Raw genomic sequence first — 56,608 nt, 5'->3', positions numbered from 1 at the left:
CTGGCGCTGGCCGCCGCCGCGAGCGCGGCGCTCATCAGCGGCTGCAGCACGGTGACCCCGCCGCCCGGGCCGGCACCTGCCGGCCAGCCGGCAGGACGCAGCTATTTCTCGCTCGACAGCGAAACGCAGACGCAGGAGATGGTGCTCTACGCTCTCGGACTGCTCGACACCGGCTACCGCTTCGGCGGCCGCAACCCGGAAGCCGGGCTCGACTGCAGCGGCATGGTGGCCTATATCGTCGAGAAGGTCAGCGGATACCGCCTGCCGCACAACGCGGCGCAGATCGCCGAACGTACCCGGCCGATCGCTGCCGGAGATCTGCAGCCGGGCGACCTCGTCTTCTTCAACACGATGCAGCGCCGCTACTCGCACATGGGCATCTACATCGGCGACGGCCGCTTCGTGCATGCGCCTTCGAGCCGTGGATCGGTGCGCATCGAGCGCCTGGACAACCGCTACTTCAAACCGCGCTTCGACGGCGCGCGCACCCTGCTTGCGGCAAACTGAACCCGGTCCGGCATCCTGCGGCGAAGGCGGCCGGACCGTCTCGCCGTTGTCACACCGGCCATCTAGGCTTCGGTCATATGACATCTTTCCTGGAGGAGACACACCATGCCAACACGAACGATTGCGGACGTCGTACGCGGCCAGCGGATTCTAACCGCCGACTGCGAACTGAGCGTACGCCAGGCATCCCAACGCATGGCCGCCGAACGCGTCGGCTCGGTGATGATCGTCAGCGGCGACAAGCTGATCGGCATCTTCACCGAGCGTGACGCGCTGACCCGCGTGCTTGCCGCGGGACGCGACCCCGAGACCACGCGGCTTGCCGACGTGATGACCGCCAATCCGCAGACCGTCGCGCCCGACCGACCGCTGGGGCATGCCATGCACCTGATGACCGAAGGCGGCTTCCGCCACGTGCCGGTCGTCGTGGACGGGCGCCCCATCGGCATGGTGTCGGCACGCGACGCACTCGGCAGCGAACTCATCGCCTTCGAGAACGAACTGGAACAACGGGAATCGATCTCCGAGCGGCTGTGAGGCCGCCAATCGGAACGAACGGGCCGGCCCTGCGCCGGCTCAGTTTTTCTGCGGCACCTGCACGTAGACCTCGCCCGGGCGGGTCAGGCCGAGTTCGAAGCGCGCGCGCTCCTCGATCGCGTCGTTGCCCGACTTGAGGTCGCGCACTTCCGCATCCAGGCTGGCGTTGCGCTGCTCCAGGCGCAGGTTCTCGTCGCGCTGCGCCTGCACTTGGCGATCCACTTCCCACACGCGCAGCCAGCCGCCCTTGCCCAGCCAGAGCGGGTACTGCAGGACGACGACGAGCACGAAGAGGATCAGGACAGGCCAGCGCATGGAATCTTGCGTGTGAATCACGAAATCTGCCGGTGACGAACCCGGCGCCGCATCAAAGGACGCCTGCGGCCGGCAGCCCACGAAAAAGCCGGCGGGGTCGCCGCCGGCCTTCTCGCATCATGCCGTGCCGCAACCCGCCGGCCGTCAGCCGCGCAGGTTGTAGAACGCACGCTTGCCGGGATAGGCCGCAGTATTGCCGAGATCTTCCTCGATGCGCAGCAACTGGTTGTACTTCGAGATGCGGTCCGAGCGCGACAGCGAACCGGTCTTGATCTGCATCGCGCGCAGGCCGACGGCAATGTCGGCGATGGTCGCATCGTCGGTCTCGCCCGAACGGTGCGAGATGACTGCGGTGTAGCCGGCGAGCTTGGCCATTTCCACGGCGGCGAAGGTCTCGGTCAGCGTGCCGATCTGGTTGATCTTGATGAGGATCGAGTTGGCGACGCCCTTCTCGATGCCTTCGTGCAGGATGCGGGTGTTGGTGACGAAGAGGTCGTCGCCGACCAGTTGCACCGTCTTGCCCAGGCGTTCGGTCAGGTACTTCCAGCCCGCCCAGTCGCCTTCGGCCATGCCGTCCTCGATCGACACGATCGGGAACCTGTCGGCCAGCGTCGCCAGGTAGTCGGTGAAGCCTTCGGAAGTCAGCGACAGCCCTTCGCCACGCAGTTCGTACCTGCCGTCCTTGTAGAACTCGCTGGCGGCGCAGTCCAGCGCCAGCAGCACGTCGGTGCCCGGCTCGTAGCCGGCGGCGGAGATCGCTTCCTGGATCAGGTTCAGCGCCTCCTCGGTGCCCGACACGTTGGGAGCGAAGCCGCCCTCGTCGCCGACGGTGGTCGGGTAGCCCTTCTTGTCGGTGATCTTCTTCAGGTGGTGGAAGATCTCGGCGCCGCAGCGCAGCGCCTCACGGAAGCTGGTCATGCTCACCGGCATGATCATGCATTCCTGGATGTCGAGGCTGTTGTTGGCATGCTCGCCGCCGTTGATGACGTTCATCATCGGCACCGGCATCACCATCGGGCTGGAACCGCCGAAATAGCGGTACAGCGGCAGGCCGGCTTCCTCGGCCGCGGCCTTGGCCACCGCCATCGACACCGCCAGCGTGGCGTTGGCGCCGAGGCGGGACTTGTTCTCGGTGCCGTCGAGTTCGATCAGGGTGCGATCGATGAAGGACTGGTCTTCTGCGTCCAGGCCGATGATGGCCTCGGAGATCTCGGTATTGACGTTCTCGACCGCGCGCAGCACGCCCTTGCCCAGGTAGCGGCCAGCATCGCCGTCGCGCAGTTCGATCGCCTCGCGCGAGCCGGTGGAGGCGCCCGACGGCACGGCGGCGCGCCCCATGACGCCGGACTCGAGCAGCACGTCGGCTTCCACGGTGGGGTTGCCGCGGGAGTCCAGAATCTCCCGGGCGATCACATCAACGATTGCACTCATAATTCATCCTGTTGTATTTACGGATTCAAATCGATAACGCGCGGCACTCCCTCCGGTGCCGCATTAGACAACAAGCGCGCCACGAGGTCGACCGCCGGACGGAATTTCCGGTATCAGCGCGGGCCATGCGTCTGCGGCATGCCGCGTCAGCCGGCCTGTTCGATCAGGCCCTCGCGCTTGACCAGCGCGTCGATCTGCTTGAGCGTCGCCAGCAGCGCCTTCATCTTCGGCAGCGGCCAGGCATTGGGGCCGTCGGACAGCGCCTTCTCCGGGTCCGGATGGGTTTCCATGAACAGGCCCGAAATGCCGACCGCCACCGCGGCCCGCGCCAGTACCGGCACGAACTCGCGCTGGCCGCCGGAGGCCGTGCCCTGCCCGCCCGGCAACTGCACCGAGTGCGTCGCGTCGAACACCACCGGACAGCCGGTCTCGCGCATGATCGCGAGGCTGCGCATGTCGGATACGAGATTGTTGTAGCCGAACGAGGCGCCGCGCTCGCACACCATGATGGTGTCCGCGCCGCCGCTGGCTTCCTTCGCCTTGTCGACGACGTTCTTCATGTCGCCGGGCGCGAGGAACTGGCCCTTCTTGATGTTGACCGGCTTGCCGCTGGCCGCCACCGCATGGATGAAATCGGTCTGGCGGCACAGGAAGGCCGGCGTCTGCAGCACGTCGACCGCCGCTGCCGCGGCCGGGATCTCGTCGATCGCGTGCACGTCGGTCAGCACCGGCACGCCGAGTTGCTTCCTGACGTCGGCGAGTATCTCCAGGCCCTTCTCCATCCCCAGCCCGCGGTAGGACTTGCCCGAACTGCGGTTGGCCTTGTCGTAGGACGACTTGTAGATGAAGGGGATGCCGAGCCCGGCACAGATTTCCTTGAGCGCCCCGGCGGTGTCGAACGCCATTTCGCGCGACTCGATCACGCACGGGCCGGCGATCAGGAAGAAGGGCTTGTCGAGCCCGGCCTCGAATCCGCAAAGCTTCATGGCTTGCTCCTTCAGGCGTGCGCCGGCGCCTTCGCGGCGGCACGGGCGATCGCCGCCCTCACGTAGGCGACGAACAGCGGATGCCCCTTGCGCGGGTTGGAGGTGAACTCCGGGTGGAACTGGCAGCCGACGAACCAGGGATGGACCTCCGCCGGCAGTTCGACCATTTCGCACAGGTCGGTCACCGGCGCGCGGCCGGACACAACAAGGCCCTTTTCTTCGAGCTTGGCGAGCAAGGTGTTGTTCACCTCGTAGCGGTGGCGATGGCGCTCCATGATCTCGGCCGCGCCGTAGATCTCGCGCGCCAGCGAGCCTTCCGCAAGCTGGCACACCTGGCCGCCGAGGCGCATCGTGCCGCCGAGGTCGGAATCCTCGCTGCGCTTCTCGAGCTTGCCCGAGCGGTCCTTCCACTCGGTGATGAGGCCGATCACCGGATACTTGGTGTCGTGCTCGAATTCGGTCGAATGCGCCCCCGCCATGCCGGCGACGTCGCGCGCGAATTCCACCACCGCCAGTTGCATGCCGAGGCAGATGCCCAGATACGGCACCCTGTTTTCGCGCGCATGGCGGATCGCGGCGATCTTGCCCTCGGTGCCGCGCTTGCCGAAGCCGCCGGGCACCAGGATCGCATCCATCTTCTCCAGCACGCCGCAGCCGTCGCGCTCGATGTCCTCGGAATCGATGTAGTGGATGTTCACTTTCGATTCGGTATGCATGGCGGCGTGGTTCAGCGCCTCGATCAGCGACTTGTACGACTCGGTCAGGTCGACGTACTTGCCGACGAAGCCGATGTCGACCTCCTGCTTGGGGTTCTCGAACGCACGGCTCAGGCGCTCCCACACCGACAGGTCGGCCGCGCGCGCGAGGATGTCGAGCTTGTGGCAAACGATCTGGTCCATCATCTGGTCGTGCAGCATGGCGGGGATCTTGTAGATCGAGTCGGCGTCGAGGCACTCGATCACCGCTTCCGGCATCACGTTGCAGAACAGCGCGATCTTGCGCCGCTCGTCGGCCGGGATGGAGCGGTCGGCGCGGCACAGCAGGATGTCGGGCTGGATGCCGATCTCGCGCAGTTCCTTCACAGAATGCTGCGTCGGCTTGGTCTTGAGTTCGCCGGCCGTCGGAATGTAGGGCAGCAGCGTCAGGTGGATGAAGCAGGTGCTGCTGCGGCCTTCCTCGATGCCCATCTGGCGGATGGCCTCCAGGAAGGGCAGCGATTCGATGTCGCCCACCGTACCGCCCACCTCGACGATCGCCACGTCGGCGCCTTCCGCGCCGCGCTTGATGTACGTCTTGATCTCGTCGGTGATGTGCGGGATGACCTGCACCGTCTTGCCGAGGTATTCGCCACGGCGCTCCTTCTTCAGCACCGATTCGTAGATCTGGCCGGTGGTGAAGTTGTTGCGCCTGCTCATCTTGGCGCTGGTGAAGCGCTCGTAGTGGCCCAGGTCCAGGTCGGTCTCGGCGCCGTCCTCGGTGACGAAGACCTCACCGTGCTGGAACGGGCTCATCGTGCCCGGATCGACGTTGATGTAGGGGTCCAGCTTCAGGTGGGTGACCTTGATGCCGCGGGACTCCAGGATGGCCCCGAGCGAGGCCGCCGCGATGCCCTTGCCCAGTGAGGACACGACACCGCCGGTTACGAAGACGTATTTGGTCATGGGAACTGTGCTGCGGGAAAGCGCGATGATAACCGATCCGTCCCCGCGGCCGGAAGCGCGCGCCGGGACCCGGCCTCGCTATCTCTCAGGACTCGGATAGTCCTCGCCGCTTCCTGCGTTTCTCGAATCCGGTCTGGCATCGGGGGACGCATTCCGTCGGGCTGCGGAACCCGGCCTCGCTGCGCTCGGTGCTCGGACAGTCCTCGCCCGCTCCACGCATCCCCCGACGCCAGACCTGCCGCGTCGCTCCGTTTGGGGTCAGGAAAAACCTTCCGCCCCTCCGGCACGCATCCGTCAACCCCGTCCCCTCGCCGGGACGGGGCCGTCTTCAACGGATGAAATCCCGGCTCACGCCGCGGAACAGCTCGGTGCCGCCGCGCTGCAGCCACTCGAAGGCGACCATCTCGCACGACACGATCTCGATGCCATGGCTGCGCATGCGCGCAAAGGCCAGTTCGCGGTCGGCCGGATCGCGCGAGCCGGAAGCGTCGGCGGCGACGAACACCTCCTTGCCCGCCCAGCGCAGTTCCAGCGCCGTCTGCTGCACGCACACGTGCGCCTCGGTGCCGCACACGATCACCTGCCGGCGCTCCTGCACCGCGGTGGCCGCCAGGCAGCCGTCGCTCTGCGCCGAGAAGCACTGCTTGGTGACGTACTGCGCCCCGCCGGTCGCCGCCTTCACCGACTCGAGCGTGGCGCCGATCTTGTCGGGGAAATGCTCGGTGACGACCACCGGCACCCCCACCCGCTGCGCCACGCCCGCCAGCCAGACGCAATTCGCGGCAACCCGCTCGCCGTCATGGATCGCCGGCGCGAGCCGCTCCTGCACGTCGACGATCAGCAGTACCGACTTGTCGCGGTTCATCAGCATGTTCCGTCCCCTTCAATCGGCCAGTTCGGCGCGGTCGCGGAAGAAGGCCAGCGCCTCGGGGTTGGCCAGCGCTTCCTGGTTCTTCACCGGACGGCCGTGCACCACGTTGCGTACCGCCAGTTCCACGATCTTGCCGCTCTTGGTGCGCGGAATGTCGCCCACCTGCAGCACCTTGGCCGGCACGTGCCGCGGCGTCGTGTTGTCGCGGATCGTCTGCCGGATGCGCTTGACGAGTTCATCGTCGAGCACGAGCCCCTCGCGCAGCTTCACGAACAGCACCACGCGCACGTCGTTCGGATTCTGCGGCGGCCAGTCCTGGCCGACCACGAGCGACTCCACCACCTCGGGCAGCTTCTCGACCTGGCGGTAGATCTCCGCCGTGCCAATGCGCACCCCGCCCGGGTTCAGCGTCGCATCCGAGCGGCCGTAGATCACCAGCCCGCCGTGCGCGGTGATCTCGCAGAAGTCGCCGTGGCACCACACGTTCTCGAAGCGCTCGAAGTACGCCGCGCGGTACTTGCCGCCGTCGGCGTCGTTCCAGAAGCCCACTGGCATCGCCGGGAAGGGCTTGGTGCACACCAGTTCGCCCTTCTCGCCGCGCACCGGGCGGCCGTCGTCGTCCCACACGTCGACCGCCAGCCCCAGGCCGCGGCACTGGATCTCGCCGCGCCACACCGGCAGCACCGGGCTGCCCAGCACGAAGCACGACAGGATGTCGGTACCGCCCGAGATCGACGAAAGCTGCAGGTCGGCCTTGATGTCGCGATACACGTAGTCGAAGCCCTCGGGCACCAGCGGGCTGCCGGTGCTGAACATCGCGCGCACGGTAGCAAGGCTGTGCGTCTCGCGCGGCTTCAGCCCGAACTTGGCGGCGGCATCGAGGAACTTGGCCGAGGTGCCGAAATGCGTCATCGCTTCCGCATCCGCGTAGTCGAACAGGATGCGGTTGTCGCCGGCGAAGGGCGAACCGTCGTAGAGCAGCAGCGTGGCGCCGGCGGCGAGCCCCGACACCAGCCAGTTCCACATCATCCAGCCGCAGGTGGTGAAGTAGAACACGCGGTCGCCCGCCTTCGCGTCGCCGTGCAGGCGATGCTCCTTGAGATGCTGCAGCAGCGCGCCGCCGGCGCCGTGCACGATGCACTTGGGCACGCCTGTGGTGCCCGAGGAATACATGATGCAGAGCGGATGGTCGAAGGGCAGCGGCGCGAACTCGATGTCGTCGACGAAGTGGTGCGGCGCGACGAAGTCGGCGTACAGGCGCGCATGCGGCACGCCCGACAGGTCATGGTCGTGATGCACGTAGGGCACCACCACCACGCGCTTCACCGACGGCAGCCGGCCGACGATCTCGCCCAGCTTGCCCAGCACGTCCACCGTCTTGCCGCCGTAGTAGTAGCCGTCGCAGGCGATCAGCACCTTGGGCTCGGTCTGGCCGAAGCGGTCGAGCACGCCCTGCACGCCGAAGTCCGGCGAGGCCGAGGTGAAGATGGCGCCGATGCTCGCCGCCGCCAGCATGGCGATCACCGTCTCGGGCATGTTGGGCATGTAGGCCGCCACGCGGTCGCCCGCCGCCACGCCCTGCTCTTTCAGCGCCGCGGCGAAGTGCGCCACCGCGCGGTACAGCTCGCCGTGGCTAAGACGATTCTGCACCCGGTCCTCGCCCCAGAACACGATGGCGTCGTGCGCGTCGCGCGAGCGCAGCAGGTTCTGCGCGAAGTTGAGCCTGGCGTCGGGGAACCACTTCGCGCCGGGCATTCTGCCGCCGTCGGCCAGCACGCGCTCGCCGCGCTCGCCGATCACCCCGCCGTCTTCCCACACGCTCACCCAGAACTGCTCCGGGGCCGCCACCGACCAGGCGTACAGCGCCTCGTAGTCCGGCAGGCTCACGCCCCAGCGCTTTTCCGCCGCAAGACGGAAGGCGGTGACGTTGGCCCCGGCGATGCGATCGGGCGAAGGGGCCCACAAAGGTTGATCCGCTGCAGTGTTCATGCTGTCCCTCCTGTCGTTTTCGAGCGTTTGCGCTTTTGATCGTTTATATGTTCAATCGAACAGTGCCCGGATATTATCCGGCAAGGGCGAAGACTTGCCGGTCTTCATGTCCATCCAGACGGTCTTCGCCGCGCCTTCCGCATGGAGGCGGTCGTCGCCGTCGATGAACAGCTCGTACCACGTCATCATGCTGGTGCGGCCCGGTTCGCCGCCGTACATCTTCACGATGACGGTCGCGGGATAATTCACCGGCGCAAGGAAGGTGCAACTGGCGTTGATGATGACCGGCCCGACCGCTTCGTCCGGCCGCACGATGGAGCCCATCTCCTCCAGCCACTCGACGCGGGTCTGCTCGAAGTAGCGGAAATAGAGGGTGTTGTTCACATGGCCGTAGGCATCCATGTCGCCCCAGCGCACGGGCATTCGGATGGTGCGAAGATGCTTTCTCGTCGTCTCCATGGCAGATTTTCCTTGTTGTCGAAAGGCGCGACTAATGTAACATACGCATCCGTATGTTTTTAAGAAGGCGGTGCTGTCAAGGTGAGCAGCTTCGCGCTGCCGAAACGCTCGAAGCGCGCAACCACACCAGGGCGCATGCCGCACAGGCCAAAGGAGAAACGGATGGAACGCGAATCGATGGAATTTGACGTGCTGGTCGTCGGCGGCGGCCCGGCCGGGCTGGCGGCGGCGATCCGGCTCAAGCAGCAGGCGGCGGCCAGGGGCCAGGAACTTTCGGTGTGCCTGATCGAGAAGGCCGCCGAGATCGGCGCCCACATCCTGTCGGGCGCGGTGATGGACCCGAAGGCGCTCACCGAACTGATCCCCGACTGGAAGGAGCGCGGCGCGCCGCTCAACACCGCGGTCACCGAGGACAAGGTGCTCGTGCTCACCGAGACGGGCGCGCGCGCCCTGCCGCACGGCCTGCTGCCCGACTGCCTCGTCAACCACGGCAACTACATCGTGCGCCTGGGCAACGTGGTGAAGTGGCTCGGCGAGCAGGCCGAGGCGCTGGGCGTGGAAGTCTATCCGGGCTTTGCCGGTGCCGAGGTGCTGTTCGACGAGGCCGGCGCCGTGAAGGGCGTGGCCACCGGCGACATGGGCGTGGGGCACGACGGCGAGCCCGGCCCCGCCTACCAGCCCGGCATGGAACTGCATGCGAAGTACACCCTTTTTGCCGAGGGCTGTCGCGGCCACCTGGGCAAGCAGCTCGAGGCCAGGTACCACCTGCGCGACGGCGTCGATCCGCAGACCTACGGCATCGGCATCAAGGAACTGTGGGAGGTGAAGCCCGAGAACCATCGCCCCGGCCTGGTGGTGCACACCGCCGGCTGGCCGATGGACAACGCCACCTACGGCGGCGGCTTCGTCTATCACCTGGAGGACAACCTGGTGGCGGTGGGCTTCGTGGTCGGGCTCAACTACACCAACCCGCACCTCTCTCCCTTCGAGGAGATGCAGCGCTACAAGACCCACCCGCAGATCCGCAAGTACCTCGAAGGCGGCAAGCGCCTGGCCTACGGTGCGCGGGCGATCGCCGCCGGCGGCCTGCAGAGCCTGCCAAGGCTCATCTTCCCGGGCGGCGCACTGATCGGCGACGACGCGGGCTTCCTCAACGCGGCGCGCATCAAGGGCAGCCACGCGGCGATCAAGTCCGGCATGATCGCCGCCGAGGCCGCCTTCGAGGCGCTCGCGGCGCAGCGCCAGCGCGATGCGCTCACCGCCTATCCGTCGGCCTTCCAGGACTCGTGGCTGCGCGAGGAACTCCACCAGACGCGCAACTTCAAGCCCTACATGAAGAAGGGCCTGTGGCTGGGCTCCTTCCTGTTCGGCGCCGAGCAAAAGCTCTTCAAGGGCAAGGTGCCCTGGACGCTGCACAACAGCGCCGACCACCTGGCGCTCAAGCCAGCGGCCGAGTGCCCGAAGATCGCCTACCCCAAGCCCGACGGCGTGCTCACCTTCGACCGCCTGTCCTCGGTGTTCCTGTCCAACACCAACCACGAGGAAGACCAGCCCTGCCACCTGCGGCTCAAGGACCCGGCGGTGCCGATCGCGGTGAATCTGGCGACGTACGACGCCCCCGAACAGCGCTACTGTCCTGCCGGGGTATATGAGATCGTGCGCGAGAACGACGTGCCGCGCCTGCAGATCAACGCCCAGAACTGCGTGCACTGCAAGACCTGCGACATCAAGGACCCCACCCAGAACATCGACTGGGTCGTACCCCAGGGCGGCGAGGGGCCGATCTACCAGGGGATGTGAGAAGGGCGAAGATCCCGCGGCCGGCCATCCCTGCAAGACCGATCGAGATGGCGGACCAGGAGCGGGACAGGCCCTTCGTTCCCGCGGAGGAATGCCGGCACCTTGGCCGGTTGGCCAAGGTGCTCCGGCGGCGCGGCGCGTTGGGCTGTCGGCGTACGTAGAGAAGTAGACGGGGTCGTGACGTTCAGTTGCCCGCCTTGAAATACCAGACCACCCCACCGGAAGCGCCACGCGCCGGGCCCGGCATCGGCTCGCCCGCTTGCATGCGGATTTCTTTCATCACCAAATGGCTGGCGAACCACACGCCTTCCCGCGGGCACGGCTCGCCGGGGCGGGCCGAAAGAACCTGACAGGCGCCGCCGCCGGGCTCCGGCGGCCGCCGCCGATCCGGCTCGGCGCGGTAGGCGCGCGCAAAATCGACCAGATCCTTCGGGTAGGTCAGGTGATCCCGGAAGCGGCTGTCGTCGATGTTCTTCAGGTAGCACAGCGCCGCCAGTTCGAAGCACCAGTAGCCGAAATACCCGCCGTACCCTTCCTCGTCGATGTCTTTGTGCGTGTCGTGGAACGGCAACCCTTCGTTGGAGGCATACCAGCTTTCCACCGCCTCCTTCATCAAGGCGCTTCGCTCGTTGGGATCATCGCTGTCGATGGCGTCGAGGGCCACGGTGTACGGCTCGGCGTGATACCCGGTATCTACAAAACCGCGACCGGGAACAAAGGGGGCCACCAGTTCTTCATAGATCGCGTCGGCCCCATGAAAACCGAAGCACAGGGCGTCGATCCGGGGCAACAAGTCCTCGCGCCGAAGCAGAATGGTCAGGCCCACCAATAACACCGCGGGCAGGTATTCCGAGCGATAACCGAATCCAAAGATCGATCCCGCGGGGTTCGCACCGATGACGCCCGCGGCTTTGGCAAAGGCTTCCCACTCTTCGGCGACTTCATCCAGATCGCCCCGGAGTTTCTCGATCGGCTCGCCCGCCGTATAGCGGAGATGAAGGAGGCGAGTGGTTTCGGAAGCCTGGAACCATAGAGAGTCTTTCCGGACATCCTGCGACAACGCGGGATCTGCAAGCCGTTTCGCCCGCAGTGGTCGTGCAATCTCAAATGTTTCCCGTTCCCAGGTTTTATAGAATCTCTCCGTCAAGAACGGCTGACGGCGGCGTTCGAGGAAATTGGTCTTGGTGTTTTCCATGGTTCCTATTTCCAGGCTTTGGATTTCTGCTGATTCATACTGGTCGCGCCTTTCTTCCCTGGCGCGGATGCGGATGGCGGACGAGGCGCCCGGCGCTCGGGCGTGGGCCAGTCGCTGCCTTCGTCGAAACGCCCCATCCAGCGCGGCCCGCTCTGGAAATCGAAGCGCGGATTCGGGTCGTCGTCCCACGGGTCGAGCGAGAGCAGGTTCAAGTCGTCGCAGCGCACCGGGCGGATCAGCCGGTTAGCGATCACCGGCAGTTCCGGCACGCCGTCTTCCACCGGGTACAGCGACAAGTCCCCCAGTTCGATCCAGTAGCTCGTCCGCCCGTCGCTGCCGCGCGGCAGGGCTTCGATGCGGATGCGTGCATCGTTCAGCCCCTCGTACAGGCGCAGTTCGTCCAGCCCCAGCTTGTCGAACCAGTGGGGCGACAGCAGGAAGCCCCAGGTCGGCGTGCGCAGCCCGGCGCCGAGGCGGGCCGGGTTGACCCAGCCCTTCTCGTTCCGGTGGTACTGGAAGCCCATGTCTCCGGGGTGGTCAATGTCCAGCCCGTAGAAGTGGTCGGCGCAGATGCGCTCCATGACGTCGCTTTCGTAGGCGCCCATCACGCCGGTCGCGGTGTTGCCGATCTCGAAGCCGCTGTAGCACTGTTCCGGTTCCAGCAGGTGCAGGCAGGCGAGCACGAATTCCCGCCATTCCCGCCGATGCTCGACATACCAGCTATGGCGGAAGGTGATCTTGAGCGTGGTGTAATCCATCGCGCTGCAATTGGTCACCTGCGCGTCGATGGCCCAGCGGGCCGAGGCGAGCGGGCTGTCCATGTCGGTGGCCCGAACCCAGAATTCCTTGCCCCGATCCAGTGCCTTGCGCGCTTCGGCGCGCAGGTCGGTCGGCAGGCGCTTGTCGCCGGCCTCGAACCAGGTTTCGGTGGCATCCTTCCAAACCTTGCGGTAGGGCGAATCGATCATCCGCTCCAGCCGGCGGTGGATGTCGATCATCTTGTCGCACAGGCTCAGGAACTGCGCGTCATCGTGGTAGACGTAGAAGGTGATGAACGGGCATACGCCGTATTCATGCCCTTCGTCGCCGTAGAAGTACTGCGGCTCGGCCTTGGTTTCCCGGATGAACTCGGCAATTTCCTCGTCGCTCAGGTAGGTTTCGCTGGTGCTCATGTTCTTTCTTCCCTCCGACGAGCCTGTCACGGCCCCTTGAAATACCAGGTGACGGCCCCGGATGGACCGATCTCCGGCCCGGGCATGGTTTCGCCCTGCCGCATCCGTATTTCCTTGCCGCGGAGGTGGACGGCGAACCACACGCCTTCCCGCGGGCAGGGCTCACCGGGGCGGGCCGAAAGAACCTGAAAGGTGGCTGCGCCGGGTTCCGGTGGCAGCCGCCGATCGGGCTCGGTCCGGTAAGCGCGCGCAAAATCGACCAGATCCTTCGGGTAGGTCAGGTGATTCCGGAAGCGGCTGTCGTCGATGTCCTTCAGGTAGCACAGCGCCGCCAGTTCGAAGCACCAGTAGCCGAAATACCCGCCGTGCCCCTCGTCGTCGATGTCCTTGTGGGTGCCGTGGAACGGCATTCCTTCATTTGAGGCATACCATCTTTCCACCGCCTCTTTCATCAAGGCGCTCTGTTCGGCGGGATCGTCGCTGTCGATGGCGTCGAGGGCCGCGGTGTAGGGCTCGGCGTGATACCAGGTGTCTACAAAACCGCGGCCGGGAATAAAGGGGGCTACCAGTTCTTCATAGATCGCATCAGCCCCATGAAAACCGAAACACAGAGCGTCAATTCGGGGCAACAAGTCCTCGCGTCGCAGCAGAATGGTGAGACCCGCCAGCAACACCGCGGGCAGGTATTCCGAGCGATAACCGAATCCAAAGATTGATCCTGCGGGGTTCGCACCGATGACGCCTGCAGCTCTGGCAAAGGCTTCCCATGTTTCGACGACTTCATCCAGATCGCCCCGAAGTTTTTCGATGGGCTCGCCCGCTGTATAGCGGAGATGAAGGAGATCGGTGGTTTCTGAGGCGTGTGCCCGAAGAAGTGCCTTACGATCTCTTAGGCTTGCTGAATGGTCAGCTAGCATGCGTTCGGTAGTAGGCCGTGCGATCTCAAACGTTTCCCGTTCCCAGGTCCTGTAAAATCCTTCCGTCAGGAACGGCTGACGGCGACGCTCGAGGAAATTGGTCTTGATGTCTTCCATGGCTTCTCTTTCCGGGCTTTGGATTTCTGCTGATTCATACTGGTCGCGCCTTTCTTCCCTGAATTGCGCCGACCTGTCGGCAAAGTACGGCCCGCGGTCCGTCACGGCCCCTTGAAATACCAGGTGACGGCCCCGGACGGGCCGATCTTCGGGCCGGGCATGGTTTCGCCCTGCCGCATTCGTATTTCCTTGCCGCGGAGGTGGATGGCGAACCACACGCCTTCCCGCGGGCAGGGCTCGCCGGGGCGTGCCGAAAGAACCTGAAGGGCGGCTGCGCCGGATGCAGGTGGTGGCCGCCGATCCGGCTCGGCCTGGTAGGCGCGCGCGAAATCGACCAGATCCTTCGGGTAGGTCAGGTGATTCCGGAAACGGCTGTCGTCGATGTTCTTCAGGTAGCACAGCGCCGCCAGTTCGAAGCACCAGTAGCCGAAATACCCGCCGTGCCCCTCGTCGTCGATGTCCTTGTGGGTGCCGTGGAACGGCAGCTCTTCGTTCGCGGCATACCATCTTTCCACCGCTTCCTTCATCAAGGCGCTTTGCTCGTTGGGGTCGTCGCTGTCGATGGCGTCGAGGGCTGCGGTGTACGGCTCGGCGTGATACCAGGTGTCTACAAAACCCCGACCGGCAATAAAGGGGGCCACCAGTTCTTCATAGATCGCATCGGCCCCATGAAAACCGAAACACAGGGCGTCGATCCGGGGCAGCAAGTCTTCGCGTCGCAGCAGAATGGTCAGGCCCACCAACAACACCGCGGGCAGGTATTCCGAGCGATAACCGAATCCAAAGATCGATCCCGCGGGCTTCGCACCGATGACGCCTGCGACCTTGGCGAAAGCCTCCCACGCTTCGACGACTTCATCCAGATCGCCCCGGAGCTTCTCAATCGGCTCGCCCGCTGTATAACGGAGATGAAGGAGATGAGTGGTTTCGGAAGCGTTGCCGGCGAGGATGTTCTTCCTGCTGAACAGTGATAAGGTCGGTTTTGCCAGCTGTTTGGCCATTATCGGCCGTGCGATTTCAAACGTTTCTCGCTCCCAGGTTTCATAGAACCCCTCCGTCAGGAACGGCTGACGGCGGCGCTCAAGAAAATTCTCACTCATGGTTTTGCTCCTCTTCTTCCCGCGTTCTGCGAGGTCTGCCCCTTTCGGGTTCTTGCGTCTTCATTCGGTGCCTCGGTAAACACGTTCGTGAAGTTGTCGATGCCGGCCCGATGCGCCGTGTGCTTCGAGTCGGTGACCTCTCGCTTTTCTTCGAGTGCTTGGTCCAGTTCTTCACGGTGTACCTTGCCGTCGCCGGAGGCCGTGGAAACTTGAATCACATGGCGGGTGTAGTTTTCAATTTCCTTGAGTTCTTGCTTTTGATGTCTCCCGAGTTTCTTGTCGCTCTCCACTCGTTGCCGAATCCACAAATGGCTCATCTTGGGCACGTTTTTCGGTAACGCCTCTGGCGAAACGGCACGGGCATTCCCGCCCTTGACCTGTTTGCGGTATTCCCGCTGCTCTGCCCGCTTGGCCGGTTGCAGGCTCTTGTTCTGCGCCGATTCGGCAACGAGCAGGCGGCGCATCCCGGATTCGGACAGCGGCACGCTCCGCGTCTTGTATTCCACCACCGCGTACGGCCGCGCCCGACCGGTCCGCCAGATCGCATCGATGCCCCGGCCGCGTGCCTTGATCTGGTGCTGCAACCGCATGAGCCGTGCGCCATCCGTGAGCTTTGCGCTGCCTGTGCCGATATCGTGCTGCGCTGTTTGCCGGCCCCAGCCCAGTTCGTCCTGGCAGTGGTAGTCGCCCACGTGCTCGCCGATGCTTTCCTGCCTCTGGTTCAGGTTTGCCGTGGCGATCTCGGCGGCGTTCGCCGTCCCGTTGAAGGCCGACAGCCCGTGCGCTTGCCCGTGCGTCCCGACCTCGCCTTCCCGGCGCCCCTGCTGCTGCCCCGGCGGCTGCTTCGGGGCCGGATGGGCGGTTTGCTTCGTGACCGCCGCCGTGTTCTTCGGAACCACTTTCAGCCAGCGTTTCACCCGGCGCTCCACGACACCGACGATCACGGGGATGTTCGCCATGGTCAGATTGAGGCCCCGCAGCATGCCCTCCTGTACGAGTGCCGGGCACTGGCTGAAGAATTCCGACTTCGCGATATCCGACCTGGCGCCTTCGATCAGGGAGCGGATGCGCTCCGCGTCGATGCTGTCCATCAGGAAGGCGTAGGGGTCGACCTTGTAGCCTGACTGGTAGAGCACGTAGCGCACCGCATCGAGCAGCAGCGGGGCGTAGCGTTCCGGGTCCCGGTTGATGGTCTTCAGGGTCTTCTTGATCCCGTCGCCCGGCCCGGGTATCCAGCCCACCGCCGCCATCACCACGCCGAAGCACGCTTCTTCACGCTGTTCGGCCGAGCCGTCTTTGTTCTGATACAGGTCGTAGGCGGCATAGGCCGTGTCGTAGATGTCGATGGCCTGCCCGAGAAAGGGCAGCATGCCGAGCGCGACCGCCTTGCCGACATCGCCCAGGAAATCCTCCAGATCGACTGGATCAGTCATGGTGCCGCTCCGTCAGTTGCGCCAGGCAGGCATCGATCTGCTCTCCGCCGCGGACATCGATGCCGATCTCCGCGAGGTCTTCCTCGATCATGAAGCCCAGGGCGGGGGGGCCGAATTCCGGGGTTGCCGGTCGGGCGGTCTGGCTGGTTTCGCCGTAATAGACCGTCGCTGCGCCGATCGGAACGTCCTCGAGCGTGGCGCTGCCTTCGGCGTCGAGCCGGCCTTCCCGAACCTGCCCGTCGGCTTCGCTGTCGTCGAGTACGAGGTGGTTGTTGCGCTGCCCGTACAGCTCCTTGCTGCGCAAACCCGAGAGCGCCTGGTTGCCGGGCAGTTGCCAGGGCGGCAGGTTCTGGTTGTCGACCACCCGGCCGGTAACGATGGGTTTGTCCGGGTCGCCGCCTTCGAAGCTGACGAGCACCTCGTGGCCGATGCGGGGGAGCTGGATGCCGCCGTACTGGTTGCCGGCCCAGGCGGTGGAGACCCGCAGCCAGCAGGAGGAATGGTCGTCGCTGCGGAGGTAGCGGCCCCACGGGAAGGCGACCTTGACGCGGCCGTAGGGGTCGGTCCAGATCTCCTTGCCTGCCGGGCCGGTGACGATGGCGCGCACGGCGCCGCCGATGGCCGGACGGGCGTGCTTCAGCGGCGGGCGGTAGGCTTCCCGCGTCGGCTGCAGCTCGAGATCGACGCTGCAGCGCCATTGCTGGGCGGGTAGCGGATGTCCGTCCAGGTTGGCCGAGCCCTGGCTTTCCTGGGCAATCTCTTCGATGTCCAGGCGCGCGGACAGGATCAGCCATTCGATGTTGGCCGCGTCCTGCGGGTGTTTCTTCAGGTGGAAGGTGTGGCCGGCGGCCAGGCCGCGGACGTTGCCCCGGGCGCTGGCCTGCCAGCCGGTGGGGCGCGGGTCGTGGTGGCGGACGGCCAGATCGGCGCGGCGGCGGGTGTAGTCGACGTCGGTGCCGGCCCAGGCGCCGGTGACGAGGCGGTCCCGGATGGAGACGGCGTGCAGGTATTCCTCGTCGAGCTTGTGGCCGGGCGGGTAGACGCTCACCTGCCGGTAGGCGTCGCTGGGTGAAGGGCGATAGGCGCCGGGCTGGTCGGCGAGGATCAGGCGGTGCTTGCCATCGGCGTGCTCGAACCACCAGGCGATGCCCCATTCTTCGCACAGGCGGGCGAAGAAGTGGTAGTCGGTCTCGTTGAACTGGGTCTGGTAGTCGCGCGGCGGGTACTTGGCGGTCTGCAGGCGCTTTTCGACGACGAAGGGGGTGTCGGCGAAGAGGTCGTCCAGGATCTGGATGACGGTCTTGTCCTGGAAGATCCTGCAGTCGGCGATGAGGGTGGCGAGCCACAGCCGGGGGCGCAGGGTGAGGCCATAGACGTGGTGGCGGCCTTCTTCGCGCAGGTAGCGGGCCTCGGCGATGAGCGCGGAGATTTCGCGCACGCCGGCGCCCTGGTTGGCCAGCCCCTGGTCGCCAACCGCGCCGGGGATGAAGTGGCCCCGGCCTTCGAGCTGGATGCTGACGGTGATCTCGCGGCCGACCATGCCGGCAAGGTCGAAGTTGGCGGCCAGGCTGGGGGCGAAGGCGAGCGCGTCGGCGGTCTTGAGTTCGAGCAGGTAGACGAAGAGGTCGTTGAGGCGCTCTTCGCCCTGCAGGCGCACCGGCACCAGGGCGGGTTGGCCGAGGTGCTGCGGCAGCGCGGCGCTTTGGGCGATCAGCGTGCGGGGGGTGTCAAGCAGGCCCATGGGCGATCGTCCTCATGGTGAGGGATGGATGCAGCAAGACCGGCATGCGCTTCTCCTTCGCGAAACGGGTTGGGACGGATCGTCGGGCGGCGGCGGGCGCGCCCTTCAGGAATCCGGCAAAGGCCGCGGCAGGCGCCTGCCTGGCGATTCCACGATCCTGATCCTGCAGGACGTTTGGATAGGCGTGTTTTGCTGGAAGGGCGCAAACCTTTGATTGCGGGCTCGATCGCATCGGCGGCGCGCGCCGCCGCCTTCGGACGGGAGGCGCCGGCAGCCATCGGCACAGTCCGCAACTTCGCTCCGAAGCGGCCACGCCACGGGCAAGGCGCTCCGCCTCCCCGGCCACGGGTTTCCCGCCCGGCTCCGCGCACGCGGGCGACACGGCCGCCGCGGCGCGCGCATGGCTACGTTGTTGCCGTCATATACGTCGCCTAGGATGCAAGCAGCCCAACCACGGAGAAGACATCATGCTTGCCATCCGACCGCTTGCCGCCGCCATCCTGTTCGCCGCCGCCGCGCACGCCGGCGCCGCCGACCGCGCCACCGCCCGGATCGTCGACCGCCAGGGTCAGGCCATCGGCACCGCCACGCTGGCCGAAGGGCCTGCCGGCGTGCTCATCCACGTCTCGGCCAAGGGCCTGCCCGCCGGCCCGAAGGGCATCCACATCCATGGCGTCGGTACCTGCGAGGATCCCGACAAGGGCTTCGTCGCCTCCAAGGGCCACCTCAACCCCAGCGGCAGAAAACATGGCCTGATGAACCCCGAGGGACCGGACGCCGGCGACCTGCCGGTGATCTTCGTGCACGCCGACGGCAGCGTCGAAGCCGAACTGTTCACTGCGCTGGCCAGCCTCTCGGGCGCCGGCGGCCGCGCCGGCATCCTCGATGCCGACGGCGCCGCGCTGGTCATCCACGAGAACCGCGACGACCACAGCACCCAGCCGATCGGCGGTGCCGGCGCACGCATCGCCTGCGGCGTGGTCAAGGCGGCCGATTGAGCGCGCGGCGCGCACTCCTCGCCGTCTCCGGCATCCTGCTGGCGGCGACGGCTGCGGTCGTCGCCCGCCAGGCTCCGTTGCCGCCCGCGCCTGCCGTTACCGCCACGGGCATCGGCCCGCTGCGGCTCGGCAGCGACCTGCGCGCGGCAGCCAGCCAGGCGCTGCCGCTCGACCCCGCGGCCGCCCAGGTCGGCCCGGGCTGCGACATGCGCGAGCAGGTCGCGATCAGCGTGCGCGGTGCCGGGATCGAACTCGCGGTGATGGCGATGGCCGGCAGCGACGGCCGCATCGAGGAAGTGGTCGCGCTGCCGCGCGGGCTCGACATCGCCGCCGCCGCCGCCGATGCCGGCGCCTGCCGCCTGCAGGGCGCGCGCTTCGCCGAACGCTTCCGCGGCGCACTCGGTGCGCCGCAGGGCGAATCGCACCTGCGCAAGCCGGTTTCCGACGAATTCGTCCTGCATTTTCCCGGCGGCGCGGCAGCGCTGGCGCGCTGGTTCCCGGGCGGGGCGAGCTGCGACCTGGCGCTGGTCTTCGGCCCGCTGCGCGCCGACCCGCATCCGGGGCTCGGCGCGCGGGCCGGGCAGGCCGATCAGAAGGCGATCTTCACTCCGGCATGGAACGACCGCCCCATGCCGGGCACGGCCGTTCCCCAGCGCGGCACGGACCCCATCGGCATGGCGCTCATCGTCGTCCCCTGGCCGACGTAGGCGCCGCCGAGCGGCAGGTAATACAGCCTGTCGAAGAGGTTTTCCACGCCGAGATCGAGCCGCACGTTTCGCCAGGTGTAGCCCGTACGCAAATTCACCAGCCCGTAGCCCGGCGTCTCCAGCTCGTTGCGGACTTCGGAAACCGCCTTCTTGCCCCGCACCGCCACCCACTCCACCGCACTGTCCCAGCCACCGAGCCCATGGGTCAGGGTGACGGTGGTGTTGAGCGGCATGATGTTGTAGAGCCGGTCGCCGGTTTCCAGGTTCTTGCCGTTGGTGTAGTTCAGGACCGCCCCCAGCCCGAAGTCCCCCCATCCGGTCTGCGCGAGAGGCGCATGGCCCGAGACATCCACGCCATACAGGCGGGCGGACTGGTTGGCGAACTGCAGATACACGAAGCCCTGCCGCGCCGCCAGGTTGGCCGCGGTGCAGGACCCTCCCAGGCGCGTCGGGCAGCGCAGTGCATCGATGTAGTCGGCGACGCGGGTGTAGTACGGCGTCAGCCTGAATTCCCAGCGGCGGTCGGGGGCGTGCCAGTCGAAGGTGGCGGACACGGTATGCGCCTTTTCCGGGGCGAGTTTCGCGTCGCCGATGTAGCCATTGCCGTCGCCGAACCAGTTCACCATCAGCATCTCCATGCCGCGGCTGTACCAGGCGTAGCGTTCGTACAGGCTGGGAGAGCGGACCTTGCGCGCGAGACCGAACTCGATGCTGCGGCGCTCGTCGAGCGTATGGCGCGCGAGCAGCGTCACGTCCAGGTTGTCGTCGCTGCGTGCGCGTCGCGCGCCGTTGACCGCCGCCACCCGGCTGACGGCCGGCTGCACGCTGCCGTCGTACGCTTGCACCGGGCCGGCGTCGGTGCGGACGTGCTCGTAGCGCACGCCGGCCAGCGTCGTCCATTGCGGCGAATGCACCGCCTCCCATTCCGCGAAGGCGGCGGTCCGGTCGCGCTCGCCGTCGCGCACGTTCCAGAACGTGTCGGGCCCCATGCCACCGCCCGACGCCGGCCACCAGTCGTCGAGCCGGTAGCGCTGGAGTTCGCCGCCGACGCGCAGACGATCCCGCGCGGAAAGTCCCACGTCCCCCTTCAGCACCAGGCCGCTGTTCTCGCTGCGGGTACGCATCGGCATGCCGGCGGCGCAGTTCGGCCCGACGGGCGAACAAGGCACGCCGTCGAGCACGGCCATGCCGCCCGACGCGGCGCCGTACCAGAAGCGCTTGTCGCCGCCGAAATCCATGGAGTGCTCGACCTTCTCGTGGTAGGCCCGGGCCTCCAGCGTCCCCCGGCCGAAGGAGCCGAGATAGCGCAGGTTCAGCCGGGTCTGGTCGTTGTCCAGCATGTCCATGCGCTGGTTGGGCCAGTGTTCGTAGGGCACGTCCTGCACCGCCACCCTGGCCTCGAGCAGATGATCGCCGCCCCGGAACGCCATGCTCAGTTCGTGGTTGCGGCTTTCGTAGGCAGTGGAGCCGACTTCGTCCCGCGCGATCGCGTTCCCGATCCGGCCGCTCGCCGTCGTCGTCCGGAAGTCGCCGCCGGCGATGTAGTTTCCGCGCCGGGCGGTCGATCCGGCGTAGCCGAGGCTGAACGACGCGGTCGCCAGCCGGGCGGCGAAATTGCCGCCGACCGCGTTGCCGTTGCTGCGGTAGAAGGCACCGATCTCGCCGCCGGTCATCATCCCCTCGCCCGCCCCGGCGAACACCGGCTCCGGCGACTCGACGACGATGGTGCCGGCGATGCTGTCGCCGCCCACGCTGACCGGCGTGATGCCGGCATAGACCGCGAGACTGCCGACGTTGGTCGGATCGATGTAGGACAGGGCCGGATTCATGTGGTTGGGGCAGGACGCGATGAGGTCCATGCCGTCCACCTTGATCCGCACCCGGTCGTCGGCCAGCCCGCGCACCACCGGCAGGCTGGAGATGCCGCCGGCCCCCTGGAGGCTGATGCCGGGGACATGGCGCAGCAAGGTGGCGGTGTCGCTGGTGGCGGGCGCAAGGGACTGGCGGACCCGGGCCCCGACCCCGGTACCTGCGGGAACCGCGAGTTCCGGCGCGTCGGTCACGACGACCGCGCCGAGCGTGGTTTCCTGCGCCCAGGCGGGCGATGAAAAGGCAAGTGCGATGAAAAACGGGAGTCTTCCGATTCTGGATTTCATGTCTGTTGTTCGAGAGGTGATGGGGCGCACCGCGTCCCGCGGGCCGGCCGCACGGCCGCCCGAAGGCGGCGCGCCCTCCCCGCGGAGGATGTCGCGCAGCGGCAGGTCGTCCGGCGAGCGCGCCCCTCCGGTCGCGGCAACGCGACCGGATACGGTCTGATGGAAAGGAATGAAGAACCCGCGGCCGGTCAGCGCCCGGGCGCGCCAGCCCGCGGGTCAGGCGCGGCGAGGATCAGTGCTTGCCGTGCTGCATCTCCATGCCGCCGGCCGCCGCATTGAGCGGGCGCACCGGGGCGGAGATTTCCAGCGTCTGCCGCTTGCCGTCCCGGCCTTCGACGACCAGGCTGAGCGGCACCTTGTCGCCCTCCTTCACCTGCCCCTTCAGATCCATGAGCATCACGTGGTAGCCGCCGGGCTTGAGCTCCACCGTCTTGCCGGCCGGCAGTTCGAGCGACGGGACGGGGCTCATCTTCATGACCTGGCCCTCCATCACCATCTCGTGGATCTCCACCGCCCCGGCCACCGGCGAGGTGCCGGACAGCAGGCGGGCATTGGTGTCGGAGGTCAGGCGCATGAAGGCGCCGGTGGCCTTCTGCTGGGGGACGGTGGCCCGGACCCAGGCGTCGGCGACGGTCACGTCGGCGAACGCGGGAAGGGCGGCGAGGGAGAACAGTGCGGCGATGGCGGTCTTCTTCATGGTCGTATCCTCGGTCGTGTCGGCGCGGCGACGCTGTCCGCCCGGGTCCGCGAGCGGGACGGAGCGGCGGGCAGTGGCCGGCCGGCGATGGTCGCAACAGGTATCGGTCTGGTCTCGGGCCCCGCGGGGAGCCCGGCATCGGGGCGCCGCAGGCGGCGCCGGGCGGGCCTCAGGCCGCGGCGGGCGGAGCCCGTGGGCGCGACGGCATCCATGCGAACGACGGATGCGGCGCGACGAGGAAGCGACACGGCTCGACGTCGGCCGCGGAGAAGGAAACGAAGGCCGGCGGACCATCGTCCGGCGGCAGGCCGAAGCCGGCGCCGTGGGTGATGCAGCAGGGGCAGGACCTGCCCGCATCGGCATCCGGCCGTCCGGAATCCTGCGGCACGGCGCCGGCGTAGCGTCCGGCCTCGGCCGCGCTGAGCCAGACGCGATGCGTGCCCGTGGCCGAGCACAGTTCGAGGACGAAGGCCGTGCCCCGTTCCACCGGCAAGGCCCGGCTCACCGCCGGTGCCAGCGCGCCGATCAGGATCGCGAGAATCGCGAACCATGCGTAGGGACGTCGGCGAAAACGAAACATCGTGGGCAAAGGCAAGGCCGGAAGAATCCTGGAAGCGGGGTGGATTCTACAGAAACCACCCCGCCCCGGATGCCGGACAGTTTGTCGCACCCCGCCCGCGCAGACGCGCAGCAGCCGGTTCCGGGCGCGATCGCCCCGCCATCGGAGGCGGCTGCGGGCCGGCGGGGCTTCCGGCCCGGCTGCGGCAACGGCGGTGGCAAATGGCCGTCACCGCCGTTGCCTGCCGCCTCGCGCTCAGGACCGATGCAGCTTGAACACCCAGACCGAGCCGCCCTGCTCCAGCATGTTCACCCGCTTCGCGACGTCGCCGCCCCACAGGGGCACCGCGCCGCCCCAGCCGGACACCACCGCGACGTACTGCTCGCCGTTCTCTTCCCAGGTGATCGGCGGCGCGATCACGCCGGAGCCCGTCTGGAACTGCCACAGTTCCTTGCCGGAGTTGGCGTCGATCGCCTTCAGGTAGCCTTCGGGCGTGCCGTAGAACACCAGGTCGCCGGCGGTGGTCAGCACCCCGCCCCACAGCGGCGCATTGTTCTTCACCTCCCAGACGATCTTGCCGTTCACCGGATCGACCGCGCGCAGCGCGCCGATGTAGTCGTCGTTGAGCGGCTTGATGGTGAAGCCCGCGCCGAGGTAGGCGGCGCCGCGCTTGTACGAGATCGGCTCGTTCCAGATGTCCATGCCCCACTCGTTGGCCGGCACGTAGAACAGGCCGGACTTCGGGCTGTAGGCCATCGGCATCTGGTTCTTGCCGCCGAGGAAGGACGGCGCGTTGAACACCGTCTTGCCCTTCTTGTCCTCGCCCGCGTTCTCGGCGAAGGGGTTGCCCGGGCGCTTGTCGTCGTCGTAGATCGGGCGGCCGCTCTTGAGGTCGATGCCCTTGGCCCAGTCGATGCGATTGACGAAGGGGAAGGCGTTGAGCAGCTTGCCGTTGGCGCGGTCGTTCACGAAGAAGAAGCCGTTGCGGTCGGCCTTGCCGCCCGCCTTGACCGTCTTGCCGGTCTTCGGGTCCTTGTATTCGAACGACACGAATTCGTTCACGCCGTCGAAGTCCCAGCCGTCGTGCGGGGTGCTCTGGTAGTGCCACACGATCTTGCCGGTATCGGGGTTGATCGCGATCGTCGACGACGAATACAGATTGTCGCCGGGGCGCAGCCAACTGTTCCATGGCGCCGGGTTGCCGGTGCCGATGTAGATCAGGTTGGTGTCGGGGTCGTAGTTGGCCGTCTGCCACGGCGCCGCGCCGCCGGTCTTCCACAGGTCGCCCGGCCAGGTGGCGTTGGTCGTGCCGGTGATGCCGTTCTCGGCCGGCTTGCCCTCGGCGTCGTACTTGTGGCCCATGTGGCCCTCGACCGTCGGCCGGCTCCAGATCAGCTTGCCGGTCTTCGCGTCGCGCGCGTCGACGCGGCCCACCACGCCGAACTCACTGCCCGAATTCCCGGTGATGACCATGCCCTTGACGATCTGCGGCGCGGCGGTGAAGGAATAGCCGGCCTTGTAGTCCTCGATCTTCTCGCGCCACACGACCTTGCCGGTGTCCTTGTTGAGCGCCACCAGTTGCGCATCCAGCGTGCCGAAGATCACCAGGTCGTCGTACAACGCGGCGCCGCGGTTGATCACGTCGCAGCAGGGCATGATGCCGTCGGGCAGGCGATGCTCGTACTTCCACAGCTTCCGGCCGGTCCTGGCGTCGAGTGCGAACAAGCGGCTGTAGGAGGCGGTGACGAACATCTTGCCGTCATGCACCAGCGGCTGCGACTGCTGGCCGCGCTGCTTCTCGCCGCCGAAGGAGAACGACCACACCGGCACCAGATCCTTCACCGTCTGCACGTTGACCCGGGTGAGCGGGCTGAAGCGCTGGCCCTTGGTGCCCAGGCCGTTGGTGACCACCTGGGTGGTGATGCTGGCGTCGTTGACGATGTCGTCGTCGGTGACGTTCTTCGCCTGCGCCTGCATGGTGCCGAGCGCGAGCGCTACGGCAAGGACGGTGAGCCTGCGCGACCGGCGCCGGGCGTGGGTGTCCTGGTTCATGGGTTCCTCCTTGGATGGGTGTTGATGGACTTGTTCTTGGCGGCGAACGGGAACCCGGACGGCACGCTGGCCATCCGGCGAAGGCTGCGTTTGCAAGCGCCATGCCATCGGGCGCGGCACGCACGCACGCGCGGTGCGGGGCCCGACGGTTGCTCCAATTGCCCCCTCCTCGCGCCGCTGCGCAGGCAGTTGCTGTGAATCGCAGCAGATTTATTGAGCAGGTGGCCGGGCATCGCGCCCGATCGCCGGCATCCTGTGGCCACGGCGGCTGGCACATGAGTTGCTGCTCGACCGCCGGGACCGGCCTGCCGGCCGATGCCTTCGAGAACAGGAACGAGAACGACGAAAGGAGACGACACCCGATGGATGCACCACCTGCCACCCTTCCTCCCGCAGCGCCCTACGACTGCGGCACCATGCTGCTCCACTGGCTGCATGCCGTCCTGATACTGGGACTGATCGGGCTGGGGCTGTACATGGCCGGCCTGCCCAAGGGCGAGGCGCGCAGCGCGGCGATCGGCCTGCACAAGTCGTTCGGCGTCCTCGCCTTCGCGCTGGTGGCGGTGCGCCTGGCATGGCGCCTGCGCCATCCGCCCCCGGCGGACGCACGCCTGACGGCCGCCGAACACCGGCTCGCCGCAGCCGGCCACCGGTTGCTGTACGCGCTGCTGGTGCTCGTGCCGCTGGCGGGCTACCTGTCCAGCAGCTTCACGCGCTACCCGATGCGGGTGTTCGGCGTCGTCCTGCCAAAGGCGGGGAGGGAGGATGAAGCGCTCAACGCCTTCTTCAACGCCACCCACGGCCTGCTGGCCTGGACCCTGGCCGCGCTGATCGCCGCGCACCTGGGCGCGGTCGCACTGCATGCGCTGCAGGGCAAGCCGGTGCTCGCCCGCATGCTACCCGGGCGGCAAGCCCGGGGCTGAACGGGAGCGGACGCGCCGCCGGCGCGCGGCGCACCATTCCTTTCCCGGCTTCGGCTCCCGGCCATCAGCACGCCAGTTCGGCGGAGAAATCCACCAGGCCGTGGCGCACCGCCAGCCGCAGCAGCTTGAAGTCGTTCTCCGCCTCCAGCTTCTGCCGGATCATCGACAGGTGGTTGAGCACGGTCTTGTGGCTGAGATGCATCTGGTTCGCGATCCACGATGCCGGCTCGCCCTGCGCGGCCATGCGCAGCACCTCGAATTCGCGCGGCGTCAGCCGGGCGAGCAACTGTTCGCCGTCGAGCACCGCGTCGGCCAGCACGTGGGCGACGTCCGACGACAGCACGCGGCGACCGGCGGCGACGCTGCGGATCGCGTCGAGCATGTCGACCGGCCCGCTGCTCTTGGTCAGATAGCCCAGGGCGCCTGCCCGCATGGCCTGGGTGACGAAGCCCGCGCTGTCGTGCATCGACATCACCAGCACGCGCAGCAACGGCTGGCGCGCCAGCATGCGCCGGATAGCCTCCACGCCGCTGGAGCCGCGCAGGCTCAGGTCGACCACGGCGACGTCCACATCGGCTTCCTGCATGCGGGCGTAGGCTTCGTCCGCGGTGGTGGCCTCGGCCACCACCCGCATGTCGCCCTCGGCATCGATCAGCCGGCGATAGCCGGTGCGCACCACGGCGTGGTCGTCGAGCAGCAGTATCCGCAACATAGCGCTTGTCTCCTTTGTCGTTGTCGATCACCGCGCCGCGCACGAGCCAATGCCGCAAGGCCGGCGTTGCTGCCGCGCCGCGCCGGCGGGGAAGCCGTCCGGCAGTGGCCGCCACTTGCTCCATCCATGCGTCGGCGGCATGTCTCTAGCAAACCCCATGCCATTCCCGGTCCGGACGGGAAAGCTTCCCGGTGCGCGCGTTCCGAAGTCCCGCGACATCCGCTGCGGCACGGTCCGATACTGCCCACCGCAACATCGACCGGCACCTGCGGCGGCGCCCGGGAACAACTCGAAACGAACCATGGAGACGACGACCAACATGAGCATCCGAGCAAACCGGCGCGTCGCGCCGAAAGCACTGACCCTCGCGCTGGCGGCGGCGCTGTCGTTGCCGGCGGCGGCGGGCGCCGACGTCAGTTGGGATGACATCGCCAACGACCACAAGACGCCGGGCGACGTGCTCTCCTACGGCCTCGGCCTGAAGGCGCAGCGCCACAGCCCGCTCAAGCAGATCAACACGAAGACCGTCGCCGGGCTGGTGCCGGCGTGGAGCTTTTCCTTCGGCGGCGAAAAGCAGCGCGGCCAGGAAGGGCAGGTGCTGGTGCACGACGGCATGATCTACGCCACCGGCTCCTATTCGCGCTTCTTTGCCATCGACGCGCGCACCGGCAAGCGCCAGTGGGAATACGACCATCGCCTGCCCGACGACATCCGGCCGTGTTGCGACGTGGTCAACCGCGGCGCGGCGATCTATGGCGACAAGGTCTTCTTCGGCACGCTGGACGCGGCCATCGTCGCGCTCGACAGGAAGACCGGCAAGGTCGTGTGGCGCAACAAGTTCGCCGACCACAAGGTCGGCTACACGATGACCGGCGCCCCCTTCATCGTGAAGGACCAGAAGAGCGGCCGCGTGCTGCTCGTGCATGGCTCGTCCGGCGACGAGTTCGGCGTGGTCGGCTGGCTGTACGCGCGCGACCCCGACACCGGCGAGGAAGTGTGGGCGCGGCCGCTGGTCGAGGGCCACATGGGGCGGCTCCACGGCAAGGACAGCACGCCCACCGGCAACCCGAAGGCACCGAGCTGGCCGGACGACCCCAACTCGCCCACCGGCAAGGTCGAAGCCTGGAGCCACGGCGGCGGCGCGCCGTGGCAGACGGCAAGCTTCGACGCGGAAAACAACATGATCGTCATCGGCGCCGGCAACCCCGCGCCGTGGAACACCTGGAAGCGCACCGCACCCGGCGACGACCCGCGCAACTGGGACAGCCTGTTCACCTCCGGCCAGGCTTACGTCGATGCCGCCACCGGCGAACTCAAGGGCTTCTACCAGCACACCCCGAACGACGCCTGGGACTTTTCCGGCAACAACTCGGTGGTGCTGTTCGAATACAAGGACCCGAAGACCGGCAAGATGGTCAACGCCTCGGCCCACGCCGACCGCAACGGCTTCTTCTTCGTCACCGACCGCGACAAGCTCGCCAAGGGCTCGGGCTACCCTAACAGGCCGACCTCGCTGATCGGCGCCTGGCCGTTCGTGGACGGCATAACCTGGGCATCCGGTTTCGATCTGGCGACCGGCAAGCCGATCGAGAAGAACAACCGCCCGCAACTTCCCAAGGATGGAGCCGACAAGGGCGAATCGATCTTCGTCTCGCCGCCCTTCCTCGGCGGCACCAACTGGCACCCGATGTCCTACAGCCCCGACACGGGCCTGTTCTACATCCCCGCCAACCACTGGGCGATGGACTACTGGACCGAGAACGTCACCTACAAGGCGGGCTCCGCCTATCTCGGCCAGGGCTTCCGCATCAAGAAGCTGTTCGACGACCACGTCGGCATCCTGCGCGCCATCGACCCGGTCAGCGGCAAGATCGCATGGGAACACAAGGAGACCTTCCCGCTGTGGGCCGGCACGCTGACCACTGCCGGCGGGCTGGTCTTCACCGGCACGTCCGACGGCTACCTGAAGGCTTTCGACGCCAAGAACGGCAAGGAACTGTGGAAGTTCCAGACCGGCTCGGGCGTCGTGTCGGTGCCGGTGACGTGGGAGATGGACGGCGAGCAGTACGTGGCCATCCAGTCCGGCTACGGCGGCGCCGTGCCGCTGTGGGGCGGAGACATGGCCGACCTGACCAAGCAGGTCACCCAGGGCGGCTCGCTGTGGGTGTTCAAACTGCCCAGGCAACTCGCCGCCAACTGATCCGCCACCTTCCAGCCGAGAACCGCCGCGGGGCCGCCGGCAAGGCCCGCGGCGGGGCCATCCGGAGCATCGCCATGCCTCTCCGCCCAAGCCCGCGGCAAACCGCGGCTACCCTGCTGCTGGCCGCGCTGCTGTCCGCCGGCGCCCGCGCCGGCGACGACTCCGCCGCCGACGGCACCGCCTCCGCACCGGCGGACGACGGCGTGACGGTGATGAACGGCTGTCCGATCTGGCCCTACACCCGCTGCCCCGGCGCCGACCTGCGCCACGCCGACCTCGTCGGCAAGAACCTCGCCGGGGCGGATCTGTCCGGCGCCGACCTCACCCGCGCCGACCTGCGGGGCGCCAACCTCGCCGGCGCCAACCTGGAAGGCGCCAACCTCACCGCCGCGCGCCTGAACAAGGCCACTGCGGCCAGCGCCAACTTCCGCAACGCCCGCTTGACCGGCGCCGATCTCGAAGCCGCCCGGCTGATGCGATCGGACTTTTCCGGCGCCGACTTCACCGGCGCCAGCCTGGAATTCGCCCGCCTGAACTTCGCCTGGTTCGTCGGCGCCCGGCTGGTGTCGACCAATCTGCAGGAGGCCAAGTTCGTCACCGTCAACCTGCGCGACGCCGTCATGGAAGGCTGCGTGACGCGCTTCACGATCTTCCCGGACTCCGCCTTCGACGGCTGCCAGGGCTGCCCGACGGGCTGGTAACACCTGCATCCCAAACCAGGAACCTCGCCATGCCGCACGCCTTCCGCTTCCGCCCGCGCCGCTTCGGCACCGCCCTGCTGTGCGCGCTGGCCGCCTCGCCCGCCCTGCCGCCGGCCGCGCACGCGCGCACCACGCCCGTGCCGCCCGTCGTCGACACCGCCGGCCTGCCCGCGTTGCAGCAGCCGTGGCCGAAACACAACCCCTACCGCGGCAACGCGCTCGCCGCAGAGGTCGGCCGCAGCGCCTTCAACCAGTCCTGCGCCGGCTGCCACGGCGTGGATGCCGACGGCGAACACGCCGCCGCGCCCGACCTGCGCCGCCTCGGCCGCAGTTGCAGCCGGGTGCGCGACGCCGAATTCCGGCAGCGCTGCGTGGCCGACGTGGATCACTACTTCCGCGACTCGGTGCTCAAGGGCAAGGTCAAGGTCGGCGTCGAGCACATGCCGGCCTGGGAAGGCGTGCTCGCACCCGAGCTGGTCTGGGCGATCCGCAGCTTCGTCGAATCACAGGCCGGCCGGAAGCCCTGAAGCGGCCTGCGGAGTGCTCCGCGCCGGACTGCTCCATTGCTCCAGATGCTCCACATCGCACCGGGCAATCCGGCTGCTCCATCCGCCGCGAAGGCGCCCTTCCCGCCGGTCGTCCCCGCGTATCGCTGCCGCTGGGAGAGCCGGCACGCGGCTTGCTAGGCCGCACCGCAATGCCGCCCGGCACCGCGGCAAAGGAGACGACGAACATGCGCATCGCTTTCGGCCTGCTGGCCCTCATCCTGGCGCTGCCCGCGCCCGCGGCCACGATCGCCGACGCCGACCCGCTCGAATCCTCGCGCTGGGAAGACATGCGGCGCGAGTTCTTCGCCGATGCCAGGGTGGTGTTCGATCCGCGGATCGCCGACGCCGACCCGCTCGAATCCTCGCGCTGGGAAGACATGCGGCGCGAGTTCTTCGCCGATGCCAGGGTGGTGTTCGATCCGCGGATCGCCGTCACCGCCCCGTTCAACGCCGAAGACCCGCTCAACGTGCCGGTGAGCGTGGATGCGAGCGCCCTGCCCGGCGTCGACGAAGTGATCGTGTTCGCCGACTTCAACCCGATCGTCAAGGTGCTCGGCTTCGAGCCGTTCGACGCCGCGCCCACGCTCGGCTTTCGCCTGAAGCTGCAGCAATCCTCGCCGGTCCGCGCCGCCGCGCGCACCGCGGACGGCGTCTGGCATGTCGGAGGGGCGTGGGTGCGCACCCACGGCGGCGGGTGCACGCTGCCTTCGGCGGGATCTTCGTCGCCGCTGTGGCAGCAGCATCTGAACCGGGTGAGCGCCCGCCTGTGGCCGGGCGTCGGCCACGGCGAGCGCCTGCGGCTGCGGGTGATCCATCCGATGGATACCGGGCTGGCCCCCGGCATCCCGGCCTTCCACATCGAGGAACTGGCGGTCGCCGATGCCGCCGGCAAGGCGCTGGTGCGCATCCGCGCGTACGAGCCGGTATCCGAGAACCCGGTGTTCACGCTCGATCTGCGTCCGGGCGCAGCCGATGCCGGCCCCCTGCGCATCAGCGGGCGCGACAACAACGGCAACCGCATCGACGCGCAGGTGCAGCGATGAAGCCCGTCCGCCGCCGCGCCGCCGCCCTCGCCCTGCTCGCCGCCGCGCTCTGCGCCCCGGCCATCGCGCAGCCGCCGGGCGGGCAGCCCGCTCCCTCGGCCGCCGCCTCGTTCGACTACGGGCTACGGCCGCGGCAGGTGGCCGACGGGGTCCATGTGCTCGTCGGCCGCAGCGAGGATTTCTCGCCCGCGAACGGCGGCAACATCGTCAACACCGGCTTCATCGTCGGCAGCAGCGGCGTCATCGTCATCGACACCGGACCGTCGAAGCGCTACGGCGAGCAGTTGCGGGCCGCCATCGCCCGCGTCACGCCCCTGCCGGTGGTGCTGACGCTGAACACCCACCACCATCCCGACCACTTTCTCGGCAACCAGGCTTTCCCGCCGGAAACGATCGCCGCGCTGCCGCAGACGGCCGCCGCCATCGAGGCAGAAGGCAACGCCTTCAACGAGAACATGTACCGGCTCGCCGGCGACTGGATGCGCGACACCGAGGTCGTCGTGCCGCGGCGGCAAATCACGCCCGGCCGCCGCACCGTGGGCGGGCGCGACGTCGAGTTCGTCGCGCTCGGCGGGCACACCGCGGCCGATCTGGTGCTGATCGATCACGCCAGCGGCACCGTGTTCGCATCCGACCTGGTGTTCAACCACCGCGCGCCGACCACGCCGCATGCCGACATACGCCGCTGGATGGATGCGCTGGAAACGCTCGCCGCCCTCCCCGCCCGCCTGTGGGTGCCGGGGCACGGCGAGGTCAGCGCCGATGCCTCGCCGCTGGCCGCGACCCGCGACTACCTCGGCTGGCTGCAGCGTTCGATCGACGAGGCCGCCGCCGCCGGCCTGGACATGGCCGAGACGCTTGCCCGGCCGCTGCCGCCGCGCTTCGCCGGCTTTGCCGTGGCCGAGCACGAGTACCGCCGCTCGGTGGTGCACCTCTTTCCCGCCGCCGAACGCGCGGTGCTGGAAGCCCCGCCGGAGCGCCGCGACTAGCGGTGCCGCCGGCGGCGAACCGGCGCCCGGGGAGGGTGCTCAGGCCGCCGCCTCGCCCACCGCCCGGGTCAGCGCCTGCGTCACGACCGCCTCGTTCAGTTCGGGCGCACACAGCTCGATGAAGCGGTAGGCGAAGCCGCGCAGGTAATGCCCGCGCCGCACGGCGATGCGCGTGACGTTCTCCGGGAACAGGTGCGTGCTGTCCAGGTGGCGCAGGTCGCCGTCGCGTGCGGGATTGAAGGCCATCGACGCGAGGATGCCGACGCCCAGGCCCAGTTCCACGTAGGTCTTGATCACGTCCGCGTCGAGCGCCGACATCACCACGTCCGGCACCAGCCCGACCTGGGTGAAAGCCTGGTCGATGCGTGCGCGGCCGGTGAAGCCTTCGTGGTAGGTGATGACCGGGAAGCGCGCGATCGCCTCCAGCGTCAGCGGCTGGACCGCCTCCAGCGGGTGGCCGGCCGTCACGATCACCGAGTGGTGCCAACTGTAGTAGGGGAACGAAGCCAGCTCCGGCACGTCGGCCACCGCCTCGGTGGCGATGCCGATGTCGGCCTCGCCGTCGAGCAGCATCTGCACGATCTCACCCGGGCTGGCCTGGTGCAGCTTCAGGTGCACCTTGGGAAACACGCGCTTGAACTCGGCAACCACCTTGGGCAGCGCATAGCGCGCCTGGGTGTGGGTGGTCGCGATCGTCAGCGTGCCCTCGTCGCGGTTGCTGTACTGCTCGGCCAGGCGCTTGATGTTGCCGGCGTCGAGCAGCATGCGCTCCACCATCACCACGAGTTCCTTGCCCGGATCGGTCAGCCCGAGCAGGCGCTTGCCCTTGCGCACGAACAGCTCGATGCCCAGTTCATCCTCGAGGTCCTTGATGTGCTTCGACACGCCCGACTGCGAGGTGAACAGCGCATTGGCCACCTCGGTGAGGTTGAAGCCCCGCCGCACCGTCTCGCGGATGATGCGCAACTGCTGGAAGTTCATGCTCCCGCTCCCGCCCCTGTCGCCTCGCGCTCGAACACCTTCAGCCGCGACGGCACGAGGCGCACCACCTGCCCTTCGGCCAGCGCCAGCGCGGCGACCTGTTCGCGCGTCAGTTCGACCTCGAAATGCTGCCCGACCGTCCCGTTGATGCCGTCGAGTTCCACCCGCGCGGTGACGCCGAAGGCCAGGATGCGGCTGACCCTGGCCGCGATGCCGGCGGTCGAGCCCGCATCGACGACGATGTCCAGCTCGTGCGGACGGGCGAAGGCGACCACCTCCGCGCCGTGGCCGAAGCGGCCGGCTTCATGCGTCAGCGCATCCTGCGGCAGCACGTCCTCGCCGACGCGGACCGCCTCGCCGTCGACCCGCCCGTGGAACAGGTTGACCGAGCCGAGAAAACCATACACGAACGGCGTCGACGGCCGGCGATAGACCTCCTCCGGCGTGCCGATCTGCTCGACCCGGCCGCGGTTCATGAGCACCACGCGGTCGGCCACCTCGAGCGCCTCTTCCTGGTCGTGGGTCACGAAGATCGAGGTGATGTGCAGTTCGTCGTGCAGCTTGCGCAGCCAGCGGCGCAGTTCCTTGCGCACCTTGGCGTCGAGCGCGCCGAAGGGTTCGTCGAGCAGCAGCACGCGCGGCTCCACCGCCAGCGCACGGGCCAGCGCGATGCGCTGGCGCTGGCCGCCGGACAACTGCGACGGGAAGCGGTCGGCCAGCCAGTCGAGCTGCACCAGGTTCAGCAGTTCATGCACCTTGCCGCGGACCTGCTTCTCCGACGGACGCTGCCCGCGCGGTTTCATGCGCATGCCGAAGGCCACGTTGTCGAACACCGTCATGTGGCGGAACAGCGCGTAGTGCTGGAACACGAAGCCGACCTGGCGCTCGCGCACATGGGTGCCGGAAGCGTCCTCGCCCTCGAGCAGCACCTGGCCGCCATCGGCCTGCTCCAGCCCGGCGATGATGCGCAGCAGCGTGGTCTTGCCGCAGCCCGAGGGCCCCAGCAGGGCGACGAGTTCGCCGGTGGGAAAATCGAGCGTGACCTTGTCCAGCGCCACGAAGCTGCCGAACCGCTTGTTGATGTCCTTGACCTGGATGCTCATGATGCGTCGTCCTGTTCGTCATTCTTCGCCGCGGCCGCCCGGTGCTCCACCCAGGTCTTGATGCCCAGGGTGACCAGCGCCAGCATCGCCAGCAGGGAGGCTACCGCGAAGGCGGCGGCAAACTGGTATTCGTTGTAGAGGATCTCCACGTGCAGCGGCAGCGTGTTGGTCTCGCCGCGGATGTGGCCCGACACCACGCTCACCGCGCCGAACTCGCCCATCGCCCGCGCATTGGTGAGGATGACGCCGTACATCAGCCCCCACTTGATGTTGGGCAGCGTCACGTGCCAGAAGGTCTGCCAGCCGTTGGCGCCGAGCACCACCGCGGCCTCTTCTTCTTCCTTGCCCTGCGCCTCCATCAGCGGAATCAGCTCGCGCGCGACGAAGGGGAAGGTGACGAACACCGTCGCCAGCACGATGCCGGGCACCGCGAAGATGATCTTGATGTCGTGCTCGGACAGCCACGGCCCCAGCCAGCCCTGCGCGCCGAACACCAGCACGTAGATGAGGCCGGCGATCACCGGCGACACCGAGAACGGCAGGTCGATCAGCGTGATCAGGAAGTGCTTGCCGCGGAAATCGAACTTGGCGATCGCCCACGCCGCGGCGACGCCGAACACCAGGTTCAGCGGCACCGAGATCGCCGCGGCGAGCAGCGTCAGCCGCACCGCCGACAGCGCGTCGGGATCGATGAGCGCCGTGACGTAGGTCTCCCAGCCCTTCCTCAGCGCCTCCACCAGCACGGCCACCAGCGGCAGCAGCAGGAAGACGGCGAAGAAGGTGAGCGACACGCCGACGATGAGCCACTTGACGAGCGGCGTCTCGCGCGTCGCCGCCTTCGACTCGAAGCGGGCCGCGCCGTCGCCGGCGCCGCCCCAGTGCATTGCGACTGCGCCGGCCATCAGCGGCTCCTCCCCGTGCGTTTCGCGGTCCACGCCTGCAGGCCGTTGATGACCAGCAGCAGCACGAACGAGAGCAGCAGCATCACCACCGCGATCGCGGTCGCGCCGGCATAGTCGTACTGCTCGAGCTTGGTGATGATCATCAGCGGCGTGATCTCGGACACCATCGGGATGTTGCCGGCGATGAAGATCACCGACCCGTACTCGCCCACCGCGCGCGCGAAGGCCAGCGCGAAGCCGGTCAGCAGCGCCGGCAGCAGGATGGGCAGGATCACGTAGCGGAAGATCTGCCAGCGGTAGGCGCCCAGGCTGGCCGCCGCCTCTTCCAGTTCGGTGTCGAGGTCTTCGAGGATGGGCTGCACCGTGCGCACCACGAACGGCAGGCCGATGAACACCAGCGCCACCAGCACGCCCAGCGGCTTGAAGGCGACCTGGATGCCGAGCGGTTCGAGGAACTGGCCGATCCAGCCGTTCTTCGCATACAGCGCGGTGAGCGCGATGCCGGCCACCGCGGTGGGCAGCGCGAAGGGCAGGTCGACCAGCGCGTCGATCAGCTTCTTGCCCGGAAAGGAGTAGCGCACCAGCGCCCAGGCCAGCATCAGCCCGAACACCGCGTTGATCGCGGCCGCCAGCAGCGACATGCCGAACGACAGCTTGTAGGACGCCACCACGCGCGGCGCGGTGACCACCGCCCAGAACTGGTCGAAGGTCAGCGTGAAGGTCTTCAGGAACACCGCCGCCAGCGGCACGAGGACGATCAGCGACAGATAGGCGAGCGTATAGCCGAGCGTGAGCCTGAAACCGGGCAGCACGCTGAACGAGCGGGACGGGGCGCTCATGGCGCCCTCCCGACGCGGCCGGAGACGTCGGCGCGAGGATTCTGGAACATGGGAAAAGCCTTCGTCTGCGTAATGAAGCAAAGTTTATGAGCCGGGCTTGTGATCAATAAACAATAAAAAACGCGCTGCTTATTCATTTTATTGCTAAGAGCGCCGTTCCGCCGGGCGGGGAAAAAGCGGCGCGGGTGCCGGTCCGGCCGGGCGGCCGCCCGGCCCCGCGCCGGGCTCATCGATTGACCACGATCTGGTCGAAGATCCCGCCGTCGGCAAAGTGGGTCTTCTGCACCGCGCTCCAGCCGCCGAGCTTTTCATCGACGCTGAAGGTACGGATGGGCGGGAACTGCTTCGCGTGCTTCTTCAGCACCGCGGGATCGCGCGGACGGAAATTCTGCTTCGCGATGACCTCCTGCCCTTCCGGCGAGAACAGGAAGTTCAGGTAGCCTTCGGCCACCTTGGCCGTGCCGCGCTTGTCCGCCACCTTCTGCACCACCGCCACCGGCGCCGACGCATCGATGGAGAGCGACGGATAGATCACGTCGAACTTGTCGCCGCCCAGTTCCTGCGCGATCAGGATGGCCTCGTTCTCGAAGGTCACCAGCACGTCGCCGACGTCGCGCTGGGTGAAGGTGGTCGTGGCGCCGCGTCCGCCGCCGTCGAGCACCGGCACGTTGGCGAAGAGCTTCGCGACGAAGTCGCGCGCGCCGGCCTCGGAACCGGTCTTGTCCAGCGCGTAGCCCCATGCCGCAAGATAGGTGTAGCGGCCGTTGCCCGAGGTCTTCGGGTTCGGGACGATCACCTGCAGGCCGGCGCGGGTCAGGTCGGACCAGTCCTTGATGCCCTTCGGGTTGCCCTTGCGCACCAGGAACACCGAGGTGGTCGTATACGGCGTGGCATCGTGCGGGAAGCGCTTGCGCCAGTCGGCGGCGACGAGGTTGCCGCGCTCGACCAGGATGTCGATGTCGGGCGACTGGTTCATCGTCACCACGTCCGCCTCCAGCCCCGCCGCCACCGACAGCGCCTGCTTGCTCGAGCCGCCGTGCGACTGGTTGACGGTGACGGTGTCGCCGGTCTTCGCCTTCCACTGCGCCGCGAACACCGGGTTGATCTCCTTGTAAAGCTCGCGCGACACGTCGTACGACACGTTCAGGATGGAAATCTCGGCGGCCGAGGCGCCGGCGCCAAGGCTCAGCAGGCTTGCGGCGAGCAGGCCGCGCAGCAGACGGGAAACGCGATTGGCGTGGGGCACGATGAACCTCCTTGTTTGAAATAGGCCCCGAGTCTAGCCATGCCTCCAAACGCCAAGAAGTAATAAAAAACGATTTCCATATTTCGGAAACTGCTAAGCGGAAAATCGCAACAGCTTGGATCCTGCAAAGCAATCCAGTTGCGCCCACATAAGCAATCCGGATTTTCTTGGTTCGTGAAAAACGGCGGCCTATTTAGATTTGCGCCATCGACCGGGGCCGTCCCGGTCAAGTCCACATCCGATCCGGACGCACACCCCAAGGAGCCCCTGATGAACACGAACCGCCGCACGCTGTTGAAGAGCCTGCTCGCCGCCGCCGTGGTGCCGCTCGGCCTCGCCGCCCCCCACGCCCTTGCCGACAGCCCGGAGATCCGCATCGGCTGGCAGAAGGGCTCGACCCTGTCCATCGTGAAGGCACGCGGCAACCTCGAGGCGCGGCTGAAGGCCGAGGGCGTGAAGGTCACCTGGACCGAATTCCCCGCCGGCCCGCAGATGCTCGAAGGGCTCAACGTCGGCAGCATCGACATCGGCGTGGTCGGCGAGACGCCGCCGGTGTTCGCGCAGGCCGCGGGTGCCGACCTGGTCTATGTCGGCAACGAACCGCCCGCGCCGCGCGCCGAGAAGGTGCTGGTGCCCAAGGATTCCCCGATCAAGACGCTGGCCGACCTGAAAGGCAAGCGCGTGGTGCTGAACAAGGGCTCGAACGTGCACTACCTGCTGGTGAAGGCGCTCGAATCGGCCAAGCTCAAGTACAGCGACGTCGAGGTGGCGTTCCTGCCGCCGGCCGACGCACGCGCCGCCTTCGAGCGGGGCGCGGTCGACGCCTGGGTGATCTGGGACCCGTTCGGCGCCGCCGCCGAAGCGCAGCTCGGCGCGCGCATCGTGGCCGACGGCAGCGGCATCGTGAACAACTACAACTTCTACATCGCCGCCCGCCCCTTCGTGCAGAAGCATCCGCAGGTGCTGGCCTCGGCGCTGGAAGCGATCAACGAAACCGGCGTGTGGGTGGGCAAGAACCAGAAGGAGGCGGCCGCCATCGTCGCGCCGCAGATCGGCCTGCCGCCGGCCGTCGCCGAGGTTTCGGTGTCGCGCTACGGCTACGGCGTCAAGCCGCTGACCGAGGACGTCGTCAAGCACCAGCAGCAGATGGCCGACACGCTGACCGAACTGAAGCTGATCCCGCGCAAGCTGGACGTCGCCTCCGTGGTCTGGCGCCCGGCCCGCTGATCCCGGCCCGCACGCGACACCGGAGCACGCAATGAGCAGGCAAGGCAAGCTCGACATCTTCTGGTTCCTGCCCACGCACGGCGACGGCCGCTATCTCGGTTCGTCGCGCGGCGCGCGGGCGGTGGATCACGACTACCTGAAGCAGATCGCCCAGGCCGCCGACAGCCTGGGCTACGGCGGGGTGCTGATCCCCACCGGCCGCGCCTGCGAGGACGCCTGGGTGGTCGCATCCAGCCTGATCCCGGTGACGCGCAGGCTGAAGTTCCTCGTCGCGCTGCGGCCGGCGACGACCTCGCCCACCGCCGCCGCGCGCCAGACGGCGACGCTCGACCGGCTGTCGGACGGCCGCCTGCTGGTCAACCTGGTGGCCGGCGGCGACCGCTCGGACCTCGAGGGCGACGGCATCTTCCTCGGCCACGACGAGCGCTACGAGCACGCCGAGGAATTCCTCGACGTGTGGAAGCGCCTGCTGGCCGGCGAAACGGTCGATTACGAAGGCAGGCACGTCAGGGTGAAAGGCGCGCGGCAGTTGTTCCCGCCGGTGCAGCAGCCTTATCCGCCGCTCTATTTCGGCGGCTCGTCCGATCGCGCCCACGACACCGCCGCCAGGCATGTGGAGCTTTACCTGTCCTGGGGAGAGCCGCCGCAGGAGGTGGCGAAGAAGTTCGCCGACGTGCGCCGGCGCGCCGAGAAGGAGGGCCGGCAGGTGCGCTTCGGCGTGCGCCTGCACGTGATCCCGCGCGAAACGGAAAGCGAAGCGTGGCAGGCCGCCGACGAATTGATCAGCCAGCTCGACGACGACACCATCGCCGGCGCACAGGCCGCGCTCGGCCAGATGGACTCGGAAGGCCAGCGCCGCATGCGCGAACTGCACGGCGGCGACCGCAGCAAGCTCGAGATCTCCCCCAACCTGTGGGCGGGAGTGGGGCTGGTGCGCGGCGGCGCCGGCACCGCGCTGGTGGGCGACGGCAAGATCATCGCCGAGCGCATCGAGGAATACGCGGCGATCGGCGCCGACACCTTCGTGCTGTCGGGCTATCCGCACCTGGAAGAGGCGTACCGCTTCGCCGAACTCGTCTTCCCCCACCTGCCGCTCGCCGGCCGGGACGATGGGGGCGCGGCGGACGGCACGCGCGGACGCATCGCCCCGCTCGGCGAGATCGTCGGCTATGCCCATCACCCGAAGGCGGCCTGACGGGGCCACGACACGGAGAGCGAAACAGTGACCAACCCGCAGCACCCCCTGTCCTCGCGCTGGCTCGGGCGCATCACGCCCTGGCTGGTGCCGGTGGCCATCCTCGTCGCCTGGCAGGCCGCGGCGCAGCTCGGCTGGCTGTCGACCCGCATCCTGCCGGCGCCGTCGGCGGTGCTCGCCGCCGCCTGGACGCTGTCCGCCTCGGGCGAACTGCTGACCCACCTGCAGGCCAGCTTCGTCCGCGCCGCGATCGGCTTTGCCATCGGCGGCGGCATCGGCTTCTTCTTCGGCCTCATCAACGGCGGCTACCGCCTCGCCGAGAACCTGTTCGACACCACGCTGCAGATGGTGCGCAACGTGCCCCACCTGGCGCTGATCCCGCTGGTGATCCTGTGGTTCGGCATCGGCGAGGAAGGCAAGCTGTTCCTGGTCGCGCTGGGGGTCTTCTTCCCGGTGTATCTGAACACCTTCCACGGCATCCGCTCGGTCGACCCGTCGCTGGTGGAGATGGGCCGCTCCTACGGCCTCTCCGGCTGGGCGCTGTTCCGGCAGGTCATCCTGCCCGGGGCGCTGCCCGACATCCTAGTGGGCGTGCGCTACGCGCTGGGCTTCATGTGGCTGACGCTGATCGTGGCCGAGACGATCTCCGCGACCTCGGGCATCGGCTACATGGCGATGAATGCGCGCGAATTCCTGCAGACCGACATCGTCGTCGTCGCCATCCTGCTCTACGCCGTGCTCGGCAAGCTGGCCGACGTCGCCGCCCGCCTGCTGGAACGCCGGCTGCTGCGCTGGAACCCCGCTTATGCCCACATCTGAAGACAGAACCGACCATCCGCACGACAGGGAGCCCGCCATGGGTGTCATCGACTCAAACGAGATCCGCGCCTTGAGCGGCCGGGAGGCGCGCCGCAGCGGCGTGCGCATCGCCTTCGACGGCCTCGCCAAGTCCTACGGCGACCGGCAGGTGCTGAAGGGCATGGACCTCGACATCGAAGCCGGCGAATTCGTCGCCATCGTAGGACGCAGCGGCTGCGGCAAGAGCACGCTGCTGCGCCTCCTGGCCGGGCTGGAGCAGCCCGGCGCGGGCCGCATCACGCTCGACGGCCAGCCGCTGCAGCAGACCCGCGACGAACTGCGCCTGATGTTCCAGGACGCGCGCCTCCTGCCATGGAAGACGGTGCTGGACAACGTCGCGCTCGGCCTGCCCGGCACGCGCGCCGAAGTGCGCAAGGCCGCGCTGGCCGCGCTGGCGGACGTCGGCCTCGCCGACCGCGCCGGCGAATGGCCGTCCCGGCTGTCCGGCGGCCAGCGCCAGCGCGTCGCGCTTGCCCGCGCCCTGGTGCACGAGCCGCGCCTGCTGCTGCTCGACGAGCCGCTGGGCGCGCTCGATGCGCTGACGCGCATCGAGATGCACGAACTGATCGAGCGGCTGTGGCGCGAGCAGGGCTTCACCGCCCTGCTCGTCACCCACGACGTGTCCGAAGCCGTCGTGCTGGCCGACCGCGTGCTGCTGATCGAGGAAGGCAGCATCGCGCTCGACCTGCGCGTGCCGCTGGCACGCCCGCGCGAGCGCGGCAGCGCCTATTTCGCGGCGCTGGAGGACGAGGTGCTGCGCCGCGTGCTGCAGCATCCGCCCCTCGAGGAAGAAGCGCCCGCCAGGCCCGACGGCATACCGTTCGGGCAATGGCGGTGGGCCGCCTGACGATGCCCTGGAGCCAGCCGTGACCACGCACGACCCTTTGCTCGGTGCGGGCACCCGCGCCTTTCTCGATCGCCTTCCGCTCGAACGCGAGGGGGGCCGGCAACTGCGCCGCCTGGCCGATGGCGGCGTGGTCGGCGACTGGTTCGGCTGCGAACTGGCGAGCGTCTTCCAGCCCATCGTCGAACCGGCCGGCGGGCGCATCGCGGGTTTCGAAGCCTATCTGCGCGTGCATGGCAGCGGCGAGCGCGAACTGTCGCCGTGGGCGCTGTTCTCGTCGAACGCGGACGACGGCCGGCTGATCGCGCTCGACCGGCTGGCGCGCACGGTGCACGCGCTGAACTTCATCACCTCGGTGGAAGACGACGGCCTGCTGTTCCTGAACGTGCACGGACGGCTGCTCGCGGCGGTCAGCGAAGACCACGGCGCCGCCTTCCGCAAGGTGCTGGACGCGCTCGGCCTGCCCCCTGACCGCATCGTCATCGAAACGCCGGTGAGCGCCAGCAGCCAGCCCGACCTGCTTACCTTCGTGCTGCGCAACTACCGGCTCAACGGCTTTTGCACCGCGGTGAATCTCGCATCGCCGGCGCAGTGGAAAGCGCTGTCGCAGGTCGTGCCGGCGCATTACGTCAAGATCCGCGGCGACACGCTCACCCCCGGCGACGAAGGCCATGCCGAAACCCTGCAGTCGATCGCGCAGAAGGCGACCGTGGTCGTCACCCGGCTGGAGGAAAAGACGACCGCCCTGCCCGCATCCGCGCTCGCCCAGGGCTACGCCTACGGCCTGCCCGCGCAGCGCGCCGCCATCGCCGGCCCCGAGCGCTTCGCGCTCCGGTGCTTCGCGCGCTAGAGGCCCCGGGAACGGGATCGCGAAAGAACGGGCCAAGGACTCGATCCCGGATTGCTTATCTGAATTGCTTCGTTCCCTCGGGGCGGAGGTGTTCGGCAAAGTCGGGCTTCCAGATCATCAAGGAGAGTTTCCAATGAAGCGCATTCGCACCCTCCTCGCCTCGGCAACGCTGCTGCTGGCGGCGCACGGCGCCTTCGCCGCCGCATCCGACGTGCTCGTCACCACCGAATGGCTCGAGAAGAATCTCAACGACCCGAAGGTCAGGGTGATCGAGGTCAGCGTCAATCCGGGCCAGTTCGAGCGCGGCCACATCCCGGGGGCGGTCAATTTCGCCTGGCATACCGACCTGGTCGACCCGGTGCGGCGCGACATCGTCGGCAGGGAGAACTTCGAGAAACTGCTGCGCAGCGCCGGCGTGTCGCAGGACAGCACGGTCGTCCTGTACGGCGACACCAACAACTGGTTCGCCGCCTGGGGCGCCTGGGTGTTCGACATCTACGGCATCAAGAACGTCAAGCTGCTCGACGGCGGACGCAAGAAATGGGAAGCGGAGAGCCGCCCGCTCGCCGCCGTGTCGAAGCAGCCGCCCGCCGGCAACGTCAGGGTCGCCGGGGCCGATGCCAGGCTGCGCGCACGCCTGCCCGACGTGATCGCAGCCGCCGAGAAGAAGGGCGACGTGGCGCTGGTCGACATCCGTTCGGCCGACGAATACCAGGGCAAGGTCTTCGCCCCCGCCGGCATCCAGGAGCTGTCGATCCGCGCCGGACACATCCCCGGCGCGGTGAACGTGCCCTGGGGCGAGGCGGTCGCCGCCGACGGCACCTTCAAGCCGGTGGAGGAACTGCGCAAGGTCTATGCCGCCAAGAGCATAGACGGCAGCAAGCCCATCATCACCTACTGCCGCATCGGCGAGCGCTCCAGCCACACCTGGTTCGCCCTGTCGAAGCTGCTCGGCTACGAGGTGCGCAACTACGACGGTTCCTGGACCGAGTACGGCAACGCGGTGGGCGTGCCGATCACCAATCTTGCCGGCACCGTGTGGGGCGGCAAATAAGTTGTCTCCTCGTGCCTTCTCATGCCACGAGTTTGATGCGGCGCCACGGCGCCGCTTTTTTTTGGATCCGATGATGGCAGTTTCCGCTGATCGCCCGCCGGCCGTTCCGCCGCTGCGCACGCTCGCGCCGGCCGCCGCCGCGCTCGTCGCCGGGCTGGCTCTGGCCCGCAACCTGGCCGGCATCGAAGGAACGGGCAAGGAACTGGCCCTGTCCGCCCTGCTCGGCATCGCCTTCGGCGCCGTGCTGCAGCGCTCGCGCTTCTGCTTCTACTGCGTGACGCGCGACTTTCTCGACCGGCGCGACGCGCGCGGCCTGCTCGGCATCCTTGCCGCGCTCGCCACCGGCACGCTCGGCTACCACCTGCTGTTCGGCGCCTTCCTGCCCGACCCTTCCGGCGGCCGCCTGCCGCCCGGCGCGCACATCGGCCCGGTGAGCTGGGTGCTGGCCGCGGGGGCGACGAGTTTCGGCCTCGGCATGGCGCTGTCCGGCTCCTGCATCAGCGCGCACCTGTACCGCATCGGCGAAGGCTCGCTCGCCTCGCCGCTGGCCCTGCTCGGGGCGGCGGGCGGCTTCGTGCTCGGCTTCCTGTCCTGGAACGGGCTGTACCTCGGCACGCTGCAGGCCGCCCCGGTCGTGTGGCTTCCCGCGTCGCTGGGCTACGCCGGCTCGGCCGCGGCCCAGATCGGGCTGATCGCCATCGCCACGGTGCTGCTGGCGCGCGCGCACCGGGCGCCGCCTGCCGCGGCCGGGCCGCAAGCCTGGTGGGCGCGGCGCTGGCCCGCCCACGTCGGCGGCATCCTGGTCGGCTTCATCGGCGTTCTCTCCTACCTGCGCCTGGGTCCGCTCGGCGTCACCGCCGAACTGGGCAGCCTCGCCCGCACCGCGGCGAGCGGCGCGGCGTGGTTTCCGCTGCGCCTCGAAGGGCTGGACGGCTTCGCCGGCTGCGCGACGGCGGTGAAGGAAACCTTGTGGTCGCAGAACGGCGCCTTCGTCGCCGGCCTCGTGCTGGGCGCATTCGGCGCGGCACTGTCGGGCGGCGATTTCCGTCCCCGCCTGCCCGGCGCCGCGGAAGCCCTGCGGGCGCTGCTGGGCGGCCTGCTGATGGGCTGGGGCGCGATGGTCGCGCTCGGCTGCACGGTCGGCACCCTGCTATCTGGCATCATGGCGGCTGCGCTGTCCGGATGGGTCTTCGCCGTCTTCCTCGCGCTCGGCACCTTCCTCGGGTGGCTGCTGCGCAAGCGCCGCGGCTGGTGAAGACGGACCGGAGGCCCGACATCCTTCAACCCACCGGGAAACGTATGGCGAACCAATCCACATCGCACGCCGGCCCCGAGACGCTGGTCATCATCGGCGCCGGCTACAGCGGCACGCTCGCCGCGGTCAACATCCTGCGCGAAGCCGCGGAGGGCGAATTCGAGGTGGTGCTCGTCGAGCAGCACCGGCGCGCCGGCCGCGGACTCGCCTACCGCATCTGGGACGACAGCATGCTGCTCAACGTGGTCGCCGGCAACATGAGCGCGCTGGCGGAGCACCCCATGCACTTCGTCGAGTACTGCCAGGACATCGACCCCGCGCTCCATGCCGGCTCCTTCGTCCCGCGGCGCATGTTCGGCGACTACCTCGAACGCACGCTGCAGGTCGCCGGAGAAGAAAGCCGCATCCCGTTCACCCGCGTGCAGGGCGAAGCCGTCAGCCTGCGGCCGCAGCAGGACGGGAAGCGCCTGCTGGTGACGCTGGCCGACGGCCGCCGGATCGGCGCCGACCACGTGGTGCTGGCGCTCGGCCACCTGGGCGCGCAGAAGCTGCGCTTTGCCGACGCCCTCGCGGGCTCGGCGCGCTACGTCGCCGACCCCTGGGACTACGCCGCCATGGACCACGTCCCGGCGGGCAGGCCGGTGCTCGTGCTCGGGGCGGGCCACACCGCCATCGACGCCCTGTTCCGGCTGACGAGCCGCGACGACGCGCGCAAGGTCTTCCTGCTGTCGCGGCGCGGCCTGCTGCCCAAGGGGCACCGCAGCGTCCCGCATCCGCCGGTCACCGCTGGCTATCCCGCCTACCTGGAGCACCTGCCGCCCACTGCCTTCGCCCACCTGCGCGCGATCCGGCGCGAAGTGAAGCGCCGCCGGCAGGCCGGCCACAACTGGCGCGACGTCATCAACGAACTGCGCCCGCACACTCCCGAGATCTGGCACCGGCTGCCGACCGCCGAACGCCGGCGGCTGCTGGCGCGCGTCGGACCGTGGTGGGACATCCACCGCCACCGCCTGGCGCCGACCGCCTACCGCCGGCTGCGCGGCATGCTGGAGGCCAGCCAGGCCGAGGTGGTCGCCGGCCGGGTGCTGACGATGGAAGAAACCGCCGACGGCATCCGCGTCACCGTGCGCCGGCGCACCGACGGCGGCACGCAGGCGCTGGACGTCGCCGCGGTGGTCAACTGTACCGGGCCGGACTACGACATCGACCGCCTGTCGGCATCGCCCCTGGTCGCGCAGTTGCGCGACGAAGGCTACCTGCGGCCGGACCCGCTGCACATCGGCGTCGAGGTGGACGAGGAATACCATCCGATCGGCGCCGACGGACACAAGGTGCCGGGCGTGCATTACGTCGGCCCCATGCTGCGCGCGCGCTACTGGGAGGCGATCGCGGTGCCCGAACTGCGCCGCCACACCCTGCAACTGGCACGCCATCTGATCGCCCGCCGCGGACGCTGACCCGTCGCGCGAAGGGGGATGCACCCGCCGGCCCCCTTCGCCCCGCGCTCGCCCGCACCTGTGCCGCGCCGTTCATCACGTGCGCCCCGCCGGTCACCAGTAGCCCAGCACGCTCCACCAGGCGCCGCCCACCACCAGCCAGACCGCCAGGTTGACGGCGCTCATGATGAAGCCCATGAACCACCATTGCCCCAGGGTGGTGTAGCCCGAGCCGTAGATGATGGGCGACGTACCCGTCGCATAGTGGGTCAGGGTCATCATGATGGACGACGCCGCGGCCAGGATCAGCGCAAACGGCATGGGCGGCGCTCCGAGCGCGATCCCGGCGGCGTAGAACGCGCCGAACATGGCGGTGATGTGCGCCGTGACGCTGGCGAAGAAGTAGTGGGAATACATGTAGACTAGGACGAGCAAGGCCGAGGCCGCGGTCCAGCCCAGTCCCAGGTCGAGGATGCCCTGCTCGAGCGACTTCGCCAGCCAGCCGACGACGCCCAGCTTGTTGAGGAAGGTCGCCATCATGACCAGGGCGGAGAACCACACGATCGTGTCCCAGGCGCTCTTCTCGGCGAGGACGTCCTCCCACGTCAGCACGCCCGTCAGCAACAGCAGTGCGAGGCCGCCCACCGCCGCGGTGGTGGGATCGACCGCGTAGCCCTTGCCCAGCACCATCTCGGGGACGCCGGCCCAGAGCACGAGGAGCACGCCGAAGACGCCCAGCAGGACCTTCTCCGCCCTGGAGACGGGCCCGAGTTCCCCCAGCTTGCCCAGGGCGAACCTGTGCGCATCCGGGGTGTCCCTGATCTGCGGCGGATAGACCCAGGCGACCACCAGCGGCATCACGAGCAGGGCAACCAGCCCGGGCAGCAGCATGGCGAGCGCCCAGGTGCCCCAGGACAGGCTGATCTGCGCGCCCGTCGCCTCCGCCACCAGCTTGACGGCCAGCGGGTTGGGCGCCGTCGCGGTCACGAACATCGCCGAGGTGATCGGATTGGTGTGGTAGTTCACCAGCGCCAGATACCGGCCGATCCTTGCCGAGGTGCCCGCTTCGGGCGTGGAGCCGAAGGAGGCGGAGATCGAGCGCATGATCGGGTGGATGATGCCGCCCCCGCGCGCCGTATTGCTCGGCGTGACCGGTGCGAGAATCAGTTCGGACAGCCCCAGCGCGTAGGCGATGCCTATCGTCTTGCGCCCGAACAGGGCGATGAAGTAGTAGCCGATGCGCGCGCCGAGCCCGGTCTTGATCAGCCCCCGGGAGATCATGATGGCGATGCCGATCAGCCAGATCAGGGGATGGGAGAAGCCGCTCAGGGCGTCCGCGATGGCGCCTCCCGGCGTGCCGCTGGTCACCCCGGTGAGGGCGACGAGCGCGATCGCCACCACCGAGATGACGCCGATCGGCGCGGCCTTGCCGATGATCGCGGCGATCGTGCCGACGAACAGGGCGAGGAGATGCCACGCGCCGGGCGTCACCCCCTCGGGAACGGGAACGCCGAACCAGATCGCCAGCGTGATCGCGATCGGTATGGAGGCCGGAGCCAGTTTCATGGCCAGGTTCTTCATGATTCTCATCCAGACGTAGTGAATCGGGCCCCGTCGATGCGCCCGGCATGCAGGCGCGGGCCCGGCGGCAACCGGCTTCAAGTGCCGGGGCCGGACGCCGCCATCGCTGGGGAAAACTCTCGGAAAGGGCCGCGGCGGCACGTCCGGCCGCGCGGCGCGGGATGGAAGTCCTCTTCAGCGCAGCACGGCGTGGGCGCGGACCCTCTTTCCGGCGAGCGACAGGCCATCGGCCCGGACGAGGACGTCATACACGCCGATATGGCTGACGTCCGCCGCGACGAGGATCAAGGGCAGCTCGGGATTGCCGTCGCGGACGATGATCACCCACTCGACCGGCGCGATGCGCGCAAACGCGGCCCTGACGGCCTCCTCCGAGACGCCGGCCCCGGCGCCGATCAGCATGATCTTTCTCATTTCCAGACACTCCAGTCATTCGGATTCGACGATGCCGGGCCGTGCGGCGCAGCCGCAGCCCGCGTTCGCGCTGCGCGATACGCAAGGCGGATTCAGCACAGCCCCAGCTTTTCCTTGAGTTCTCCCAGCAGGCGCCGGCTCACCGGCAGGCGCTGGCCGCGGCGGGTCACGATCTCCACGCTGCCGGCCTCCTGGAAGCAGATCTCGCGGATGTGATCGGGATTGACCAGGTACTGGCGATGGCAGCGCAGGAAGGGCGTCTTTTCCTCCAGCGTCCGCAACGTCAGCTCGGTGAAGTATTCGGGCCCCTGCATGGTGGTGACATACACGCCGGACGTCTTCGAGGTGGCGAACTCGATCTCGTCCACCTTGATCAGCAGCACGCGGTGGTGGCCCGGACAGGGGATCTGCCGCAGCGGCGCCGCAGCGTTGAACAGATCCGGCTTGGGGCCGCCGTCGCGCCGCAGCCGTTTCAGCGTGACGTCCAGCCGGACCGGGTCCACCGGCTTGAGCAGGTAGTCGAAGGCATCGCTGTCGAAGGCTTGCAGCGCGTACTCGTTGTAGGCGGTGAGGAACACCACCCGCGGCATGCGCTCCGGATCGAGCATGCTCAGCATCTCCAGCCCGCTCACCATCGGCATCTGGATGTCCAGGAACACCACGTCGGGGTGCAGGCGGTTGATCGCCGAGATGCCCTCGATGGCGTTGGAGCACTGCTCGACGATGCGAATGTCGGCTTCCTGCTCCAGCAGCCTGGCGATCTCGTCCCTGGCAAGGGGTTCGTCATCGACGATCACGACGTTCATGCGGCTCTTCTCCCTGCGACCTGCGACTCCTCGCAGGGGGCGAGTGGCAGCTTCAGCGTGACGCGGGTGAACACGTCGCGTTCGGATTCGATCTCCAGCCCATAGGACGAGCCGCAGCGGTTGGCGATGCGCCGGCGCACCAGGTTGAGCCCCAGCCCCTCGCCCCCCTCCGCGGCATCGAACAGTCCGGCGTTGTCCTCGACGCTCAGCAGGAGGTTGCCGCCGCTCGAGGTGGCGAAGATGCGGATGCGGCCGCCGCCCAGCAACTGCGAGGTGCCGTGCTTGATGGCGTTCTCCACGATGGGCTGCAGCGAGAAGGCCGGCATGCGTACGCACTGCAGGTGCTCGGGGATGTCGAATTCGACCACCAGGCGGTCGAGGAAGCGCGCCTGCTCGATCTCGAGATAGGCCGCCACGTGCCTCAGCTCCTCGTCCAGGCAGGCATCCTCGCTCGGCCTCTTCAGGTTCTTGCGGAAGTAGGTCGACAGGTTGAGCACGAGGTTGCAGGCGCGCTCGGAATCGCGCCGGATCACCGCCGAGATCGTGTTCAGGGCGTTGAAGAGGAAATGCGGGTTGATCTGCGCATGCAGCAGCCGGATCTCCGACTGCGCCAGCAGATCGCGCTGCTCCATGTAGCGGCCGGCCAGGATCTGGTTGGACAGCAACTGCGCCATGCCCTTGCCGAGGGTCCGGTTGATGTTGGAAAACAGCCGCGTGCGCGGCTCGTAGAGCTTGATTGTGCCGATCACCCGCTTGTCCTCTCCCACCAGCGGAATGATGAGGCAGGCCGCCAGCGGGCACCGCGGATGCAGCGAGCAGCGATAGTTCACCTCGTTGCCGTCGGCATACACCACCTCGTTGTTCTCGATCGAGCGCAGCGTCAGCGCCGAGCTGATCGGCGTACCGGGGACGTGGTGGTCGTCGCCGATGCCGATGAAGGCGAGCAGGTTCTTCGTGTCGGTGATCGCCACCGCGCCGACGCCGGTTTCCTCGTGGATGATGCGCGCGACGCTGGCCGTCGTGCCGGCGTTGAAGCCCGAATGCAGCAGACCCTCCACCCGGGTCGCGATGGCCAGCGCCTTGGTGGAGAAGGCGCTGGAGTCCTGCTCGTAGATCTCCCGGCGGTCGAGCAGGATGCGCACGAACAGTCCGGCCCCCAGGCTGTTGGCGATCCACATCGGCACCGCGATCTGCTCCACCAGGTGCCGGGCGGCCTGGAACGGATGCACCAGCAGCAGCAGGATCAGCATCTGCGTGATCTCGGCGCCGAAGGTCACCAGCCCCACCCGCACCGGATCGAACAGGTCGCGCGCCTTGCCCCGCCGGACCATGTAGTGGTGGAAGAGGCCGCCGATGAGCCCTTCCGCCACGGTGGACACCATGCAGGCGAAAGCCGTGGAGCCGCCGAGCGTGTAGCGGTGCAGGCCGCCGGTGAAGCCGACCGCCAGCCCCACGCCGGGACCGCCCAGCACCCCGCCCAGCACCGCGCCGATGGCGCGGGTGTTGGCGATGGAGTCGTCGATCCTGAGCCCCAGGTAGGTGCCCATGATGCAGAACAGCGAACACACCAGATAGCACGTCACCCGGTGGGGAAACCGGATCGTCACGTGCATCAGCGGGATGAAGATGCGGGTGCGGCTGAGCAGGTACGCGATCACCAGGTAGACGCAGGTCTGCTGGATCAGCGTAAGGGTCAGCTCGACGGAATCGAACAGCATCCGTTGTCTCTCAATCGGCCTTCTCGGACCGCGCCGCGTCGGCGGGGCGGCGATAGATCAGCCAGTACATTCCGCCGACCAGCAGGCCGCCGCCGACCCAGTTGCCCAGTGTGACCACCGCGAGGTTGCGCAGGAAATCCGTCGGCGAGATGAAGGGAAGGTTGCTACCGAAGTCGAGACGGGCCAGGTCCGCCCAGAACGAATCCGGCGCAAACCACTGGATCAGCATACCGTAGGGGACGAAGTACATGTTGGCGACGCAGTGCTCGAACCCGGCGGCGACGAAGGCGGTGATCGGGAAGAACAGGGCGACGATCTTGTCCGCCACCGAGCGCGCGGAAAGCGCGAGCCAGGCCGCCAGGCACACCAGCACGTTGCACAGTATCCCCAGGAAGAACGCCTGGGACGGCGGCAGGCTGCTCTTGGCATAGGCGAGATAGAGCGCGGTCGCCCCCACCTGGCCGTGGCCGAACAGATACTGCCCCGACAGGAAGACCAGCACGGCGGTGCCGAGGGCGCCGACGAGATTGCCGCACCAGACCGTGGTCCAGGCCAGCAGCATGCGCGACGTCCTGAGCCTTCCGCTCGCCCAGGCCATGACCATCAGCGCGTCGCTGGTGAAGAGCTGCGCCCCCGCGACCACCACCAGGATCAGGCCGAGGGAGAACACCGACCCCAGCAGCAGGCGCCCCACCCCGTAGGGCAGGCTGGTCTGCGAGCCGGTGGCGGCGACGGTGGCGAACATCCCGCCGAGGGCGACGAAGGCGCCGCCCAGGATCGCCAGCGCAAAAAGGGTGGAGCCGTACTGCATGGCCTTCTTGCGGTAATTCCCTTCGGCCGCCTGCGCGATGGCGGGCGGCGGCAGGGACTCGAAGGAGCCGGCCTGCAGCGGATGTTCCGGTCTCGTCGTGCCAACCATGATGTGAATACCTCGTTCGGCCCGGCAGCCGCGTCACGACGCCGGGATCAGGCCGTCCGGAGTCCATGCGAGCGAAACAGCCCGCACACCTCGTCCACCAGCTCGCGGCTCGGCGGCGATACGTCCGCAAGCCGGTACGGCCGTCCGCTGTCCGCCCATTTGTACTCACCCAGCTTGTGGAAGGGCAGCACGTCGACACGCTCGACGTTGCCCAGTCCGGCGGCAAAGCCGGCCAGCGCCTCGATCTCCCGCCGGTCGTCCGTCAGCCCCGGCACCAGCACGTAGCGCAGCCACACCGGCTTCCCCACGGCCGCCAGCCGGTGCGCGAAGGCCAGCGTGGGCGCCAGCGGCGCGCCGGTCAGCCTGCGGTAGCGCGCTTCCGAGAACGCCTTGATGTCCAGCAGGACGAGATCGACGTCGGCGAGCATGGCGTCGTCCGCCTTGTTTCCGGCGACGCCCGAGGTATCCATCGCCGTATGCAGCCCCAGCGCCTTGCAGCCGCGCAGCAGGGCCGCGGTGAATCGGGGCTGGGCCAGCGGCTCGCCGCCGGAGATCGTCACCCCGCCCCGCCCCGCGCGCAGGAAGCCGCGGTAGCGCGCGATGTCGGACAGGATCTCGTCCGCGGCGGCGAGCCGTCCGTTCCGCTGGTGCCAGGTGTCGGGGTTGTGGCAGTACAGGCAGCGCAGCGGACAGCCGGACAGGAACACGACGTAGCGGATGCCCGGGCCGTCGGCCGCGGCGCCGGTCTCGATGGAATGCACCCAGCCTTCGCGCACCCCCGCCCTTGCCGCTCCCTGCGGAGCGGCGAGGGGAGCGCAGGGGCAACGGTCCGGCGCGACGGGCATGTCAGTGAGCGGCATGGAAGGTCCGGGTCACCACGTCGAGCTGCTGCTCGCGGGTGAGGCGGATGAAGTTCACCGCATAGCCCGAGACCCTCACCGTGAGCTGCGGATACAGCTCGGGGTGGTCCATGGCGTGCAGCAGCATGTCGCGGTCGAACACGTTCACGTTGATGTGATGCCCGCCCTGCGCGAAGTAGCCGTCCAGCATGCCGGCCAGGTTCTGCACGCGTTCGTCCCCGATGCGGCCCAGGGCCGACGGCACGATGGTGAAGGTGTAGGAGATGCCGTCGTAGGCATGCTCGTAGGGCAGCTTGGCCACCGAGGCCATCGACGCCAGCGCGCCCTTGTGGTCGCGGCCATGCATCGGATTGGCGCCCGGCGCGAACGGCTGCCCGGCCCTGCGGCCGTCCGGCGTGTTGCCCGTCTTCTTGCCGTACACCACGTTGGAGGTGATGGTGAGCACGGATTGCGTGGGCAGTGCATCGCGGTAGGCCGGCTGCGCCCGCACGTAATCCATGAAGGTTTCCACCAGCCACACCGCGATCGCGTCCACGCGGTCGTCGTCGTTGCCGAAGGCCGGGTACTCGCCCTCGATGCGGAAGTCGGTGATCAGCCCGCGCTCGTCGCGCAGCGGATGGACCTTCGCATGCCGGATCGCGGACAGCGAGTCGGCCACCACCGACAGGCCGGCGATGCCGCAGGCCATCGTGCGCAGGATGTCGCGGTCGTGCAGCGCCATCTCGATGCGCTCGTAGGCGTACTTGTCGTGCATGTAATGGATGGTGTTGAGCGCCTTCATATAGACGCCGGACAGCCATTCCATCATCGGCTTCAGGCGCGCGATCACGTCCTCGTACTCGAGCACCTCGCCGGCGGCCGGCGCCGACATCGGCCCCACTTGCTCGCCCGAGATCTCGTCGCGGCCGCCGTTGAGCGCATACATCAGGGTCTTGGCGAGATTGGCGCGGGCGCCGAAGAACTGCATCTGCTTGCCGATGCGCATGGCGGAGACGCAGCACGCGATGCCGTAGTCGTCGCCCCACTTCGGGCGCATGAGGTCGTCGCTCTCGTACTGCAGCGAGCAGGTCCTGATCGAGGTGTCGGCGCAGAAGCGCTTGAAGCCTTCCGGCAGCCGCCCGGACCACAGCACCGTCAGGTTGGGCTCGGGCGCCGGCCCCAGGTTGGTGAGCGTGTGCAGGAAGCGGAAGCTGCTCTTCGTCACCAGCGTGCGGCCGTCCTCGCCCATGCCGCCGATCGCTTCGGTCACCCAGGTGGGGTCGCCGGAGAACAACTGGTCGTAGTCCGGCGTGCGCAGGAAGCGGACGATGCGCAGCTTCATCACCAGGTCGTCGATCATTTCCTGGGCTTCGGATTCCACGATCAGCCCGGTGTCGAGATCGCGCTGGATGTAGACGTCGAGGAAGGTGGACACGCGGCCCAGGGACATCGCCGCGCCGTTCTGCTCCTTGACCGCGGCGAGGTAGGCAAGGTAGGTCCATTGCACCGCTTCGCGGGCGTTCTGCGCCGGACGGCCGAGGTCGAAGCCGTACTTCGCGCCCATCTCCTTCAGTTCGCCCAGCGCGCGGAACTGCTCGGAGAGTTCCTCGCGCAGGCGGATGACGTCCTCGCCGAAGGGCTTGTCGTCGATCTCGTGGAATTCGCGCTGCTTGTCCTTGCGCAGGAAATCCACCCCGTACAGCGCCACGCGGCGGTAGTCGCCGATGATGCGTCCGCGGCCGTAGGCGTCGGGCAGTCCGGTGATGATGCCGGACTTGCGGGCCTTGACGATGTCCGGGCTATAGACGTCGAACACGCCCTGGTTGTGGCTCTTGCGGTACCGGGTCCAGATCTCCGACACCAGCGGGTCGATCCTGAAGCCGTAGGCTTCGAGGCCGCTCTCCACCATGCGCAGGCCGCCGTTCGGCATGATCGCGCGCTTGAGCGGCGCATCGGTCTGCAGCCCGACGATGATCTCGTTGTCGCGGTCGATGTAGCCGGCGTCGTGCGCGGTGATGCCGGAGGCGCGGTCGGCCGAGACGTCGAGCACGCCCTTCGCGCGCTCCTGCTCCAGGAGTCCCTGCAGCCTGGTCCACAGGGCCGCGGTGCGCGCCGTCGCCGGTTGCAGGAAGGCGCTGTCGCCGGCGTAGGGCGTGTAGTTGCGCTGAATGAAGTCGCGCACGTCGACCCGCTCCTGCCACGGTCCGGCCACGAAGTCCTCCCAGGCTTGTTCGCGGCTGCTGATCTTGGTCATGTCGTTCATGGATTTCTCCTTCAATGGAACCTTTTGAGAATTCTTCCGGCGCCCGGCGGATGAGCCCGGCGCCTCCGGTCACCAGGGGCGGCCCGTTCGGCCGCCCCTGGTGACCCGGCAGTGCGCGTCTGGCGCACGCCGCGTTCTTCAGGCCGCTCCGGACACCAGCGCGGGCGGGATGGCCGCCGATGCGCTGCGGGCCTTCCACAGCACGCTCCAGCGCTTGAGCGAAGCGAACAGGATGACGAGGCCCAGCACCATCATCACGATCGTGATCGAGGCGTTGAACAGGCTGTAACCCTTGGTGCCCGCGTTCAGATACACGTTGGCCACCATCCAGTAGCCGGCGTAGTTGACCGTCACGAACAGGTAGGCCAGCGGGACCAAGCAGGTCAGCGCATACAGCGGCTTCTTCGCCAGGCGCAGCACGATGGTGGCGCCGATCATCAGACCGACCGAGGCCATGAGCTGGTTGGACACGCCGAACAGCGCCCAGACGGAACTGATGTCGCCCGACAGCAGCAGGTAGCCCCACAGCACGCAGGCGATCACGCTCGCCACCACGCCGGCCACCGGGGAATCCAGCCGCTTCATCGGCGGGATCAGGTCGCCGAGCAGGTCCTGGATCAGGTAGCGCGACACGCGGGTGCCCGAATCGACCGCGGACAGGATGAACACCGCTTCGAACATGATCACGAACTGGAAGAAGTACGCGGCGAGGTCGGCGAACCACGAGATCTTGGTGAAGATGTAGGTCATGCCCACCGCCAGCGTCACCGCGCCGCCCGTCCGGCCGTAGAGGTCGATGCCCATTTCCTGGCTGAGCTGCGGCAGATCGACCACCTGCATGCCCAGCGTGGCGAAGGTCTCGGGGCTGGAGTTGATGGCGAAGTAGTCGGCCGGGTGCAGCGAGGTGGCGGCGATCAAGGCCATCACGGCCACCAGGCACTCGGCCAGCATGCCGCCGAAGGCCACCGGGCGGATGTCGCTCCACTTGTCCACCAGCTTGGGCGTGGTACCGGAGCCGATGAAGGCGTGGAAGCCCGAGATGGCGCCGCAGGCGATCGTGATCGAGATGAACGGCCACACCGGCCCCTTCAGGATCGGGCCGCCGCCGGCGATGAAGTCGGTCAGCGCCGGGAACTGGATGGTCGGGTTGATGAACACCACGCCGATCACCAGCGCCGCGAACACGCCGATCTTCATGAAGCTCGACAGGTAGCCGCGCGGGGTGAGCAGCATCCACACCGGCAGCGCGGTGGCGAAGAAGGCGTAGGTCGGGAGCAGCCAGGAGACGGTGGTCTTGTTCAGCGTCAGCCATTCGCCGACCGCGGTTCCCTGCAGGTGGGGGCCGATCGCGATGGAAACCATGATGGCGCCGACGCCGAGGTAGGTCCCCCACTTGGTCGAACCGAAATAGCGCTCGTAGAGCCCCAGCGCGATCGCGATCGGAATCGTCATGAACACCGCGAAGGTGCCCCAGGCGTTGCGCTCCAGGGCATGCACCACGACGATGGACAGGCCCGCCATGGTGATGGTGATGATGAACAGCATCGCCAGGCCGGTGCTCCAGCCCGCCACGGTGCCCATCTCGGCCTTCGCCACCTCGGACAGCGACTTGCCCTGGTGCTTCATCGAGGCGAACAGCACGACCGTGTCGTGCACCGCGCCGCCGATCACGCAGCCGACGAGCAGCCACAGGAAACCCGGCAGGTAGCCGAACTGCGCCGCCAGCACCGGCCCGACCAGCGGCCCGGCCGCGGCGATGGCG

General features: G+C 68.0%; 50 protein-coding genes (2 of these 50 only partly in view). 19 read left to right on the top strand and 31 right to left on the bottom strand.

Going from position 1 to position 56,608, the window contains the following annotated elements:
- Both CCZ27_RS05995 and CCZ27_RS05990 read left to right on the top strand, forming a co-directional pair.
- Window positions 1-507, top strand: the 3' portion of a protein-coding gene (locus CCZ27_RS05995; protein ID WP_096452239.1) for a C40 family peptidase. 9 nt of this gene lie to the left of the window's left edge; 507 of the gene's 516 nt are visible here — the last part of the coding sequence; its start codon lies off the left edge, out of view; its stop codon occupies window positions 505-507.
- Between the two features lie 105 nt (window positions 508-612).
- A complete protein-coding gene (locus CCZ27_RS05990) occupies window positions 613-1,044 on the top strand; it encodes a CBS domain-containing protein (RefSeq protein WP_096446465.1) in 432 nt (143 codons plus the stop codon).
- Between the two features lie 39 nt (window positions 1,045-1,083).
- Here CCZ27_RS05990 and ftsB read toward each other — a convergent pair whose 3' ends face one another.
- The 7 genes from ftsB to CCZ27_RS05955 form a co-directional block, all read right to left on the bottom strand.
- On the bottom strand, window positions 1,084-1,359 hold the full coding sequence (ftsB, locus tag CCZ27_RS05985) for a cell division protein FtsB (protein WP_096446463.1): 276 nt from the start codon (window positions 1,357-1,359) through the stop codon (window positions 1,084-1,086).
- Between the two features lie 144 nt (window positions 1,360-1,503).
- A complete protein-coding gene (gene eno / locus CCZ27_RS05980; RefSeq protein ID WP_096446461.1) occupies window positions 1,504-2,790 on the bottom strand; it encodes a phosphopyruvate hydratase in 1,287 nt (428 codons plus the stop codon).
- A 146-nt stretch (window positions 2,791-2,936) separates the two neighbouring features.
- On the bottom strand, window positions 2,937-3,776 hold the full coding sequence (gene kdsA / locus CCZ27_RS05975; RefSeq protein ID WP_096446459.1) for a 3-deoxy-8-phosphooctulonate synthase: 840 nt from the start codon (window positions 3,774-3,776) through the stop codon (window positions 2,937-2,939).
- Between the two features lie 11 nt (window positions 3,777-3,787).
- Window positions 3,788-5,437 (bottom strand): CTP synthase, encoded by a 1,650-nt coding sequence (gene pyrG, locus CCZ27_RS05970; protein WP_096446457.1) that lies wholly within the window; start codon window positions 5,435-5,437, stop codon window positions 3,788-3,790.
- A 328-nt stretch (window positions 5,438-5,765) separates the two neighbouring features.
- Entirely contained in the window at window positions 5,766-6,308 is a 543-nt protein-coding gene (locus tag CCZ27_RS05965) for an isochorismatase family protein (protein WP_096446455.1), read from the bottom strand.
- Window positions 6,309-6,320: 12 nt separating this feature from the next.
- Complete coding sequence (locus CCZ27_RS05960) at window positions 6,321-8,297, bottom strand: acetoacetate--CoA ligase (protein ID WP_096446453.1); 1,977 nt, start codon at window positions 8,295-8,297, stop codon at window positions 6,321-6,323.
- Window positions 8,298-8,348: 51 nt separating this feature from the next.
- Window positions 8,349-8,756 carry an acyl-CoA thioesterase gene (locus CCZ27_RS05955; RefSeq protein WP_096446451.1) on the bottom strand — a complete coding sequence of 136 codons (408 nt, stop codon included), beginning with the start codon at window positions 8,754-8,756 and terminating at the stop codon, window positions 8,349-8,351.
- Between the two features lie 162 nt (window positions 8,757-8,918).
- On the opposite strand from CCZ27_RS05955, the gene CCZ27_RS05950 reads away from it, so the two are divergent.
- A complete protein-coding gene (locus tag CCZ27_RS05950) occupies window positions 8,919-10,556 on the top strand; it encodes an electron transfer flavoprotein-ubiquinone oxidoreductase (RefSeq protein WP_096446449.1) in 1,638 nt (545 codons plus the stop codon).
- Window positions 10,557-10,740: 184 nt separating this feature from the next.
- On the opposite strand, the gene CCZ27_RS05945 is transcribed toward CCZ27_RS05950, so the two are convergent.
- The 6 genes from CCZ27_RS05945 to CCZ27_RS05920 form a co-directional block, all read right to left on the bottom strand.
- On the bottom strand, window positions 10,741-11,751 hold the full coding sequence (locus CCZ27_RS05945) for a PoNe immunity protein domain-containing protein (RefSeq protein WP_096446447.1): 1,011 nt from the start codon (window positions 11,749-11,751) through the stop codon (window positions 10,741-10,743).
- 5 nt (window positions 11,752-11,756) lie between these two features.
- The gene (locus CCZ27_RS05940) at window positions 11,757-12,923 is read right to left on the bottom strand and encodes a hypothetical protein (RefSeq protein ID WP_096446445.1); all 1,167 of its coding nucleotides are present in this window, start codon (window positions 12,921-12,923) and stop codon (window positions 11,757-11,759) included.
- 26 nt (window positions 12,924-12,949) lie between these two features.
- A complete protein-coding gene (locus CCZ27_RS05935) occupies window positions 12,950-13,957 on the bottom strand; it encodes a PoNe immunity protein domain-containing protein (RefSeq protein WP_096446443.1) in 1,008 nt (335 codons plus the stop codon).
- A gap of 101 nt (window positions 13,958-14,058) precedes the next feature.
- Window positions 14,059-15,057 (bottom strand): PoNe immunity protein domain-containing protein, encoded by a 999-nt coding sequence (locus tag CCZ27_RS05930; RefSeq protein ID WP_096446441.1) that lies wholly within the window; start codon window positions 15,055-15,057, stop codon window positions 14,059-14,061.
- Window positions 15,054-16,490, bottom strand: a complete 1,437-nt coding sequence (locus CCZ27_RS05925) for a hypothetical protein (RefSeq protein ID WP_096446439.1) — start codon at window positions 16,488-16,490, stop codon at window positions 15,054-15,056. The genes CCZ27_RS05930 and CCZ27_RS05925 overlap by 4 nt, the downstream gene beginning before the upstream one ends.
- On the bottom strand, window positions 16,483-18,231 hold the full coding sequence (locus CCZ27_RS05920) for a type VI secretion system Vgr family protein (RefSeq protein WP_096446437.1): 1,749 nt from the start codon (window positions 18,229-18,231) through the stop codon (window positions 16,483-16,485). The genes CCZ27_RS05925 and CCZ27_RS05920 overlap by 8 nt, the downstream gene beginning before the upstream one ends.
- A 467-nt stretch (window positions 18,232-18,698) precedes the next feature.
- On the opposite strand from CCZ27_RS05920, the gene CCZ27_RS05915 reads away from it, so the two are divergent.
- Both CCZ27_RS05915 and CCZ27_RS23355 read left to right on the top strand, forming a co-directional pair.
- Window positions 18,699-19,229, top strand: a complete 531-nt coding sequence (locus CCZ27_RS05915; protein WP_096446435.1) for a superoxide dismutase family protein — start codon at window positions 18,699-18,701, stop codon at window positions 19,227-19,229.
- Entirely contained in the window at window positions 19,226-19,936 is a 711-nt protein-coding gene (locus CCZ27_RS23355) for a hypothetical protein (protein WP_157748465.1), read from the top strand. Before CCZ27_RS05915 ends, CCZ27_RS23355 begins: the two co-directional genes overlap by 4 nt.
- Here the strand turns inward: CCZ27_RS23355 and CCZ27_RS05910 are convergent.
- The 4 genes from CCZ27_RS05910 to CCZ27_RS05895 all read right to left on the bottom strand — a co-directional run bounded on the left by CCZ27_RS05910 (window position 19,819) and on the right by CCZ27_RS05895 (window position 25,400).
- Complete coding sequence (locus tag CCZ27_RS05910) at window positions 19,819-22,092, bottom strand: TonB-dependent receptor (RefSeq protein WP_096446433.1); 2,274 nt, start codon at window positions 22,090-22,092, stop codon at window positions 19,819-19,821. The genes CCZ27_RS23355 and CCZ27_RS05910 overlap by 118 nt on opposite strands.
- A 232-nt stretch (window positions 22,093-22,324) precedes the next feature.
- The gene (locus tag CCZ27_RS05905) at window positions 22,325-22,789 is read right to left on the bottom strand and encodes a copper chaperone PCu(A)C (protein ID WP_096446431.1); all 465 of its coding nucleotides are present in this window, start codon (window positions 22,787-22,789) and stop codon (window positions 22,325-22,327) included.
- 169 nt (window positions 22,790-22,958) lie between these two features.
- On the bottom strand, window positions 22,959-23,369 hold the full coding sequence (locus CCZ27_RS05900) for a DUF2946 domain-containing protein (RefSeq protein WP_096446429.1): 411 nt from the start codon (window positions 23,367-23,369) through the stop codon (window positions 22,959-22,961).
- A 234-nt stretch (window positions 23,370-23,603) separates the two neighbouring features.
- Entirely contained in the window at window positions 23,604-25,400 is a 1,797-nt protein-coding gene (locus tag CCZ27_RS05895; RefSeq protein WP_096446427.1) for a methanol/ethanol family PQQ-dependent dehydrogenase, read from the bottom strand.
- Window positions 25,401-25,762: 362 nt separating this feature from the next.
- On the opposite strand from CCZ27_RS05895, the gene CCZ27_RS05890 reads away from it, so the two are divergent.
- A complete protein-coding gene (locus CCZ27_RS05890; RefSeq protein WP_096452237.1) occupies window positions 25,763-26,323 on the top strand; it encodes a cytochrome b in 561 nt (186 codons plus the stop codon).
- 64 nt (window positions 26,324-26,387) lie between these two features.
- Here the strand turns inward: CCZ27_RS05890 and CCZ27_RS05885 are convergent, their stop codons facing one another.
- On the bottom strand, window positions 26,388-27,035 hold the full coding sequence (locus CCZ27_RS05885; protein WP_198363277.1) for a response regulator: 648 nt from the start codon (window positions 27,033-27,035) through the stop codon (window positions 26,388-26,390).
- 319 nt (window positions 27,036-27,354) lie between these two features.
- Here CCZ27_RS05885 and CCZ27_RS05880 point away from each other — a divergent pair, with 319 nt between their 5' ends.
- The 5 genes from CCZ27_RS05880 to CCZ27_RS05860 all read left to right on the top strand — a co-directional run bounded on the left by CCZ27_RS05880 (window position 27,355) and on the right by CCZ27_RS05860 (window position 32,516).
- The gene (locus CCZ27_RS05880) at window positions 27,355-29,235 is read left to right on the top strand and encodes a methanol/ethanol family PQQ-dependent dehydrogenase (protein ID WP_096452233.1); all 1,881 of its coding nucleotides are present in this window, start codon (window positions 27,355-27,357) and stop codon (window positions 29,233-29,235) included.
- 74 nt (window positions 29,236-29,309) lie between these two features.
- Entirely contained in the window at window positions 29,310-29,936 is a 627-nt protein-coding gene (locus CCZ27_RS05875; RefSeq protein WP_096446424.1) for a pentapeptide repeat-containing protein, read from the top strand.
- Between the two features lie 29 nt (window positions 29,937-29,965).
- Complete coding sequence (locus CCZ27_RS05870; RefSeq protein ID WP_096446422.1) at window positions 29,966-30,463, top strand: c-type cytochrome; 498 nt, start codon at window positions 29,966-29,968, stop codon at window positions 30,461-30,463.
- Between the two features lie 308 nt (window positions 30,464-30,771).
- Window positions 30,772-31,527, top strand: coding sequence for a quinoprotein dehydrogenase-associated SoxYZ-like carrier (locus CCZ27_RS05865; protein WP_096452231.1), 756 nt, complete (start codon window positions 30,772-30,774; stop codon window positions 31,525-31,527).
- Window positions 31,524-32,516: a quinoprotein relay system zinc metallohydrolase 1 gene (locus CCZ27_RS05860; protein ID WP_096446420.1), complete on the top strand. Its 993-nt coding sequence runs from the start codon at window positions 31,524-31,526 to the stop codon at window positions 32,514-32,516. Before CCZ27_RS05865 ends, CCZ27_RS05860 begins: the two co-directional genes overlap by 4 nt.
- 39 nt (window positions 32,517-32,555) lie before the next feature.
- Here CCZ27_RS05860 and CCZ27_RS05855 read toward each other — a convergent pair whose 3' ends face one another.
- From CCZ27_RS05855 to CCZ27_RS05835, 5 genes are all read right to left on the bottom strand, one after another.
- Entirely contained in the window at window positions 32,556-33,497 is a 942-nt protein-coding gene (locus CCZ27_RS05855; RefSeq protein WP_096446418.1) for a CysB family HTH-type transcriptional regulator, read from the bottom strand.
- Window positions 33,494-34,600, bottom strand: coding sequence for a sulfate/molybdate ABC transporter ATP-binding protein (locus CCZ27_RS05850; protein ID WP_096446416.1), 1,107 nt, complete (start codon window positions 34,598-34,600; stop codon window positions 33,494-33,496). Before CCZ27_RS05850 ends, CCZ27_RS05855 begins: the two co-directional genes overlap by 4 nt.
- Window positions 34,597-35,502, bottom strand: a complete 906-nt coding sequence (gene cysW, locus CCZ27_RS05845) for a sulfate ABC transporter permease subunit CysW (RefSeq protein WP_096452229.1) — start codon at window positions 35,500-35,502, stop codon at window positions 34,597-34,599. The genes CCZ27_RS05850 and cysW overlap by 4 nt, the downstream gene beginning before the upstream one ends.
- Window positions 35,502-36,341: a sulfate ABC transporter permease subunit CysT gene (gene cysT / locus CCZ27_RS05840; RefSeq protein WP_096446414.1), complete on the bottom strand. Its 840-nt coding sequence runs from the start codon at window positions 36,339-36,341 to the stop codon at window positions 35,502-35,504. The genes cysW and cysT overlap by 1 nt, the downstream gene beginning before the upstream one ends.
- 226 nt (window positions 36,342-36,567) lie before the next feature.
- Entirely contained in the window at window positions 36,568-37,587 is a 1,020-nt protein-coding gene (locus CCZ27_RS05835; protein WP_269769094.1) for a sulfate ABC transporter substrate-binding protein, read from the bottom strand.
- Between the two features lie 270 nt (window positions 37,588-37,857).
- On the opposite strand from CCZ27_RS05835, the gene CCZ27_RS05830 reads away from it, so the two are divergent.
- The 8 genes from CCZ27_RS05830 to CCZ27_RS05795 all read left to right on the top strand — a co-directional run bounded on the left by CCZ27_RS05830 (window position 37,858) and on the right by CCZ27_RS05795 (window position 46,327).
- The gene (locus CCZ27_RS05830) at window positions 37,858-38,814 is read left to right on the top strand and encodes a sulfonate ABC transporter substrate-binding protein (protein WP_096446412.1); all 957 of its coding nucleotides are present in this window, start codon (window positions 37,858-37,860) and stop codon (window positions 38,812-38,814) included.
- A gap of 31 nt (window positions 38,815-38,845) precedes the next feature.
- On the top strand, window positions 38,846-40,009 hold the full coding sequence (gene ssuD, locus CCZ27_RS05825) for an FMNH2-dependent alkanesulfonate monooxygenase (RefSeq protein ID WP_096446410.1): 1,164 nt from the start codon (window positions 38,846-38,848) through the stop codon (window positions 40,007-40,009).
- 27 nt (window positions 40,010-40,036) lie between these two features.
- Complete coding sequence (gene ssuC, locus CCZ27_RS05820; protein WP_232516577.1) at window positions 40,037-40,828, top strand: aliphatic sulfonate ABC transporter permease SsuC; 792 nt, start codon at window positions 40,037-40,039, stop codon at window positions 40,826-40,828.
- A 37-nt stretch (window positions 40,829-40,865) separates the two neighbouring features.
- Window positions 40,866-41,714, top strand: coding sequence for an ATP-binding cassette domain-containing protein (locus CCZ27_RS05815; protein ID WP_096446408.1), 849 nt, complete (start codon window positions 40,866-40,868; stop codon window positions 41,712-41,714).
- Window positions 41,715-41,733: 19 nt separating this feature from the next.
- A complete protein-coding gene (locus tag CCZ27_RS05810; RefSeq protein ID WP_232516576.1) occupies window positions 41,734-42,561 on the top strand; it encodes an EAL domain-containing protein in 828 nt (275 codons plus the stop codon).
- A gap of 133 nt (window positions 42,562-42,694) precedes the next feature.
- On the top strand, window positions 42,695-43,615 hold the full coding sequence (locus CCZ27_RS05805) for a sulfurtransferase (RefSeq protein WP_096446406.1): 921 nt from the start codon (window positions 42,695-42,697) through the stop codon (window positions 43,613-43,615).
- 70 nt (window positions 43,616-43,685) lie between these two features.
- Window positions 43,686-44,870, top strand: coding sequence for a YeeE/YedE family protein (locus CCZ27_RS05800; protein WP_232516575.1), 1,185 nt, complete (start codon window positions 43,686-43,688; stop codon window positions 44,868-44,870).
- 44 nt (window positions 44,871-44,914) lie between these two features.
- Window positions 44,915-46,327, top strand: coding sequence for an FAD/NAD(P)-binding protein (locus CCZ27_RS05795; protein WP_096446404.1), 1,413 nt, complete (start codon window positions 44,915-44,917; stop codon window positions 46,325-46,327).
- Window positions 46,328-46,420: 93 nt separating this feature from the next.
- Here CCZ27_RS05795 and CCZ27_RS05790 read toward each other — a convergent pair whose 3' ends face one another.
- From CCZ27_RS05790 to CCZ27_RS05755, 8 genes are all read right to left on the bottom strand, one after another.
- Window positions 46,421-47,887 (bottom strand): DASS family sodium-coupled anion symporter, encoded by a 1,467-nt coding sequence (locus CCZ27_RS05790; RefSeq protein ID WP_096446402.1) that lies wholly within the window; start codon window positions 47,885-47,887, stop codon window positions 46,421-46,423.
- 174 nt (window positions 47,888-48,061) lie between these two features.
- The gene (locus tag CCZ27_RS05785) at window positions 48,062-48,289 is read right to left on the bottom strand and encodes a hypothetical protein (RefSeq protein ID WP_157748464.1); all 228 of its coding nucleotides are present in this window, start codon (window positions 48,287-48,289) and stop codon (window positions 48,062-48,064) included.
- Between the two features lie 104 nt (window positions 48,290-48,393).
- Entirely contained in the window at window positions 48,394-49,107 is a 714-nt protein-coding gene (gene btsR, locus CCZ27_RS05780) for a two-component system response regulator BtsR (RefSeq protein ID WP_096446398.1), read from the bottom strand.
- The gene (locus tag CCZ27_RS05775; RefSeq protein WP_096446396.1) at window positions 49,104-50,825 is read right to left on the bottom strand and encodes a sensor histidine kinase; all 1,722 of its coding nucleotides are present in this window, start codon (window positions 50,823-50,825) and stop codon (window positions 49,104-49,106) included. The genes btsR and CCZ27_RS05775 overlap by 4 nt, the downstream gene beginning before the upstream one ends.
- A 10-nt stretch (window positions 50,826-50,835) precedes the next feature.
- Window positions 50,836-51,744 (bottom strand): formate/nitrite transporter family protein, encoded by a 909-nt coding sequence (locus CCZ27_RS05770; RefSeq protein WP_096446394.1) that lies wholly within the window; start codon window positions 51,742-51,744, stop codon window positions 50,836-50,838.
- 47 nt (window positions 51,745-51,791) lie between these two features.
- On the bottom strand, window positions 51,792-52,604 hold the full coding sequence (gene pflA / locus CCZ27_RS05765; protein ID WP_232516574.1) for a pyruvate formate-lyase-activating protein: 813 nt from the start codon (window positions 52,602-52,604) through the stop codon (window positions 51,792-51,794).
- Window positions 52,591-54,846, bottom strand: coding sequence for a formate C-acetyltransferase (gene pflB / locus CCZ27_RS05760; RefSeq protein ID WP_096446390.1), 2,256 nt, complete (start codon window positions 54,844-54,846; stop codon window positions 52,591-52,593). The genes pflA and pflB overlap by 14 nt, the downstream gene beginning before the upstream one ends.
- Window positions 54,847-54,984: 138 nt before the next feature.
- On the bottom strand, window positions 54,985-56,608 hold the 3' portion of the coding sequence (locus tag CCZ27_RS05755; protein ID WP_096446388.1) for a carbon starvation CstA family protein. The gene runs 191 nt beyond the window's last position; the window shows 1,624 of its 1,815 coding nt (coding positions 192-1,815); its start codon lies beyond the right edge, outside the window; the stop codon is at window positions 54,985-54,987.

This window comes from Thauera sp. K11, assembly GCF_002354895.1.
Classification (GTDB): Bacteria; Pseudomonadota; Gammaproteobacteria; order Burkholderiales; family Rhodocyclaceae; genus Thauera; species Thauera sinica.
The sequence above is the reverse complement of the archived record's forward strand: the minus strand, read 5'-3'. Positions and strand labels throughout refer to the sequence as shown.

Excerpts from the sequence above, each read along its gene's own strand:
- CCZ27_RS05990 (WP_096446465.1), top strand. The coding sequence starts at position 613 with ATGCCAACACGAACGATTGCGGACGTCGTACGCGGCCAGCGGATTCTA.
- ftsB (WP_096446463.1), bottom strand. The coding sequence starts at position 1,359 with ATGCGCTGGCCTGTCCTGATCCTCTTCGTGCTCGTCGTCGTCCTGCAG.
- eno (WP_096446461.1), bottom strand. The coding sequence starts at position 2,790 with ATGAGTGCAATCGTTGATGTGATCGCCCGGGAGATTCTGGACTCCCGC.
- kdsA (WP_096446459.1), bottom strand. The coding sequence starts at position 3,776 with ATGAAGCTTTGCGGATTCGAGGCCGGGCTCGACAAGCCCTTCTTCCTG.
- pyrG (WP_096446457.1), bottom strand. The coding sequence starts at position 5,437 with ATGACCAAATACGTCTTCGTAACCGGCGGTGTCGTGTCCTCACTGGGC.
- CCZ27_RS05965 (WP_096446455.1), bottom strand. The coding sequence starts at position 6,308 with ATGCTGATGAACCGCGACAAGTCGGTACTGCTGATCGTCGACGTGCAG.
- CCZ27_RS05960 (WP_096446453.1), bottom strand. The coding sequence starts at position 8,297 with ATGAACACTGCAGCGGATCAACCTTTGTGGGCCCCTTCGCCCGATCGC.
- CCZ27_RS05955 (WP_096446451.1), bottom strand. The coding sequence starts at position 8,756 with ATGGAGACGACGAGAAAGCATCTTCGCACCATCCGAATGCCCGTGCGC.
- CCZ27_RS05950 (WP_096446449.1), top strand. The coding sequence starts at position 8,919 with ATGGAACGCGAATCGATGGAATTTGACGTGCTGGTCGTCGGCGGCGGC.
- CCZ27_RS05945 (WP_096446447.1), bottom strand. The coding sequence starts at position 11,751 with ATGGAAAACACCAAGACCAATTTCCTCGAACGCCGCCGTCAGCCGTTC.
- CCZ27_RS05940 (WP_096446445.1), bottom strand. The coding sequence starts at position 12,923 with ATGAGCACCAGCGAAACCTACCTGAGCGACGAGGAAATTGCCGAGTTC.
- CCZ27_RS05935 (WP_096446443.1), bottom strand. The coding sequence starts at position 13,957 with ATGGAAGACATCAAGACCAATTTCCTCGAGCGTCGCCGTCAGCCGTTC.
- CCZ27_RS05930 (WP_096446441.1), bottom strand. The coding sequence starts at position 15,057 with ATGAGTGAGAATTTTCTTGAGCGCCGCCGTCAGCCGTTCCTGACGGAG.
- CCZ27_RS05925 (WP_096446439.1), bottom strand. The coding sequence starts at position 16,490 with ATGACTGATCCAGTCGATCTGGAGGATTTCCTGGGCGATGTCGGCAAG.
- CCZ27_RS05920 (WP_096446437.1), bottom strand. The coding sequence starts at position 18,231 with ATGGGCCTGCTTGACACCCCCCGCACGCTGATCGCCCAAAGCGCCGCG.
- CCZ27_RS05915 (WP_096446435.1), top strand. The coding sequence starts at position 18,699 with ATGCTTGCCATCCGACCGCTTGCCGCCGCCATCCTGTTCGCCGCCGCC.
- CCZ27_RS05910 (WP_096446433.1), bottom strand. The coding sequence starts at position 22,092 with ATGAAATCCAGAATCGGAAGACTCCCGTTTTTCATCGCACTTGCCTTT.
- CCZ27_RS05905 (WP_096446431.1), bottom strand. The coding sequence starts at position 22,789 with ATGAAGAAGACCGCCATCGCCGCACTGTTCTCCCTCGCCGCCCTTCCC.
- CCZ27_RS05900 (WP_096446429.1), bottom strand. The coding sequence starts at position 23,369 with ATGTTTCGTTTTCGCCGACGTCCCTACGCATGGTTCGCGATTCTCGCG.
- CCZ27_RS05895 (WP_096446427.1), bottom strand. The coding sequence starts at position 25,400 with ATGAACCAGGACACCCACGCCCGGCGCCGGTCGCGCAGGCTCACCGTC.
- CCZ27_RS05890 (WP_096452237.1), top strand. The coding sequence starts at position 25,763 with ATGGATGCACCACCTGCCACCCTTCCTCCCGCAGCGCCCTACGACTGC.
- CCZ27_RS05885 (WP_198363277.1), bottom strand. The coding sequence starts at position 27,035 with ATGTTGCGGATACTGCTGCTCGACGACCACGCCGTGGTGCGCACCGGC.
- CCZ27_RS05880 (WP_096452233.1), top strand. The coding sequence starts at position 27,355 with ATGAGCATCCGAGCAAACCGGCGCGTCGCGCCGAAAGCACTGACCCTC.
- CCZ27_RS05875 (WP_096446424.1), top strand. The coding sequence starts at position 29,310 with ATGCCTCTCCGCCCAAGCCCGCGGCAAACCGCGGCTACCCTGCTGCTG.
- CCZ27_RS05870 (WP_096446422.1), top strand. The coding sequence starts at position 29,966 with ATGCCGCACGCCTTCCGCTTCCGCCCGCGCCGCTTCGGCACCGCCCTG.
- CCZ27_RS05865 (WP_096452231.1), top strand. The coding sequence starts at position 30,772 with ATGCGGCGCGAGTTCTTCGCCGATGCCAGGGTGGTGTTCGATCCGCGG.
- CCZ27_RS05860 (WP_096446420.1), top strand. The coding sequence starts at position 31,524 with ATGAAGCCCGTCCGCCGCCGCGCCGCCGCCCTCGCCCTGCTCGCCGCC.
- CCZ27_RS05855 (WP_096446418.1), bottom strand. The coding sequence starts at position 33,497 with ATGAACTTCCAGCAGTTGCGCATCATCCGCGAGACGGTGCGGCGGGGC.
- CCZ27_RS05850 (WP_096446416.1), bottom strand. The coding sequence starts at position 34,600 with ATGAGCATCCAGGTCAAGGACATCAACAAGCGGTTCGGCAGCTTCGTG.
- cysW (WP_096452229.1), bottom strand. The coding sequence starts at position 35,502 with ATGGCCGGCGCAGTCGCAATGCACTGGGGCGGCGCCGGCGACGGCGCG.
- cysT (WP_096446414.1), bottom strand. The coding sequence starts at position 36,341 with ATGAGCGCCCCGTCCCGCTCGTTCAGCGTGCTGCCCGGTTTCAGGCTC.
- CCZ27_RS05830 (WP_096446412.1), top strand. The coding sequence starts at position 37,858 with ATGAACACGAACCGCCGCACGCTGTTGAAGAGCCTGCTCGCCGCCGCC.
- ssuD (WP_096446410.1), top strand. The coding sequence starts at position 38,846 with ATGAGCAGGCAAGGCAAGCTCGACATCTTCTGGTTCCTGCCCACGCAC.
- CCZ27_RS05815 (WP_096446408.1), top strand. The coding sequence starts at position 40,866 with ATGGGTGTCATCGACTCAAACGAGATCCGCGCCTTGAGCGGCCGGGAG.
- CCZ27_RS05805 (WP_096446406.1), top strand. The coding sequence starts at position 42,695 with ATGAAGCGCATTCGCACCCTCCTCGCCTCGGCAACGCTGCTGCTGGCG.
- CCZ27_RS05800 (WP_232516575.1), top strand. The coding sequence starts at position 43,686 with ATGATGGCAGTTTCCGCTGATCGCCCGCCGGCCGTTCCGCCGCTGCGC.
- CCZ27_RS05795 (WP_096446404.1), top strand. The coding sequence starts at position 44,915 with ATGGCGAACCAATCCACATCGCACGCCGGCCCCGAGACGCTGGTCATC.
- CCZ27_RS05790 (WP_096446402.1), bottom strand. The coding sequence starts at position 47,887 with ATGAAGAACCTGGCCATGAAACTGGCTCCGGCCTCCATACCGATCGCG.
- CCZ27_RS05785 (WP_157748464.1), bottom strand. The coding sequence starts at position 48,289 with ATGCTGATCGGCGCCGGGGCCGGCGTCTCGGAGGAGGCCGTCAGGGCC.
- btsR (WP_096446398.1), bottom strand. The coding sequence starts at position 49,107 with ATGAACGTCGTGATCGTCGATGACGAACCCCTTGCCAGGGACGAGATC.
- CCZ27_RS05775 (WP_096446396.1), bottom strand. The coding sequence starts at position 50,825 with ATGCTGTTCGATTCCGTCGAGCTGACCCTTACGCTGATCCAGCAGACC.
- CCZ27_RS05770 (WP_096446394.1), bottom strand. The coding sequence starts at position 51,744 with ATGGTTGGCACGACGAGACCGGAACATCCGCTGCAGGCCGGCTCCTTC.
- pflA (WP_232516574.1), bottom strand. The coding sequence starts at position 52,604 with ATGCCGCTCACTGACATGCCCGTCGCGCCGGACCGTTGCCCCTGCGCT.
- pflB (WP_096446390.1), bottom strand. The coding sequence starts at position 54,846 with ATGAACGACATGACCAAGATCAGCAGCCGCGAACAAGCCTGGGAGGAC.